Source organism: Enterococcus cecorum DSM 20682 = ATCC 43198 (genome assembly GCF_000407565.1).
Taxonomy (GTDB): domain Bacteria; phylum Bacillota; class Bacilli; order Lactobacillales; family Enterococcaceae; genus Enterococcus_E; species Enterococcus_E cecorum.
In genome coordinates this window covers 235,001-292,671 of the sequence record NZ_ASWI01000003.1, presented here as the reverse complement: position 1 = coordinate 292,671, position 57,671 = coordinate 235,001, and the positions used below count along the sequence as shown (strand labels likewise).

The 57,671-nt window shown below is 34.8% G+C and carries 61 protein-coding genes, 8 tRNA genes and 1 pseudogene (1 of these 70 cut by a window edge); 22 read left to right on the top strand and 48 right to left on the bottom strand.

Annotated features, from left to right (window positions below):
• Window positions 1–146: 146 nt before the first annotated feature.
• From I567_RS02165 to I567_RS02145, 5 genes are read right to left on the bottom strand one after another with little or no spacing between them, the layout of a single operon-like run.
• The gene (locus I567_RS02165) at window positions 147–899 is read right to left on the bottom strand and encodes a class II aldolase/adducin family protein (RefSeq protein ID WP_016250608.1); all 753 of its coding nucleotides are present in this window, start codon (window positions 897–899) and stop codon (window positions 147–149) included.
• A gap of 12 nt (window positions 900–911) precedes the next feature.
• Window positions 912–1,184 carry a hypothetical protein gene (locus I567_RS02160; RefSeq protein ID WP_016250607.1) on the bottom strand — a complete coding sequence of 91 codons (273 nt, stop codon included), beginning with the start codon at window positions 1,182–1,184 and terminating at the stop codon, window positions 912–914.
• A gap of 18 nt (window positions 1,185–1,202) precedes the next feature.
• Window positions 1,203–2,564, bottom strand: a complete 1,362-nt coding sequence (locus I567_RS02155; protein WP_016250606.1) for a PTS galactitol transporter subunit IIC — start codon at window positions 2,562–2,564, stop codon at window positions 1,203–1,205.
• Between the two features lie 9 nt (window positions 2,565–2,573).
• Window positions 2,574–2,873, bottom strand: coding sequence for a PTS sugar transporter subunit IIB (locus tag I567_RS02150; protein WP_016250605.1), 300 nt, complete (start codon window positions 2,871–2,873; stop codon window positions 2,574–2,576).
• Between the two features lie 15 nt (window positions 2,874–2,888).
• On the bottom strand, window positions 2,889–3,350 hold the full coding sequence (locus I567_RS02145; protein ID WP_016250604.1) for a PTS sugar transporter subunit IIA: 462 nt from the start codon (window positions 3,348–3,350) through the stop codon (window positions 2,889–2,891).
• A 206-nt stretch (window positions 3,351–3,556) separates the two neighbouring features.
• On the opposite strand from I567_RS02145, the gene I567_RS02140 reads away from it, so the two are divergent.
• The 5 genes from I567_RS02140 to I567_RS02125 all read left to right on the top strand — a co-directional run bounded on the left by I567_RS02140 (window position 3,557) and on the right by I567_RS02125 (window position 7,902).
• On the top strand, window positions 3,557–4,318 hold the full coding sequence (locus I567_RS02140) for a DeoR/GlpR family DNA-binding transcription regulator (protein ID WP_016250603.1): 762 nt from the start codon (window positions 3,557–3,559) through the stop codon (window positions 4,316–4,318).
• Complete coding sequence (locus tag I567_RS02135; protein WP_016250602.1) at window positions 4,315–5,268, top strand: 1-phosphofructokinase family hexose kinase; 954 nt, start codon at window positions 4,315–4,317, stop codon at window positions 5,266–5,268. The genes I567_RS02140 and I567_RS02135 overlap by 4 nt, the downstream gene beginning before the upstream one ends.
• A gap of 409 nt (window positions 5,269–5,677) precedes the next feature.
• A complete protein-coding gene (locus I567_RS12820; protein WP_016250601.1) occupies window positions 5,678–6,031 on the top strand; it encodes a transposase in 354 nt (117 codons plus the stop codon).
• Window positions 6,032–6,862 (top strand): IS4 family transposase, encoded by an 831-nt coding sequence (locus I567_RS12815; RefSeq protein WP_018345367.1) that lies wholly within the window; start codon window positions 6,032–6,034, stop codon window positions 6,860–6,862.
• Window positions 6,863–7,230: 368 nt separating this feature from the next.
• Window positions 7,231–7,902 carry a Crp/Fnr family transcriptional regulator gene (locus tag I567_RS02125; protein ID WP_016250599.1) on the top strand — a complete coding sequence of 224 codons (672 nt, stop codon included), beginning with the start codon at window positions 7,231–7,233 and terminating at the stop codon, window positions 7,900–7,902.
• Between the two features lie 90 nt (window positions 7,903–7,992).
• Here I567_RS02125 and I567_RS12300 read toward each other — a convergent pair.
• The 7 genes from I567_RS12300 to I567_RS02085 form a co-directional block, all read right to left on the bottom strand.
• Window positions 7,993–9,413 (bottom strand): IS3 family transposase gene (locus I567_RS12300; protein WP_111736152.1). Its coding sequence is split into 2 segments (ribosomal slippage): window positions 7,993–8,846 and window positions 8,846–9,413, totalling 1,422 coding nucleotides; the frame shifts between segments, so codons are not numbered across the junction.
• Window positions 9,414–9,488: 75 nt separating this feature from the next.
• Complete coding sequence (locus tag I567_RS02110) at window positions 9,489–10,118, bottom strand: hypothetical protein (RefSeq protein ID WP_016250597.1); 630 nt, start codon at window positions 10,116–10,118, stop codon at window positions 9,489–9,491.
• Between the two features lie 8 nt (window positions 10,119–10,126).
• The gene (locus I567_RS02105; RefSeq protein WP_016250596.1) at window positions 10,127–10,780 is read right to left on the bottom strand and encodes a Crp/Fnr family transcriptional regulator; all 654 of its coding nucleotides are present in this window, start codon (window positions 10,778–10,780) and stop codon (window positions 10,127–10,129) included.
• Between the two features lie 27 nt (window positions 10,781–10,807).
• Window positions 10,808–11,086 carry a hypothetical protein gene (locus I567_RS02100; RefSeq protein ID WP_016250595.1) on the bottom strand — a complete coding sequence of 93 codons (279 nt, stop codon included), beginning with the start codon at window positions 11,084–11,086 and terminating at the stop codon, window positions 10,808–10,810.
• A gap of 15 nt (window positions 11,087–11,101) precedes the next feature.
• Window positions 11,102–11,329, bottom strand: a complete 228-nt coding sequence (locus tag I567_RS02095) for a heavy-metal-associated domain-containing protein (RefSeq protein ID WP_026209947.1) — start codon at window positions 11,327–11,329, stop codon at window positions 11,102–11,104.
• Between the two features lie 79 nt (window positions 11,330–11,408).
• A complete protein-coding gene (locus I567_RS02090) occupies window positions 11,409–13,259 on the bottom strand; it encodes a heavy metal translocating P-type ATPase (protein WP_016250593.1) in 1,851 nt (616 codons plus the stop codon).
• Between the two features lie 102 nt (window positions 13,260–13,361).
• On the bottom strand, window positions 13,362–14,147 hold the full coding sequence (locus tag I567_RS02085; protein ID WP_016250592.1) for an Rpn family recombination-promoting nuclease/putative transposase: 786 nt from the start codon (window positions 14,145–14,147) through the stop codon (window positions 13,362–13,364).
• Window positions 14,148–14,942: 795 nt separating this feature from the next.
• Here I567_RS02085 and I567_RS02080 point away from each other — a divergent pair.
• The 5 genes from I567_RS02080 (at window position 14,943) to I567_RS02060 (ending at window position 18,328) form a co-directional block, all read left to right on the top strand.
• Window positions 14,943–16,247, top strand: a complete 1,305-nt coding sequence (locus tag I567_RS02080) for a conjugated bile salt MFS transporter (RefSeq protein WP_016250591.1) — start codon at window positions 14,943–14,945, stop codon at window positions 16,245–16,247.
• A 33-nt stretch (window positions 16,248–16,280) separates the two neighbouring features.
• The gene (gene bsh / locus I567_RS02075; RefSeq protein WP_016250590.1) at window positions 16,281–17,258 is read left to right on the top strand and encodes a choloylglycine hydrolase; all 978 of its coding nucleotides are present in this window, start codon (window positions 16,281–16,283) and stop codon (window positions 17,256–17,258) included.
• 141 nt (window positions 17,259–17,399) lie between these two features.
• Entirely contained in the window at window positions 17,400–17,585 is a 186-nt protein-coding gene (locus tag I567_RS02070) for a hypothetical protein (RefSeq protein ID WP_002324505.1), read from the top strand.
• A 1-nt stretch (window position 17,586) separates the two neighbouring features.
• The gene (gene tnpB / locus I567_RS02065) at window positions 17,587–17,940 is read left to right on the top strand and encodes an IS66 family insertion sequence element accessory protein TnpB (RefSeq protein ID WP_016250589.1); all 354 of its coding nucleotides are present in this window, start codon (window positions 17,587–17,589) and stop codon (window positions 17,938–17,940) included.
• Between the two features lie 28 nt (window positions 17,941–17,968).
• Window positions 17,969–18,328, top strand: coding sequence for a tyrosine-type recombinase/integrase (locus tag I567_RS02060; protein WP_409359799.1), 360 nt, complete (start codon window positions 17,969–17,971; stop codon window positions 18,326–18,328).
• A gap of 653 nt (window positions 18,329–18,981) precedes the next feature.
• Here I567_RS02060 and I567_RS02055 read toward each other — a convergent pair.
• From I567_RS02055 to I567_RS02035, 6 genes are all read right to left on the bottom strand, one after another.
• A complete protein-coding gene (locus tag I567_RS02055) occupies window positions 18,982–19,602 on the bottom strand; it encodes an AbiU2 domain-containing protein (protein ID WP_016250587.1) in 621 nt (206 codons plus the stop codon).
• 140 nt (window positions 19,603–19,742) lie between these two features.
• Window positions 19,743–22,607, bottom strand: a complete 2,865-nt coding sequence (locus tag I567_RS02050; protein ID WP_016250586.1) for an NACHT domain-containing protein — start codon at window positions 22,605–22,607, stop codon at window positions 19,743–19,745.
• A gap of 284 nt (window positions 22,608–22,891) precedes the next feature.
• The gene (locus I567_RS02045) at window positions 22,892–24,409 is read right to left on the bottom strand and encodes a type I restriction-modification system subunit M (RefSeq protein ID WP_016250585.1); all 1,518 of its coding nucleotides are present in this window, start codon (window positions 24,407–24,409) and stop codon (window positions 22,892–22,894) included.
• The gene (locus I567_RS12810) at window positions 24,399–24,740 is read right to left on the bottom strand and encodes a hypothetical protein (RefSeq protein ID WP_016250584.1); all 342 of its coding nucleotides are present in this window, start codon (window positions 24,738–24,740) and stop codon (window positions 24,399–24,401) included. Before I567_RS12810 ends, I567_RS02045 begins: the two co-directional genes overlap by 11 nt.
• 134 nt (window positions 24,741–24,874) lie before the next feature.
• Entirely contained in the window at window positions 24,875–25,045 is a 171-nt protein-coding gene (locus I567_RS12805) for a hypothetical protein (RefSeq protein WP_016250583.1), read from the bottom strand.
• Window positions 25,046–25,161: 116 nt separating this feature from the next.
• Window positions 25,162–26,100, bottom strand: a complete 939-nt coding sequence (locus tag I567_RS02035; protein WP_016250582.1) for a hypothetical protein — start codon at window positions 26,098–26,100, stop codon at window positions 25,162–25,164.
• Between the two features lie 298 nt (window positions 26,101–26,398).
• Between I567_RS02035 and I567_RS02030 the strand changes: the two genes are divergently transcribed.
• The 7 genes from I567_RS02030 to I567_RS02000 all read left to right on the top strand — a co-directional run bounded on the left by I567_RS02030 (window position 26,399) and on the right by I567_RS02000 (window position 31,195).
• Window positions 26,399–26,848, top strand: a complete 450-nt coding sequence (locus I567_RS02030; protein WP_016250581.1) for an RNA polymerase sigma factor — start codon at window positions 26,399–26,401, stop codon at window positions 26,846–26,848.
• A gap of 201 nt (window positions 26,849–27,049) precedes the next feature.
• A complete protein-coding gene (locus tag I567_RS02025) occupies window positions 27,050–27,370 on the top strand; it encodes a hypothetical protein (RefSeq protein WP_016250580.1) in 321 nt (106 codons plus the stop codon).
• On the top strand, window positions 27,370–28,470 hold the full coding sequence (locus I567_RS02020) for a type IV secretion system DNA-binding domain-containing protein (protein ID WP_016250579.1): 1,101 nt from the start codon (window positions 27,370–27,372) through the stop codon (window positions 28,468–28,470). Before I567_RS02025 ends, I567_RS02020 begins: the two co-directional genes overlap by 1 nt.
• Window positions 28,467–29,072, top strand: a complete 606-nt coding sequence (locus I567_RS02015; protein ID WP_016250578.1) for a hypothetical protein — start codon at window positions 28,467–28,469, stop codon at window positions 29,070–29,072. Before I567_RS02020 ends, I567_RS02015 begins: the two co-directional genes overlap by 4 nt.
• 197 nt (window positions 29,073–29,269) lie before the next feature.
• Window positions 29,270–29,884, top strand: coding sequence for a replication protein (locus tag I567_RS02010; protein WP_016250577.1), 615 nt, complete (start codon window positions 29,270–29,272; stop codon window positions 29,882–29,884).
• Window positions 29,877–30,056 carry a MerR family transcriptional regulator gene (locus I567_RS02005; protein ID WP_016250576.1) on the top strand — a complete coding sequence of 60 codons (180 nt, stop codon included), beginning with the start codon at window positions 29,877–29,879 and terminating at the stop codon, window positions 30,054–30,056. Before I567_RS02010 ends, I567_RS02005 begins: the two co-directional genes overlap by 8 nt.
• A 92-nt stretch (window positions 30,057–30,148) precedes the next feature.
• On the top strand, window positions 30,149–31,195 hold the full coding sequence (locus I567_RS02000; RefSeq protein ID WP_016250575.1) for a site-specific integrase: 1,047 nt from the start codon (window positions 30,149–30,151) through the stop codon (window positions 31,193–31,195).
• 56 nt (window positions 31,196–31,251) lie between these two features.
• Here the strand turns inward: I567_RS02000 and rpsI are convergent, their stop codons facing one another.
• Window positions 31,252–31,644, bottom strand: coding sequence for a 30S ribosomal protein S9 (rpsI, locus tag I567_RS01995; protein ID WP_016250574.1), 393 nt, complete (start codon window positions 31,642–31,644; stop codon window positions 31,252–31,254).
• Window positions 31,645–31,659: 15 nt separating this feature from the next.
• The gene (rplM, locus tag I567_RS01990; RefSeq protein WP_205942884.1) at window positions 31,660–32,088 is read right to left on the bottom strand and encodes a 50S ribosomal protein L13; all 429 of its coding nucleotides are present in this window, start codon (window positions 32,086–32,088) and stop codon (window positions 31,660–31,662) included.
• Window positions 32,089–32,598: 510 nt separating this feature from the next.
• Here rplM and I567_RS01985 point away from each other — a divergent pair.
• Together I567_RS01985 and argH are read left to right on the top strand one after the other, a co-directional pair.
• Entirely contained in the window at window positions 32,599–33,798 is a 1,200-nt protein-coding gene (locus tag I567_RS01985) for an argininosuccinate synthase (RefSeq protein WP_018345323.1), read from the top strand.
• A 63-nt stretch (window positions 33,799–33,861) separates the two neighbouring features.
• Window positions 33,862–35,232 carry an argininosuccinate lyase gene (gene argH / locus I567_RS01980; RefSeq protein ID WP_016250571.1) on the top strand — a complete coding sequence of 457 codons (1,371 nt, stop codon included), beginning with the start codon at window positions 33,862–33,864 and terminating at the stop codon, window positions 35,230–35,232.
• 41 nt (window positions 35,233–35,273) lie between these two features.
• Here argH and I567_RS01975 read toward each other — a convergent pair whose 3' ends face one another.
• The 4 genes from I567_RS01975 to I567_RS12295 form a co-directional block, all read right to left on the bottom strand.
• Window positions 35,274–35,525: a hypothetical protein gene (locus I567_RS01975; protein ID WP_016250570.1), complete on the bottom strand. Its 252-nt coding sequence runs from the start codon at window positions 35,523–35,525 to the stop codon at window positions 35,274–35,276.
• A gap of 77 nt (window positions 35,526–35,602) precedes the next feature.
• The gene (locus I567_RS01970) at window positions 35,603–36,505 is read right to left on the bottom strand and encodes an MFS transporter (protein WP_016250569.1); all 903 of its coding nucleotides are present in this window, start codon (window positions 36,503–36,505) and stop codon (window positions 35,603–35,605) included.
• Between the two features lie 112 nt (window positions 36,506–36,617).
• A complete protein-coding gene (locus tag I567_RS01965) occupies window positions 36,618–37,103 on the bottom strand; it encodes a Dps family protein (RefSeq protein WP_016250568.1) in 486 nt (161 codons plus the stop codon).
• Between the two features lie 263 nt (window positions 37,104–37,366).
• A protein-coding gene (locus I567_RS12295; protein WP_111736153.1) for an IS3 family transposase occupies window positions 37,367–38,787 on the bottom strand; the annotation gives its coding sequence in 2 pieces (ribosomal slippage) (window positions 37,367–38,220 and window positions 38,220–38,787; 1,422 coding nt in all).
• A gap of 60 nt (window positions 38,788–38,847) precedes the next feature.
• On the opposite strand from I567_RS12295, the pseudogene I567_RS13100 reads away from it, so the two are divergent.
• Both I567_RS13100 and I567_RS12880 read left to right on the top strand, forming a co-directional pair.
• Window positions 38,848–39,060 (top strand): annotated as a pseudogene (locus I567_RS13100) (prepilin peptidase); the annotation flags it as partial.
• 138 nt (window positions 39,061–39,198) lie between these two features.
• Window positions 39,199–39,504, top strand: a complete 306-nt coding sequence (locus tag I567_RS12880; protein ID WP_231940216.1) for a hypothetical protein — start codon at window positions 39,199–39,201, stop codon at window positions 39,502–39,504.
• A gap of 44 nt (window positions 39,505–39,548) precedes the next feature.
• Here I567_RS12880 and I567_RS01945 read toward each other — a convergent pair whose 3' ends face one another.
• From I567_RS01945 to mreC, 13 genes are all read right to left on the bottom strand, one after another.
• Window positions 39,549–40,436, bottom strand: coding sequence for an ROK family protein (locus tag I567_RS01945; protein WP_016250565.1), 888 nt, complete (start codon window positions 40,434–40,436; stop codon window positions 39,549–39,551).
• Between the two features lie 14 nt (window positions 40,437–40,450).
• A complete protein-coding gene (locus I567_RS01940; protein WP_016250564.1) occupies window positions 40,451–41,368 on the bottom strand; it encodes a dihydrodipicolinate synthase family protein in 918 nt (305 codons plus the stop codon).
• A 15-nt stretch (window positions 41,369–41,383) separates the two neighbouring features.
• A complete protein-coding gene (locus I567_RS01935; protein ID WP_016250563.1) occupies window positions 41,384–42,073 on the bottom strand; it encodes an N-acetylmannosamine-6-phosphate 2-epimerase in 690 nt (229 codons plus the stop codon).
• Between the two features lie 31 nt (window positions 42,074–42,104).
• Window positions 42,105–43,208, bottom strand: coding sequence for a Gfo/Idh/MocA family protein (locus I567_RS01930; protein ID WP_016250562.1), 1,104 nt, complete (start codon window positions 43,206–43,208; stop codon window positions 42,105–42,107).
• 26 nt (window positions 43,209–43,234) lie between these two features.
• Window positions 43,235–45,325, bottom strand: coding sequence for a sialidase family protein (locus I567_RS01925; protein WP_016250561.1), 2,091 nt, complete (start codon window positions 45,323–45,325; stop codon window positions 43,235–43,237).
• 19 nt (window positions 45,326–45,344) lie between these two features.
• Complete coding sequence (locus I567_RS01920; RefSeq protein ID WP_016250560.1) at window positions 45,345–46,178, bottom strand: carbohydrate ABC transporter permease; 834 nt, start codon at window positions 46,176–46,178, stop codon at window positions 45,345–45,347.
• Window positions 46,178–47,062 (bottom strand): carbohydrate ABC transporter permease, encoded by an 885-nt coding sequence (locus I567_RS01915; protein WP_016250559.1) that lies wholly within the window; start codon window positions 47,060–47,062, stop codon window positions 46,178–46,180. Before I567_RS01915 ends, I567_RS01920 begins: the two co-directional genes overlap by 1 nt.
• A gap of 70 nt (window positions 47,063–47,132) precedes the next feature.
• The gene (locus I567_RS01910; protein WP_016250558.1) at window positions 47,133–48,482 is read right to left on the bottom strand and encodes an ABC transporter substrate-binding protein; all 1,350 of its coding nucleotides are present in this window, start codon (window positions 48,480–48,482) and stop codon (window positions 47,133–47,135) included.
• A 21-nt stretch (window positions 48,483–48,503) separates the two neighbouring features.
• Window positions 48,504–48,956 (bottom strand): YhcH/YjgK/YiaL family protein, encoded by a 453-nt coding sequence (locus I567_RS01905; RefSeq protein WP_016250557.1) that lies wholly within the window; start codon window positions 48,954–48,956, stop codon window positions 48,504–48,506.
• A gap of 7 nt (window positions 48,957–48,963) precedes the next feature.
• Window positions 48,964–49,761: a MurR/RpiR family transcriptional regulator gene (locus I567_RS01900; protein ID WP_016250556.1), complete on the bottom strand. Its 798-nt coding sequence runs from the start codon at window positions 49,759–49,761 to the stop codon at window positions 48,964–48,966.
• Between the two features lie 359 nt (window positions 49,762–50,120).
• The gene (locus I567_RS01895; RefSeq protein WP_016250555.1) at window positions 50,121–51,389 is read right to left on the bottom strand and encodes a coiled-coil domain-containing protein; all 1,269 of its coding nucleotides are present in this window, start codon (window positions 51,387–51,389) and stop codon (window positions 50,121–50,123) included.
• A 161-nt stretch (window positions 51,390–51,550) separates the two neighbouring features.
• Window positions 51,551–52,051: a rod shape-determining protein MreD gene (gene mreD / locus I567_RS01890; RefSeq protein WP_016250554.1), complete on the bottom strand. Its 501-nt coding sequence runs from the start codon at window positions 52,049–52,051 to the stop codon at window positions 51,551–51,553.
• Complete coding sequence (gene mreC, locus I567_RS01885; RefSeq protein WP_016250553.1) at window positions 52,051–52,911, bottom strand: rod shape-determining protein MreC; 861 nt, start codon at window positions 52,909–52,911, stop codon at window positions 52,051–52,053. Before mreC ends, mreD begins: the two co-directional genes overlap by 1 nt.
• Window positions 52,912–53,083: 172 nt before the next feature.
• Here mreC and I567_RS12290 point away from each other — a divergent pair.
• A protein-coding gene (locus I567_RS12290) for an IS3 family transposase (protein WP_111736135.1) occupies window positions 53,084–54,504 on the top strand; the annotation gives its coding sequence in 2 pieces (ribosomal slippage) (window positions 53,084–53,651 and window positions 53,651–54,504; 1,422 coding nt in all).
• A gap of 86 nt (window positions 54,505–54,590) precedes the next feature.
• Here I567_RS12290 and I567_RS01870 read toward each other — a convergent pair.
• The 11 genes from I567_RS01870 to I567_RS01820 form a co-directional block, all read right to left on the bottom strand.
• Window positions 54,591–55,238: a thiamine diphosphokinase gene (locus I567_RS01870; protein ID WP_016250550.1), complete on the bottom strand. Its 648-nt coding sequence runs from the start codon at window positions 55,236–55,238 to the stop codon at window positions 54,591–54,593.
• On the bottom strand, window positions 55,239–55,889 hold the full coding sequence (rpe, locus tag I567_RS01865; protein ID WP_016250549.1) for a ribulose-phosphate 3-epimerase: 651 nt from the start codon (window positions 55,887–55,889) through the stop codon (window positions 55,239–55,241).
• A 27-nt stretch (window positions 55,890–55,916) separates the two neighbouring features.
• Window positions 55,917–56,798, bottom strand: coding sequence for a ribosome small subunit-dependent GTPase A (gene rsgA / locus I567_RS01860; protein WP_016250548.1), 882 nt, complete (start codon window positions 56,796–56,798; stop codon window positions 55,917–55,919).
• Between the two features lie 228 nt (window positions 56,799–57,026).
• Window positions 57,027–57,100 (bottom strand) — tRNA-Pro (locus tag I567_RS01855).
• A 35-nt stretch (window positions 57,101–57,135) separates the two neighbouring features.
• Window positions 57,136–57,209, bottom strand: a tRNA-Arg gene (locus I567_RS01850).
• Window positions 57,210–57,220: 11 nt separating this feature from the next.
• Window positions 57,221–57,306, bottom strand: a tRNA-Leu gene (locus tag I567_RS01845).
• Window positions 57,307–57,316: 10 nt separating this feature from the next.
• Window positions 57,317–57,388: transfer RNA gene (locus I567_RS01840), tRNA-Gly, on the bottom strand.
• Window positions 57,389–57,393: 5 nt separating this feature from the next.
• Window positions 57,394–57,466: transfer RNA gene (locus tag I567_RS01835), tRNA-Thr, on the bottom strand.
• 8 nt (window positions 57,467–57,474) lie between these two features.
• Window positions 57,475–57,556, bottom strand: a tRNA-Leu gene (locus I567_RS01830).
• 11 nt (window positions 57,557–57,567) lie between these two features.
• A tRNA-Lys gene (locus I567_RS01825) sits at window positions 57,568–57,640 on the bottom strand.
• Between the two features lie 3 nt (window positions 57,641–57,643).
• Window positions 57,644–57,671 (bottom strand) — tRNA-Val (locus I567_RS01820) (it continues 45 nt past the right edge of the window).

The following is a 57,671-nucleotide window of genomic DNA, read 5'->3' as shown; positions in this document are numbered from 1 at the left end:
CTCCAATTGTTAGATTTTATGGTCTAACTTTTTGGGGTCGGTACAAGTCCCATCTAATGAAATTTTTTTAGATATTTTATTTGTCTTATTGACATAAAGAATATCAATTAAAACACTCAATCGATTTTATCATATCTAATTTACTATTAATCCCCACCTGCAGCAATTTTAGCAGTATTGTAAATTATTTTCTTATTTTTTAAATCCTCTAATGTTCCTACTTTTTCACCTTTAGAATAAAATCCGTCAAGTAAACCTAGAGCTTGGAAAATAGATTGTTTATAAGCAATTTCTGCATTCCATTCTACTGTATCAAGAATTTGTAATGCTTTGTGAATTGCTTCTATACCTGATTCGCCCCCAGCATTAATTATTACGCCGTGTGAATCAAGTAATAACATATGAGGTAATTTTAAATCATGCTCTTTAACATAAGTGCTAGTAATTTCCGCTAACTCTTCAGAACAGTTTGGTTCAAAAGGCATAACAGGAACTCCGGCAATTTTTTGAGTAGCTTCAGTTAAGTTAGGCATTGGTAATCCACTAGTTGCCCAAAACATTGCATTTGGAGCATGTGCATGTAAGACTGCACGAATTTCTGGATTAGCATCATAAATTGCTTCGTGCATATTAATTTCACGCGTCAATTTACCTACACCATCAATAATTTTTCTGGTATGAGGCTCAACAACAAGAATCTGTGCAGGTGATAATTCTCCTAGATATGCTTCAGACATCATAGTTGGTGTCATAATGATATATTCTTTACCATCTTTATCAGTTGTTTTGAATGAAAAGTTTCCACCAGCGACATTGGTATTCTTTCGTTGGAAAATCACTCTCACAATATGTGCTAAATCTTCTCTTTCTCTTTCAAAAATCATTCTACCATCTGACATTCTTACATCCTCCTACTTTTTATTTAAAAATTTTCTGGTTTGTATAATTTCCTTAGTTGCTTCACGAATTACTCTTCCTTCTTCAATTTTCTTTCTTTGCCGTTCGTTATACTCTTTAAACATTACTGCATCACCATTTTTATAGATGTAGAACGCCAACAAAATTACTACAAGATTCAATATATAAATACGAGTATATAAAGCAACTAAAAATATCAAGAGAGAAATGAATAACAAGAATATCCATTTTAATTTCTCAACTTCAAATTTCTTTCCTTTACTCATTTCTCTCACCTCATTAATTTATTTCTTTAATTCTTCATAACGTTCACTAGGAACTTTAATAGATGTCATATAACGATATAACAATACGAACAATACAAGGAATACTATCATACCTACAATTGCAAAAATATTCTTATTAAACATTTCAGCAAACATAATACGATATTCAGGACCTTCAATAGATGACCATGTAATTAATGAACCTTTCTTAAATCCTTCTACAGCACCTGTTTTTTCTGCTAATCCACTTAAAATTGGAGCCAAATATGTTGCACCGTATAGATAAATTGGCATTGAAATAATACCTAAAACTAACATACGTGCTAAGTTACCACCAGTTAATAGCAAACCACCAACAGCAATTGAGTAGTTAATGATCCCCGCTAAAGGTAATACTTGGTTCCCTGGCAAAATAACAGCATATCCTAAGAATACTGGAACCATTAAAATTGCACATACCCAAACTTCAGAACGTCCAGCTAAGATTGGCCAGTCTAAACCGATATATACTTCACGATCTTTGAAACGTTTCTTCATAAATTCTGACATTGCATCAGCTAGAGGAGACAATGATTGCATAAACATCTTAGAAATCATTGGGAATAGTGATAGAGCTGTTGCAACTTGAATAGCTAGGTTTAATGATCCTGAAACACCATAAGCGGCTGCAAAACCTAATCCTAAACCAATAATGAATCCCATTACAGAGTTTTCAGAGAAGATACCAATTTTTTGTTTTAAAGCATTTGTATCTGCGCGTTTATTGAAAAACGGAATCTTATCCATCAACCAGTTAAATGGGAATAGGAACACTGCTGCAGAAGTCATAAAGTGAGTTACTGTAACTAACGGAATTCCTGTTAAGTCTTGAATGTGTCGTTGGAACATGTCCCCTAACTTCAATTCTAAAACTACTTGAATAGCTGCAGCTGCAAAACCGGCAATTAAGCTACCAGAAACATAGTATACAAGATAAGCAGTCAAAGCTTTTCCCCAAACATTCCACATATCCACATTCAATGTTTTTGTTAAGTTGAAAATCAACATAACGAAATTAACACCTAGTGTAACAGCGAAAAATACAAAAGCATATGTCCATGACCATGTAATACTTGCCGCACCAGTCCATCCTAAATCTAGTGCTGGTAAGTGGATGCCTGTATTTTTAGCTAGTGCTTCAGATGCAGGACTAACCGCATTACCCATATAGTTGATAACCATTGACATGCCACTAAAGGCAATACCTAGTGTAATCGCTGACATAAATGCTTTCTTAAATTTCATTCCTGCTAATAATCCTAAAATCATAATAATTAGCGGAACGAAAATCGCAGAACCCAAATTTAAGATATAATTAATCACATTTTGAAAGATTTCCATAGTTCTCACCTACTTAACTAATTCAGTAATTTGTTGATAAATATCATCCATGCCCATTCCTGTTAAGAAAGGAATCCCTGGAAAAACATGTACTCCTAATTCTTCAGCTTTCGCCAATACTTCACTATCTGGTTGAGCTACATATACGTAAATTCCTGCTGTAGGTAATTCATTTTGAATTGATTTATAATCTACGGCATCTACTGGAAAGTTAATACCATCTTCTTCAAACTTACTTTGAATTTTACTTGCAATTGTTTGACTGGTTGCAACCCCACTACCGCATGCTACGATTAATCTTTTTTTCATAACTAATCACTCCAATTATTTAAAATATTTTTTTATTGTATTAAAAATTTCTTCCTGACTTTGCGCTTCGATATACTCTTTTACAAAGTCATCATTCATAAATAAATTCATTAATGATTGCAATACACCAACCTGTCCAGAAGGTTCTTTGATACCAAGGAAAAAGAAATCCTTGACTTTCATTTCTTGATTATCACCCATTTGTTTAACAGTCACATTATTATTAATTCTTACTACATATATAAATGGCTCCCTAATGTGTTCTGGATCAGAATGGGGAAGAGCGATATTTAGATTTTTTGTGATTAATCCTGTTGGAAATTCCTCCTCTCTTTTTGTTATACCTTCTAAATAAGAATCCTTAACATACCTCCCTTCTTTTAACCTTTTTGCTACATATGAAAATAATTGTTCTTTAGAATCAACTTCTACATTTATAGAAACCAATTCTTCTTTAAACATTTCATAGAATTCCATATCATCAAACACCTTCTTTGTTAAACTTTGTTTGTATTATACATCCACGAACACATATTAACAAAAAAAAAAATAAAAAGCAAGCGTTTACGAATTTTTTATTTAAATAATTTCAAAAATTATAATTAGTTCTTGAAATATCTATCATTTATAAATATAATTAACTTGAACAAAGTCGAACAATCTTTAAAAGGAGGGAATACTACATGTTAAAAAAAGAGAGACAAGAGCGAATCCTAGAATTAGTTAATGAATCTGAGTATCTAACAAATTCCGAAATTGCCTCTATCCTCGATGTATCTGAAATGACAATTAGAAGAGATATCTCTGAATTAGATAAAGAAGGAAAAGTAAATAGGCTATACGGTGGCGTTGAAAAAATTAATTTTTTAGCCAAAGAACTTTCAACTAAAGAAAAAATAGATGTAAATGTCAGTCAGAAGAAATATATCGGGAGTATTATTAATTCAATTATCACTGAAAATTCTACTGTTTATCTCGGTGCTGGAACAACCATTTTCCACTCTCTACCTTACATAAAAAAGAGAGAGCTATTTATCATTACAAACAGTTTAATTGCTTTTCTTTATTTAAAAGAAAAAACCAATTATCGCTTAATGCTAACAGGTGGTGAATTTTCACCTATAACCGAGGAATTTGTTGGATCAACAGCAGAAAAATCTCTTGAAAATATCAATATTAATTATTCTTTTGCCTCGACAAATGGCGTTTTTGAAAATAATGTCACTACCGCCCAATATTTGGAAGGCGGTATACAGTTAGCTGCATTAAGACAATCTCAAAAAAAATACATCGTGGCAGATGCTTCTAAACTAGGAAGAAGTGATGTATATACATTTGAAAATCTCTCAAATTTTGACGGACTTATTACAGATAATACTATTGATATAACAAAATTTAATAAATATTCCAAATTCACACAAATTATTAAGGAGCCGATACGATGATTATTACTATAACAATGAATCCCTCACTCGATTTAAACTATATCACTGAAACTTTTAGCAGCGGAAAACATAACAGAGTACCCGCCCCTGTCAAATCTATTGGTGGAAAAGGTATCAATGCTGGCAGAACAAGTAGTTTATTAGGAAGTAACGTTACACTATTTGGATTTCTTGGAGGTGATTGGGGAAATTTTGTAAGAAAAACTTTACAATCTGAAGAACTTTTTAATTTAGAAATGATTGAAGTAGATGAAGAGACTCGTAGCGCCATAACCATTATGCACGATAATGACACTCATACTGAAATCGTCGAAGCAGGACCACATATTTCCGATGAAAAGATTGAACAATTATTAGAAGATTTAAAAATATTTTGTAAGCAGAATAATGTAACCGTTATATCAATCAATGGTTCAGTAAATAATCCAAATAATACAGTTTACATTCAAATGATTAAATATATTCGTGAAAATATATCTAAGACAATCCCTATTCTTTTAGATATTTCAGGTGATAAACTTAAGACTTTATTATCTCAACAAGAATATCTTCCAGACTTTATCAAACCTAATATTCATGAATATGCGGAATTAATTAATAAATCCATTAATTCCAAAAATGAATTATTGAAAAACTTGGATTTTGAAAAATTTAAGGGTATTAAAAATATTTTGATTTCTTGTGGTGGCGAAGGAGGAATTGCAAAAATCGACAACACAATTTATGACATTACTATTTCAAAGATTGAAATAGTAAGTACCACAGGATCTGGAGACTCTTCTGTAGGTGGATTTGCATATGGGTTAGATAAACATCTAGACACTACTGATTGCTTAAAATATGCAATGGCTTGTGGTATGTCGAACGCTCAATTTGCCGGCACAGGTATGATAGATACAGAAAAAGTAGAAGATTTTTATAAAGATATAATGATTAAAAAAATCAACTGAATATTTTTATAGAACTATAATTCACACATATTAACAACCCCTGCATAGTATATGAACTTCAGCGGACATATACTATACAGGGACTGTTTCCTTTGATTAGTAACTCAAACTTCGCACTTAAATAAGTGCTTAAATACCTTGATAAATCAATAAAAATAGCATGAAACCATCCGGTTTTGATATAATTAAGTTAGTCAAAAAAACATCCCCCAGAGGTTCATGCTATGACTAAAAGTATAACACAAATAACTCAAAACGATAAGCAACTATCAAAATCTATCAAAAAATTTTTTATAAAATTTCATATTTCCTCAGCTCTGAAAGCATCCAACGCCTACAAAAAGAAAGGTGTACCTGTGGTAGAAATTTTTATCTGTTTTTATTGATTTTTTCTAACAGAAGCATGTACATGAATATGCTTACAGGTAGAGACACGCCTTCTTTTGCAAAAGATACAGTGTATCGTTTCATGAAAATGATTCAGATTAACTGGATTCGATTCACAACACTTCTTTCAGCTCGAATCATCAAAGAAGACATCGTCCCTTTGAACTCTGAAAATCGAGTAAATGTGCTTATCATTGATGATTCCCTTTTTGAACGTAACCGTTCAAAAAAAGTTGAACTCCTTGCTAAAATCTATGATCACGCAAAATATAAATACGCATTCGGATTTCGAATGCTTACTTTAGGTTGGTCAGATGGGTGCACTTTCTTACCGATAAACAGCGTTCTTCTTTCCACGGAAAATAGTAAAAACTGAATGAATGAAGCAGTAGAAATGGATAAAAGAACTGTTGGTTACAAACGCAGAAAATTGTCCATAAAAAAAGGAACCCATGCAATGCTTACGCTTCTAGAAGCAGCGAAGAAAGCTGAAATTCCAGCAAAATACGTTCTTTTCTACAGTTGGTTTTCATCACCAAGTACACTCCACGCCGTAAAAAATATGGGCTATGATATAATTAGTATGGTAAAGAAAACTCCAAAGATGTTCTTTCGATATAATGGCGAAGCCATGTCTCTAGCTTCCATCTGTAACCAGAACAAAAAGAGACGTGGAAAATCAAGATATTTACTCTCGGTAACGATTGAAGTTGTAAAAGATGATGCTATCATTCCTGCTAAAGTAGTTTATGTCCGAAATCGTAACAAACGAAAAGAATACCTCTGCTTGATTTCTACAAACGTAAATTTGGACGAAAATGAGATCATTCGAATTTATGGAAAACGCTGGGATATAGAAGTTTTCTTCAAGGTATGCAAAAGCTATCTTAACCTAAGTAGAGAATGTAACTTCCTATCCTACGATGCAATGACTGCGCATACTGCGGTTGTTTTTACACGATACATGATGCTTTCGCTAGAGAGTAGGGAATCCAGTGATACTCGGTCTCTAGGAGAGATTTTTCTACATTTTTCTGATGAGATGGCGGATATCACATGGATACAAGCGTTTCAAATGCTGCTACAGATGTTTAGAACGATACTTACAGATTATACTGAACTTTCAGATAAAAAAATAACGCTATTAGTAGATGCATTTATGGATACATTACCAGTTATGTTGAAAACGAAACTGCGAGCTGCATAAAGTAGAATCATTGACAACTAAATAGGTTCTAGATACTGATTTTTCAAGGTTCATAGCTACAATTTATGTGCGAAGTTTGAGTTACTAAATCCTTGACATTAACATAATCCAATTTCTCTTGAAGTTCCCTCTGGAGATAATGATCTAATCTTTCAAGAAAATTAGTCGTATTCCCGCTAAGACTGATATAGTATATTCTAATCACTTGTATTTTTCCCTTCTAATATGTATAATTCCTATATACTGTATTTGATGATAAAAACAGACACTACATATAGTGATTTGATTATATATCTTCCCTAATTAAAAAAAATTGACCATAGCTAATTTTTTAAGAAATATAAAAGAATGCAAGGGAGAATAAAAATATGACAAAAATTGGCTGCGTTCATCGGGTTCCTCTTTTTAATAATCTTTCTTGTGATGAACAGAGTAAGGTTCAAGAATTGCTATATCATAAAACCTTTAAAAAGGGAGAAATTATTTTTTCTCCCGATGATCCAGAGCAGCTATCGATTATTTCAGCTGGTGCTATGAGAATCTATAAACTGAGTAAAACTGGTAAGGAACAGCTTATTCGTATTGTTAATGAGGGAGAATATGACGGAGAGAATTATCTCTTTGGTCTCTCAAATGATTCTCTTTATGGAGAGGCCATTAAAGAAACAAAAGTATGTATCCTATATAAGTCAGATTTCAATAAGTTAATCAATCTTTACCCACAATTAAGCTGCAAACTACTTCAATTAAACGCCTACAAATCTTTAGAGATTGAGAATCAACTGCAACTACTGGCAATTGATTCAATAGAGGATCGTTTAGCTACCTACTTCAGTCAGCTCTCTCTCCCTTCAGAGGTAATGACTGAAGAGACCATTACGATACCAGTCTCACTGAAAGAACTAGCCAGCTATCTAGCTACCAGTCCTGAAACTATATCCCGTAAATTAAGAGCTTTTCAAGAAGAAGGATTAATAAATAGAAATGGAAAGAAAATTATACTATTTCGTTCTTTTTGGGATAAATTTGACTTTCTATAATTTTTATAAACTAAAGGATAGGTGTTACTTCTGAGGTGACCCCCAAAAGTTAGACTTTTTTACGAGACGACTCCGGTCGTCTCGTTTTCATTATGCAGCTAAAAGATGGAGCCTATATTGAACAGGACTCATCCATCCTAACTTTTCTTTTATTCGTTGTTCATTATAATACTTTATAAATCGTTCTATTTCCATTTTTAATTCCTCATAGCTATAGTAAATAACGCCATAGTATATCTCTTGCTTAAGCAGACCGAAGAAATTCTCCATTACGGAATTATCTAGACAGTTGCCCTTTCGAGACATGCTTTGAAATATTCGTTCTTCTTTTAGCCTGTGAGAGTATGCCTTCATCTGGTATGCCCAACCCTGGTCAGAATGGAATGTTCGTCTATAAGGGCAGTCTGAAGTGATTTCAATGGCTTTATCCAAGGCATTCATTACATTCTTTGCTGAAGGTTTCTTATCGATGCTGTAACTTAGTATTTCTCCATTACACATATCCATAAATGGATCTAAATACAGCTTATGCATTGTCATATGTCCTTTGACATCAACTTCATAATACTTAAATTCAGTCGTATCCGTTGTGATTTTTTGATGGGGTATGTGCGTATTAAAGCGTCTGCGAATTCTGTTGGGTGCAATGGTACCAATCCTGCCCTTATAGGAACTATATTTCCTACTTTTGCGTGTGTAGGATGTCACCTGCAAGCCAAGTTTTTGAACTATTCGCTGAACCTTCTTTTTGTTGATGAGATATCCCTGATTATGAAGCTCTCCATGTATTCTACGATATCCGTAATCCTTATTATTCTTACGGATTTCTTGGATTTTTTCTTCAAGTTCTTTGTCAGGATTTTCTCTATCAAATCGTTTTTGCCAATACATATATGTTGCTTTAGGCATGCCTGTATAAGAGAGAAGGTCTTTTAGTTTGAATTCTCGTCGGAGACTGTTGATGACGAGTGCCGTTCTCTCATTTTTTCCTCGTCCTCTAAACGCAGCCTCCTCAGTTCTTTTAAAAAGGCATTCTCAATTCTCAATTTAAGAAGTTCCTCTTCTAGCTCTTTTACATGTTCTGCACTTGTATCAACAGAAGATTCTTCAACTGGTTTGTTTTGTGTATTGCCATTAGTTGTATTCAATGTTTTCTTTCGTCCCTTCTTGCGTGGTCTTAGGGCATCAGGACCAGCTGCACGAAAGCGACTCACCCAATTTGTGATCATACTTGGATTAGTAATTCCTTCTTGCAGAGCTAAATCTTGATATGAGATTTCACTTGATAAATATAACTCTACTATAGAAAGCTTCTTTTCAAAAGAATAAAAATCTTTTTTTCTAGAACGTTTTAATCCTTCATCACCAAATGCATTGTAATTATCCACCCATAGTTTAACTTTATTAACAGATGGAATGCCGAACTTATTTGCAAGATAAGTATAACCACCTTCGCCATTAAGATAAGCATTTACAACTTGCTTTTTAAACTCATAAGAATATTTGGACATAAAAATACCGACCTCCAATTGTTAGATTTTATGGTCTAACTTTTGGGGGTCGGTACATTCTAACTATCCTTTAGTTTATTTCTTTGTTTCCTTATAAAATGGCAGTAATTCATCAAAACTTTTTAATAGATCATCAATTAACCGTTCTAATGAGTGGTCAGTCTCAATTGGAATATCCTGTTTAACCAAGACCTTACGAACCTCACCTGATTTGACCTGTTTTAGTAAATTATTTCGATTTTCTTCTGTTGCATCCATTTTGAAACTTATACCATTTTTTTGTACAAAATAATACATAGCTCCAAAAGGAAGAAGATTCAAAACTTTATTTTGTTTCTCTAAACTGTTTTCAGACCTCCTTCTTTCTACAAAACTAACCTCAACGGAAATTCCAAAATTATCAGATTCCCCATAAAGACGAATAGCCAATGCTGAATCATTCAAATCATCGGAAGGCAATCGGAAATAACACCAAAAATGTGGACGACATAGCTGAGATTGATTCATCCATTGACTAACACGCTCTGCTTTAAATGGCTTTACCCTGTCTTCAAAAGATTTACTGATTAAACTGAATTCATCCCGGGCCTGTCGAGCTAGGTCCCTTAAATCCATCATATACTGGCGATAATTACCAGCCTTTTCCGGCTTAATATATTTTTCTCCTCGATAGGATAGATATTCCTTTAATTTGTCAAACGACATTTTTCACCTCATAAATCAATCAAGCCATCTCTGTTAAGAATAATTATTCTTCTACCTGAACGTTTTATCAATCTATTATCCTCAAGAAATCTAAATTTTCTAGAAAGAGTTTCAGGGGTAGTCCCTATATATCGCGCGATATCAATCATCTTCATAGGTAAACTGAACCGATAATCGTTCGCTGCTTTTGACAGATCCAAGAGGTAGTTCGCTAAACGTTCCTCAACACGCTCCATAGATAAAATATGGGCCTGCTTCTCTACTTGAATCATCTTTTGCGCACTTAATTCAAATAATTTAAGAGCTATTTGTGGATTCCTAAGCATTACCTGATCAAAATCTTGTTTACTTAATCTACAAATTTCAGTTGTTTCAAGAGTTTTACCAAAAAGAGATTCATTTTTAATACCGAACAACTGATTCTCACCCTCATAGCCACCTGGTTCAACGACCCGTAAAAGCTGTTCATCACCATTTGTAGACAGTTGGAATACTTTCATACTTCCGAGAGCCACGATGTCCAGATTTTCATCTCCTGGTCTAAAAACAATTTCATTTTTTTTAAATTGTTTGTGTTGTGCCAATCTATTAATTTTAATCTGTTCATCTTCTGACAGATAATTAAATAATGGTACAAGTGTCACACAAATATGTTGAATCATGGATAGCCTCTTTCTAATTGATAAAATCTATTCTTGAGATAATTCATCAAATTGTTTTAATAGCTGATAAGTTTTAGTAAATGTCTCACAAGCATCATCTGGAATTGTATAATCTTTTGTAAGAGCTCTTAGTTCTGAAAATTCATTTGATAGGTCCAAATTATTATCCCTAATTTTATGTTGAATTGTTTCATAAACTTTGCGAACATCAAAGACTTCTGGATGATTTTTCCCATGAGCTTTTGTAATAGCATTTGTATATAGATCAAGCATCTCATCGTTTGCTTCAAAAAATTGTCTTAACATTGTAACTTCCTCCTATTATTTTTCTGATGCTTTTAGGACATCATAGCCAATTGCTTGCACTGCCTTCACAATTTCATTAATGTTTGTCATACTATCGTCAAAATTTACTTTTGCCTTACTGGCATTGAATAGAACTTTGACACTTTCATTATCGACACCTGTTACACTTTTAATGGCTCCCTCAATTTTTTGCATACATGTTGGACAAGCCAGTGTTTCAAGCTGTAGTATAGCTTTTTTCATCATCTTTACTTCCTTTCTTTATTATATCTTTAGTATAGTACGATATTTAGAATAAAAAATTGATTTTTATCAAGAATTTCTATTTTCTTTTATATTTTAAAAGCCTCATAGCATTCAAAATAACTACAAGAATGCTACCTTCATGAACAAACATGCCAATTGCCATATTCATCCACGAACTTGAGAGAACGCTGATAAGAAGAACTACTACGACTAGCAATGCAATGAAGATATTTTCAATCATATTACGTCGTGTGGCTTTAGCCAATCCAATCGCATGAGGGATTCTGTGAAAATCCGAATTTATCAAAACAACATTTGAAGTTTCAATAGCAACATCTGTACCGTTTCCCATGGCAATTCCAATATCCGCTAAGGCCAACGATGGGCTATCATTAATACCATCTCCGACAAATGCTACTATTTCTCCACTTGCCTGACGTTTTCTCACAAATTCTGCCTTGTCTTCTGGTAGTAGATGACCATAAGCCTCGGTTAAGCCTAACTGATTAGTAACTAAATCAACTGTGCCTTGATTATCTCCAGATAATAGAATGAGATTTTTTACTCCCATATTCTTAAGCGTCTCTAAATCCTCCTTGACCCCTTGTCTAATCTGGTCGCGAATTCCTACAACAAGAGCTATTTGTCCATCAATAGCAGTTAGGACAATTGAATTCCCTTCTGCTTCCATCCCTGCTATGTCGGTCTTCATCTGGTTAGTGAAAGGAATATTATATTGATTCATCAAATAAGAGTTCCCAACGAGAACTTGGTGATTTTGAATACGAGCAACAATTCCCCCACCTTGAACGACCTCTGTTGAGTCAATCACCTCTACTACAGAACCTGAGTAATGGTTCACAATTGCTTTCGCGAGCGGATGATCTGATTCTCTCTCAACACTAGCCAGTAAGCTCTCAGCAAGACTCCTATCACTGCTATAATAGATTGTCTGTGCAACCTGAGGGCTACCATAAGTTAATGTTCCTGTTTTATCAAATAACATTGTATCAACTTTACTAAAGTTTGTAATGACATCACTACCCTTAAATAAAATACCATGTCGTGCGCCATTTCCAATCCCTGACACATTTGAAACTGGTACGCCAATAACCAGTGCACCAGGACATCCAAGAACCAAAATAGTAACGGCTAACTCAATATTGCGGCTAATAAGCCAAACAATAATCGCTAACACTAAAACTGAGGGAGTATAGTATTTTGAAAATTTGTCAATAAATCTCTCAGCTTTTGACTTGCTGTCCTGTGCTTCTTCTACTAATTCAATAATTTTCCCAAAAGTTGTATCTTCCCCAATCTTCTCAGCACGTATTTGTATAGTGCCATTTTCGAGAATGGTGCCAGCAAAAACTTTATCTCTTAAACCTTTAGAGACTGGAATAGATTCGCCCGTAATACTTGCTTCATTTACAGTACCAGAGCCAAATATCACTTCACCGTCAACTGGGATCTTTCCACCAGTTTTTACTAAAAGAATATCTTCTTCATTAACTTCTTCAACTGATACCTCTTCAAAGTCACCATTGTGTAGTTTACGAAAAGTAGTCTCTGGTACCATCTCCACGAGATTCTTAATCGCAGAACGTGTCTTGGCTAATGTTCTTTGTTCTAAGTATGCACCAAATAAGAAGAGAAAAGCTACAATAGCTGATTCTTCAAACTCTTTAATAACGAATGCCCCTAAAATAGCAAGAGTTACTAAGAGATCTATGCTAATTACCTTAACTCTAAGAGCTTGATAGGCTTGAACAAAAATTGGTAAACCACCAACTAATGAAGCTACAAACAGTAGATAAGCTGCGCCCTGCTCACTACTAAAAACCCATTTGGATGAAAAAGCAAGTATAATAAGAACACCAGTTATTGCTGTCAACCAATTCCGATAATGTGATAACCATTTTTGCATGATTTCTACCTCCTTTACTATATCCAGTATAACCGAGCATAGAAATATAAAAATTGATTTATATCAAGTTTTATTGATTTATCAAGGTATTTAAGCACTTATTTAAGTGCGAAGTTTGAGAAATTGAAAAATATAACTTGTCTCAGCTTTATTCGCTTTAAATGCAATAATTATATTTCTTACATTTCGGTTTCTTTCTTCTTGCCTTCCTTTTTCTTCACCAATTGAGCGTTCGTCTAGCAGTCTTGCTTCATAGTCCATCAATTTTCGTCTCTTTTCTGAATCTTGGTTATAATAAGCAATTTCCTTCATTAATTTGCTTGCTAGTGGGTTGGCTTGATTTGGCTTTTGATTCATCACATCGATAATTCCTGCTAAACCATTTGATATTTCGCCTTTCGTCCCCTTCGAATTGATAAATAGCTCATGCGAATGCGTATCTAAGCGTAAATCTCGAATACTGTCTTCATATTGGTAGAATTGGTAGCGGCGTAATCCATAGCTAAACGGATCAAATGTACATAAGAAAATAACAAAACTTTCTTTTAACTTATGGAAGGTCTGTCCTTTCATTAGGGTTTCATTATCAATTTGTGATTGATAATAGCGTGCACGTTTTCCTAAGTCGCCGGTATTTTCCACTTGCATTTCAATATCATAATAACGTTTTTGATCATCTTGCACCACGGCATCGAATCTAACACCGCGAGTGGAGGCTACAGGGGTAATATCGTGTTGGATCTCTTTATGAATAATGCTAGTAATGTTTAGTTCTGGTAAAATCGCGCGGATAATCGCTAAACAGTTCTCCTCACTTTTCATAATCCAACCAAAGATAATATCGTTGGTCAGCCCGAAATACACCGGTTTTTTATTTGTTTTTTTCATAAAAATCTCTTTTCTTCCTCCACAAATTTATTATACTAAAAACCCTTTCATTGGATATCAAAAACGTTCGAACAGTCAAATCGCCCTTGCACTTAAATAATATGAAAAACTTATAGCATAATATTGGGATAATAAGTTTTTTGACTCTACTTATTAAATACGAAGAAAAGTCCTCAAAAGCGCGAAAAAACCTTCCAAAAATTTTGGAAGGCTTGTTGATTTATTTTCATATCAAATAGTCATTCTGTTCTGCACCACATACAACACTTTTTAGGCAAACCAACTACGTCTATCCTTTGGCGCGCAAGGTTTACAGCGATTTTTAGAACTTGCAAGTGTCAAAGAATTTACGCAGCTACATGATATATTAATGAAAAATGCTGTTACACCTAAGAAATTCGCTAGTTATGTTAATTATTTATTATATATAGTCTGTTTTTATAAGAATTCCTATTCTAGAATATTCTTTCTGAATATATTCCCTCCATTCATTCATTTTTTTATTAATCCAATGGTTTATTTTGGCTTTTTTTTTTATTTGGCTGTATAATATAATAGAAGATTGATTGACTTCAATCAGTCTTCTATTGCAATTATTTATACATCTTCGCTTTCTATAATAAAACCCCATTTATCCAATTTTTATCTATTTTTTGATATCTCATTGATTCTCTTAATTATTGAATAAATCATTTTATTTTTTATTCTCTAAAAATAAAATATTCACAAAAAAGGAGGGCTGTTATCATTTTTAAGAGATCAATGTTTTATAAATAAATATTGAGGTGATAATTTATGACAAATGTGTCTAAAGGTAGTAAATATTTAGTTATTTTTGCTTGTATGCTATTACAAGCCATTCCTTATGGCATTGCACAGAACATCCCTCCATTATTCATTCACTATTTAGAGAAAGAATATCATTTTAGTGTCCAAAGTGTTGGCTATATTTTTATGATTGGCGCTTTAGCAGCATCATTAATTTCACCAATAGCTGGTAAAATGTATAGTAAATTTCCAGTCAAGCTAATAATGTTAGGTGGATTAATCTTGTCTGCTTTTGGAGTTATGTTAAACGCAGTTTCAAGCAAATTATGGATGTTTTTAGTAGCAAATGCAATTACTCAAATAGGAACTGTTACGTTTTCAGGTTTAGGGGTACCGTTTTTAATCGCTACTTGGTTTGATAAAAAATCTAAAGCTAGCGCACTGGGAATTGCCTTTGCAGGTGGTTCTATCGGGAATTTCTTCTTACAACCTATCGTAACCAACCTACTCAATCATTATGAATTACATAGAGTCTATTTCATGTGTGCATTGGCTTCCTTGGTTGTTGGGGTACTTGTTGGCGTGCTTTTAATCCATCCTAACAAACAACCGATCGAATCTAGTGCTGCCAAACAATCAACTGATTCTTCTAAAGACTCAAAAATCTCTACAAATCAATCTGTTCCCCAAGGTACCCATCCTGCTAATACTCAAACTGGTATCGGCTATAAAAAAACTACCCAACAAAAAAGTTTTTGGGCATTATCTTGTTTTTATTTAATTATAGGATTAGCTATTTCTGCTCTTTCCAGTCAATATGCAAACTTTTTCGCTTCTATTCATATCAATACTACCTTAATTGGTACGATTGGCTCTACGTTTGCCATTGCTTGTTTGGTTGGAAATGTTGGCGGAGGTTTCTTATTCTCAAAAATTGGTGTACGCAACGCCATGTTTTTAGCCTTTATTTTACAACTAGTTACCGTTATCTTGCTAATTGCTAGTATTTTTATTCCTAGCATTAAAGTCTTTTCTGCATTTGCTTGGGCCGTCCTTTATGGTTTTAATGTTTACTCTTATATGAGTGCACCGGCTGTAATGATGCAAACACTCTTCGGTATGAAAGACACCAGTCAAATACTAGGTGTATTTAGTATCTTTTTTGCAGTTGGCTTTGCTTTAGGAAATATTGTATTTGGTTTCTTTGTTGATACCTTTGGCTTTACTGCAGCTTGGATTAGCATTTTATGTTATGTACTTATCGGATTTTCTGGTTTATTATTCTTCATTACCGATATTCAAAAACATAAATTTGCCGATCAAACTGCTTAATGTATAATTTTTTGAAAGGAGTGCATCATATTTATGTGTACTGGATTAAGATATGTTAACGGAGATTTTTACTTTGGACGAAATTTAGATTTAGATTACCATTTTGGCGAAGAAATTGTTATTACACCTAGAAACTATGAAATCACCTATAAAAATGAACCTTCACAAAAATCACACTATGCTTTTATCGGCGTAGCTATGGTATTAGATAATTATCCACTTTATGCCGATGCGATTAACGAAAAAGGCTTAGGCATTGCAAATTTGAATTTCCCACACTTTTCTAAATATGCTGATGAAATCAAAGAAGGTGCCCTTAATCTTCCTCCTTATGAATTAGTGCCTTGGGTGTTAGCACAATTCTCAACTGTTAAGGAAACTAAAGCTGGCCTTAAAAATTTAAATATGGTTGATATTCCTTTTAAGCCTAATGTACCGAACACTACTTTACATTGGCTCATCGCCGACAAAGACGAAGCGATTGTCGTTGAAATTATTGACGGAAAAACCGTCATTTATGATAATCCTGTTGGCGTTTTAACTAATAGTCCTAGTTTTGATTATCATTTAATGAATTTACACAATTATCGTCATTTAAGTAGCAAACAACCTCACAATTCTTATTCTCCTGATTGGGATGCAAAACCTTTTGGCGAAGGTTTTGGTGCGATTGGTTTACCTGGTGATTGGTCACCAGCATCTAGATTAGTTAAAGCCACCTTTGTTAAAGAACATTCAGTTTGTCCGCAAGATGATGTAGCCAATGTTACACAATTCTTCCACATTTTAGATTCAGTCGCTTTTGTTCAGGGCTGTACCACTTCTGATCGAAATACTCATGATATCACTATGTATTCTTCTTGCGGAAATGCTGCTACTGGTGATTATTACTATAAAACCTATACCAACAACCAAATCTCAAAGGTTTCTATGTCAAAAGTTGATCTGGAATCTACTAAATTGTTTGTTTACCCTATGGAAGATAAACAACAATTTAGACAAGTCAATTAAGGCGTTGGCTTGCTCATTTTAATCAGCTTAATTATAAATAATTGGTAAATGCAAGTTAAGTGTTAGATAGCTTAGCGGTCTTTCCTCCTCCTTTGAATTTAGGTAGTATTAATCTACCAAAAATTTAAAGGAGGTTTTTACATGTTTCAATCGCAAATTGTACCTGTAAAGCTTACTGACAATGAAAAAAACCAAAAAGTTGATGCTCTGCACAAAAAGAACTCTCAAAAACTATGGGCACATATCAAGACTTCATCAGGAACCGAGGTACGTCTATTCCAAGGAGTCTCCCCACAACTAACACAAATGATTTTGGAGAAATTATAGTATGCTCGTTGATTTTACTAGAGTAAAAAATATCTTTATTGTATGTGGAAAAACAGATATGCGAAGAAGTATTGATGGATTAGCTAGTATCATTCAATATGAGTACAATTTGGACTTGTATGATGATGCAATATTCTTATTTTGTGGTGGAAAAGCTGATCGTTTCAAAGCACTCTATTGGGATGGTGATGGATTTATTTTATTGTATAAAAGATTTAATGATGGAAAACTAAGGTGGCCGCGTAAGTCAGAAGAAATCATGCAGTTAAGTAACCAACAACTTCGTTGGCCACTGGAGGGATTGAGTATCATTCAACCGACTGCTGTCAAACGAGGTGGAAAAACAACGTTTTAAGTAATGAGGTACAGGAAGAAACAGATAAATTCTTCCTGTTTTTATTTTATTAGATAACCAAAAATGGTATAATCATCCTCGTAAAAATAAAAAAGGAAAAGCGGTGAATCAAATGAAGAATGAAAAAGACCAACCATTTGACCCCGACTATTTGAATCGTTGTATGAAAACTGTTGTTAAAGAAAATAAAGAAATACGAGAAATCACAATCCACGGTTTTAGACACACTCATTGTTCATTGTTATTCGAGGCAGGAGCAACATTGAAAGAAGTCCAAGATCGTCTAGGTCATGCTAATAGTGATATAACTTTGAAGATTTATACTCACGTCACAACTAAAGCTAAAAGAGAAACAGCAAATAAACTTGCTTTATATTTAGATAGCTAAGAAGCTAGTTCATACGAATTAGCTTCTTTTTTAGTTCAACAAAAATAAATTTTCTATTCACCTATTAAAGGCTTTCCATACATATTAAACAAACGTAAGACACATAAAACACAATGTTTTACGTCCCAAAATCAAAATCCATTATTGTATAACAAATTTATTGCAGTTACATTACCTAACACTGCTAAAAACATAGTAGACATTAGAATTAAATAAAATTTAAAAACAACAGATTTTTCCAAGTCTCGAAAACAGTTTATATAGAAAATGGTCTGTAAAATAGACCCAATTTTCAAGGAATTCAACCAAAAAAAGACACCATCCAAACGGATGATGCCGTGAAATCCTTGATATAATAAGGATTAACGTTTTGAGAATTTCTCCATTGAAAACGAAGAATTCTCACCCCTTACAAATCCCGTTATATCAACATTTACGAAAATGAAACTTCTATGAAAATGGACTAAAATCCTCTGATTTGGATAAAATTGACACCAATTAACACCATAAAATAGACTAGTCATCAGTAGGTCAAACTAATTTGACCTACTTTATCTTATAGATGGATAATTTATTAATCAAATTCAAAATGATAGGTCAAGTATTTTATAAATTTATCGGTATAAGAAGACAAAAAAACTAATCAATACGAGTTATTCTTCAAGAAAAAATCTTTTCAAAATTATTTCTCTTTTAGGAAGTTCGACTTGTTGCTGATTATCTCCATATAAAGTATTATATAACTCGATACAAGCTGTATATATGGACTTAATTTCTATCGCCTCAAAATAATAGTATAGAATACCAATGCCTAATCTTTCTGTTGAAAAGACCATCTCTTTATCTAAGTGAGCCAAGAGTTTGTCGCGAAGCAATTTGATTTCATCAATATTTTTTTGTTCTTTATCAATACCCTCTTGAATGGTACTCAAAATTGATAAAACAGCTCTATCTTTGGTACTATGTCTCAACTTAGATAGAATCTTAAAAATACCATTTTTTTCTCTGATATCAAAAATTTTAGTTATACCGAAGACAACTCTATAAAACAAAGATTCGTATGTCACATTTCGTATTATATCATATCTAATAGATGACTTCACTACTCTATCATGCCACTCATTGTTTACAATTTTTATTATTTCAAGTGTAGCAATTATTGATCCAAGTTCAAGTATCATAGTATGAAAATGAATCATTATTTTAGAGTCATCATCTGGTAATTCATCAACAAAATTCTTTCCTACAAAATCTTTTAAATCATAATCATTCATAAGCTAACACCTATTTAATAAATCTTCTTACTTTTACTCAAATTGATAGTTCATTCTGCTTCAAAAATATTTTCGAGATTACAATTTCTTTAGTCACCATGCTCACTCAAATTAGACTCACTTTTATAAACACTAATCTACTAAAATTTTCCGAAAATCTCCTCTAAACTGTTCTTTATCTCTTTATAGACATAGTCACTTAATGGAGTATTTTTACTAATATTTCTTGAGAATAAAAGATTTGAGAAAGCACTCTCATGAGTAGAAGTATCTTTAGGAACTCTATTTAACAAATTGTAACTTTGTATTATTTCATCATATGCTCTTTCATAATGCTTAAACGAATCACTATGAGATACTTCAACTAAATTTTTATCTCCTGAATATGCTACGTGATAATATCCTATCCACGGATTACTTTCATCATCTTTGTAAGTGATAAGTAATTTGTACGGCATATCTTGAAACTTTGAAAAACATCTATAAATTTTAGGAAAGTTATATTTCACCATTTCCAGATAACTCACTTCAGCGAAATTAAAAAATGTTTCAACTATTTCTATTTTTCTTTTCGTAGAATATAAGCTCATTGTTAAGCCATTTGATTCTGAATATTCTCTATCACGACCAGGTATGATAGAACTCCTATAATCCACACCAGAGTGTAGTAAAATAGATAACAATTTATTTAAACTAAACAACTCTACTCCTTCCGATGTTGTATAGTTTAAAACTTCCGGACAATCTTCAAGGGCTTCATCTATCCTTTTTCTAACCTCTTTACTCATCAAAGAGATTTCATCAATATCTTTAAGCCAAGATAACCTATCTATGGTTTCTTTTAAAAGTTCACATAAAATATAGTTACTTGCTGGTAATGATTGTTTTTCTAATATATCTTTCAAATTACTTTTAATAAGCTCTACTGCAATTTTTCGCCCACTATCCCCTATAAATCCTGATAACTCCAAATTTGTAATATGCTGAACCATCCTAGTGGTTTTAAAAAATATTGTACCCTGATATTCTTGACGCGCTTGACTCAGTAGATTAGAGCTGACAACTTTTACATCGGGGACACTTTTATCTACGATATCAAACCAATAATAAAGACTATTTTCTACTATACTTCCAGTAATCCCGATTTTAGAATCCACTTGATTTTCTGTTATAAATGGTTCAAACTGCTCTGATATAGGATGAAAATAATTCTCTACTATAAATGAATAAGTTTTATGAATTTCTGATAAAATTCGTTCCACATGATTCTCTATGGAAAAATCAGTTATTCCATTATTTCTCAACAAATCATTTTTAGAATTAACACATTCAATATAGAGAGGTAGGTTATGCTGTAGAACAAAATCTAAAAAATTGTCCTGTTCATTAATAGTAGAAAATAATCCTGAGATAAAAACGACTACCTCTTGCCATTCTTCATTATAGATAAGCTTCTCAAGAAGTTCAGTATCTGATGAAACTGTTAGGTTATTCGTAATATAGTATGCCGCACAAAACTCCTTAAATAGCTTATGAGAAAAACTAATTCTATCTGAAGTACTAAAAATTCCAAAATTTATAAAATAATCAATTATATTTCTTTTATTTGGTGTAGAAACTGGATAAGCACTTATTATTTTATCTACTTCACTGTATGTAAAACTAGACCGATCAAAATGCTCGTAAGAAAATTTGCCAAAAAGATTTAATGTTTCATGTAGGGATAATTCTGAATAACTATTTTTGTAGCGATAATTATTTTCAAAATACTCTGTAAAAATTTGGGTTCTATTGAACAACTCCTTATTTTGTCTATTAGCCAGAACAGTTTTACCAATCTTATAAAACAAAGGGTTTCTAAACAATTCAAGATATGCTTTAGGAAGATTACTATACCATCCAAGTCTAATTAAATCACTTTGAATCATACCATCAGTAAGATTCGTTAGAAAGAAATTCTTTTCTTCCCCAAGCTCATTCTTATAACGATTATTTCGTGTGGTAAAAAAGAAAAAATTTTGTTTATATTGTGTCATTAATTGATTGACTTCAGAAAAAAATTTCAATCTCTTTCTCTCATCAATAATATCATCAATACCATCGAAGAACAGTGCTAATTGATTATTAGCGAATAGCTGATTAATAGCCTCTTTAGAATTTCCTTCACAAAAAGGCTCCATTTTCGATTGAATAATCTCGAATAATGTTCCTAAACCGTCCATGTACTCCACTAACGGAACGTATACAGGAATTAATTGATAATTAGAATATTTTGCACATAACTGATTTATCAGTTTAAAGATTTCAAATGTTTTTCCAAATCCAGCTTCTCCTTTCAATACAACTTTACGGTATTGTAAAAGGGTATCTAACGAATCTTTTTCCTTACTACCTTCGGTATCTTGAAATAAACTACGTTCAAAATAGTTGGACTGATCAAATGAATCACCTAATGTTGTTAACAAGGTTTCAATATAAGAACGTATTCTAAAATTACCATCTACAACCTGTTTTAACATCGCATTATTATCATCTACAATAGACGTTATGTGCTGCAACTGCCTGTCTATTCCATCGATAATCTCTCTAATAGTCCGACACAGTGCCTGCGATTCAGGAGTCCCTATTTTATTGAGTTGTCTAAATATAATTTCAAAATATTTTTGAAGAATTTGTTTTATTTTACTATTATATAATTTATATTTAGGATATTTTTCAATAAACAAATTAATATAAAAATCTACTGATTGATTTATTGTTTTTGATTGTAGAATATCCTGATTAAGAAAATTTTTAATAATTTTGTTTAGCACATCCTGTTCAATCAAAAATTGATCAAAATCAAGATAATATATTTCATTTCCATATTGTTGTAATACTGAATATTCAATTTCATTCTTTAGCCTTTTTGTAAAGCACTTTAGTCGCATTTTTCCAAAGATACCTCTAAAGTAATTTCCAAGCTTCTCTATCAATAAATTTTCAATTAATGAAATAATAAGCATATGTAATGTCCTCTCTCACTAAGTATATCATACCCCATAGGAATACATCTACTACGATTTTTGTATCGCTTTATCATCTTGTAATTAATTCATTGATAATTTCTCTATTGAAAACTATAACTACTCAATACTTCTAAATCCCTTTATATCAACGTTTCCAAAAATGAATCTTCCCTGAAAACGGACTAAAATTCATAACTTTGGATAATATTGACACCAATTAACACCTTAAAATAGACTAGTCAACCGCCTTAAATTTGAGGTGGTTTTACTTTTTAAAAATACTAAAACAAGGATAGCTGCTCTCCTATTATATAGTCCTTAAAATTTCGATAAATTTCATCAGTTATATAACGTTTCAGACCTAAGTTTATTTCAGTCTGCACTAAATCATCAATCGTTAAATAAGCAATAATTTTTCTAAAATCAATCCGCTGCAGTACTTTTTTTGTAAAAGGACGTTTAGCATCCAAAAAAGCAATAGTCCTTAAAAATTCTTGAACGGGTTCTGAATTAAGAATCAACATCACCGCGTAAGCAAAATCATAGTCATCAAAAGATAAAAAATATCCCGTATCATCCATCATCACAGGCTTTTTATTCTCTGAATACATCAAAGCAAACAAAGGTTTTTTATAGAATCCACTAATACCAACTTTATAGCTTGAATATGAATAATCTCCTATACCAAACATTGAGAATGCGGGAGCATTATTATATATAGAGCTTTTTCTTTTTTCAAAAGAATCTCTATGTCTATTGAGGTACTCCCAAGTTTTAGGGAAATCATACTTAATATAATCGGTTTCTTCCTTTACTTTTTTTTGGGTAACAATAACTTTTTTAGGGGATTCCATAATTATTGGTTTCTTTAGCATACTACTTTTTATAAGTGGAAATACCAATTCCTTTTCAATTTCAACCGTTTCTTTCAAACCATTTATCATATTCCCATGACTAATATTTAATTCCATCACTTTAGAATTATCATGCTTGACCCCTTGTCGCCATTCAAACTGTGATTCCCCATCAAAATCATATTCCAGTTCTAAATTACTGTAAAATTTTCCATCATGGAAACCATACTTTCCTATTGGTTCTACATTTTCTTCTTTAAACTCAAAAACGTTACTTGTTTGAGGGAGATAGTCTTGTTCAGATAACTTCATAACCATTAAGCATGCTGATGCATTAATATCAAAAATTTGCTTAGAGTTAAATTGAATGGTATCGAAATACTCAAAGTTGATTTTTCGGCTATGTAACTCTTGAAATACATTACGAGCTACATTAGTTTTACATAACATAGCTAGAACCGTATTCGTTTTTTTATACTCATCTATCAATTGTAAAATTATATATTCACATATATCAAAATTACTAGCACCAGTCAGGGCATCCATTCCTTTTAAAAATTTAATATTAGATTTACTAGGTAAATTATTAGAATCCAAGCTAGACAAAGTACTATTTGTTACCCACGGAGGATTCCCAATCAACAAGACATCTTGTTCTCCCGACAGTTCTTTCAAGGGAAATTCAAAAATATCCCCTTGAAAAATCTGGATGTTTTCTTGAACAAATCTTTTTTTACAAAATTTATAGTAATCTTGTTGTAATTCAATACCTAAATATAGTTCAGCATTAAATTTTAAGCTACTGTCTAAAAAATTCCCTAAACCACAGGTGGGTTCAATAACCACTCTTGGTTTAATTCGTCGTTCTTCAATAAGAAAGCGACAAATCCTATCAGAAAATTCTTGAGGTGTTTGATAATCACCAAACTCTCTTTTACCAATCAAAATTAATCACTCCTTCAACTTCGTTATTTAAACTTATAACTCGTTTATATTGAAGTCTCCATTGCAAAGCGTTACTGATAGTTAAATAACCTTGTCTAGGAGGATTTGCCATTATTTCATCAGCTAAATCATTATAAACTATCTCATCTCCAGGAACACTTTTATCTTCCAGAAGGCCTATAATATCTTCCTTTATCGCTCCGATAGATAATAAATTAAGTATTTGTCTAGTTAATGTAAAATCCGCTGTTCTCTCTTCGTCAACAAACGTAGTATTAATAATATTTAAATGACATTCTTCGCCAACATCTATCTTTTCATATACAAACACTAGTAAATTATAGCCTAGCCCAAAAATCTTTTGCCTTGCTGATTTAAAAGGACAACTAGATTGTGGTTGTCTGATGGAAGTTACTTTTATGTCGGTATTGACGCTTGGTAAATCGATACCTTTAGCACTATTACCTAAATTAAATTCAAAACCCTCATAAGGTATTCTTTAAATCTATGTTCAACGTAAGTTCCGACAGCTTTACCATCCGTAACCCCTAGCAGTTCGATATGGTTTTCTCGAGACATCTTTTGTGAAAAATCACACGCCGCAGCGATTAAAGTATCTATTGTTAAAATTTTCATATGTTACACCTCTTTCATTTTGCTTCATAAACTCAATACCATAGTTTCAATAGTGTATCTGCAACATCAACTTTTTCAAATATCTGCCAAATATTTTTCCACGCTACATAATTATATCATATTTCTCCTTCCTCCCTAAGAGTATTCCAAACTTCATTTCTACTTCTATGTGTATCATCTAAAGACTTTATATAATCTTGTCCAGCCTTGATAATACCGCGCTGAAATTCCAACTCTGTCTTAAAAATTTTATCCTCCCGATAAGGTGCATAAACTGTATCATAGATTAATTCACGTTCTATTAAAGAATCTAACTTAGATATATCTTTTTTAACAATAGAATATACCCTATGTCCAATCGATTCTTCAATAGGTAATTTATGAGCTTTTACTACTTTCAAAAATAGATTAACAATATCATCGCACCCAAATTGATTTTTAAATGTAATCCCCTTGTTTACATATTCATCTTTTCCGTTTACTTTTGTCCTGACGAATTTCGTTGAATCAAGAAACTCGATAAATTCCTTTTTAAAATCTTCCTCAATTGCATTTAGCATTTCTATTTCAGCAAAATATCGAGACATAGGAACATCTTCTGTATATAGTTTCTCCATGTCTACACCTAAAAAAAAAGCATTACGTTCATTCAAAATCTCTGTATACGCTATGGTTTCAGCAAAATAAATATCATCCTTTAACGTTTCATCCAAAACTAGTTGCTGTTCATCTGTCAGATTCTTAACAATCAAGCTCATCATTTCAGGAATATAATTTTCTATCTCGTCATTGTCTCCCCAAGAAATCACTCTACACTCGTATTTATTCTCCTCATCTGATAACTCTTGACCATTTATAGTTTCATTAATTCTTTGAACGGCCGTATCAGTAAGCAAGTATGGATTTCTTTTGGTTCTTCGACCCGATACAATCCATGAAATGATATTTGAGTTTTCAGGATAAATTTTAAAAAAACTCAACTTCCTACTTGTAATAATTTTCCCTATTCTTTCCGAAGCTTTCATGCAGAAAAAACTCTGTAATTCTTCATTCATCTTTTACTCCCTTTATTTATGTATTTACGCAATTAAATTATATCAAACTACACTATTTTTACATAATTAAATAGCTTATATTGACATCATACAAGGAAACTTGTAAATAAATTTTCACAGTCCCAATTGATGGCCATCAAACGGACGGATTGAAACAAATATGATGATATGGCGATAAAGGTCATATCTTGCATAGAATTGTTCCACCGTTTATTTGATGTGCCTTTTGCCATACTCGGTGTCCAATGCTCGCTCATATCGTTTCTTTCTGTCCAAGGACAAGAAAGGAAGTACTATTATGAGTAACAAAGTTACCGAACGCCGTGAGCGTAAAATTAAAAAAGCCGTCGAAACTGGAAATTGGAAAGAGGTTGACCGTCTCCTCCAACAAGAACAAAGCAATGCCGAGCGTCGTGACCGATACCACCATAAAAAAAGCCTTGAAAAGAATATATCTCGTAACTACGGCAAACAACGTGAACTCCATGAAATAGTTGCAAGTTCTGATTTGAATCCTCAAGAGGCTATTGAAAAAAAAGAAATAGAGCAGGCAGTCAATAAAGCTAAAGAAATTTTAGCACCTATTGACCGTGAAATTGTTGAAATGGTGGCTGAACAAGGATGTAGCTATAAGGTAACAGCTCGCTGTATTTCTGAACATTACAAAAAAATGAGTGATGTGACCGTCAAATCCCATTATCTAAAAGCTATTAGAAAATTAGCTTCTTTATTGGAAGACTATAGCTAATACCTAAAATCCGGTGTTTTGTAGCACTGGATTTTTTTTGCAAAAAAATAAAAAATTTTCCAAAAAAACTTTGTGTTTTAAGGACTATTTCTCCTTAGTAATGGGGACGTGGTAAACAACCTAACAACCAAGTCCAGCACATGACCAAAACCGAGCCTATCGCATTAACATTATTTTCTATAAACAAGGAGGAATTTCCCTATGGCATTCAAAATGAAAACAACAAAAGGCGGTTACACAACTACTTTGGCTGACAAAATCATTAGTCAAAAACAACCGATTTACTCTCTTAGTACTGAACTTGAACCACAACAACGGTTTGAAGACGGAAAACCAACAGGAGAAATCGTAGCCTACAAAGCATGGTTTGTGCAGGAAGGACAAGACCCTTTCCAAGTAAAATTTGAAGATACGATTGTTCTTCCAGCTTTTCAATCCATGATTCAATTTGACACTCTACAAGCCTGCGAAGTGAAATATAATATTTACTTCAAAGCTAATGGTCTTAAGGAGATTCGATAATGGTTTCACAATCGCGTGATATGCTGAACCAATCTTTCCTGCAATCTTACTTGCTTCAGAGTCTGAACATGGCTCTTGGGGCTTTAATGCAGGGAGAAACCAGCTATACTAACTCCTTTAATATTATTATCCAAGAAGACGGCTTTGTCTTCGTCCCTCGCCTGCCTTGCGCCTATATCCTTGATGATGACTTGTACAAGAAAATCTTTCTGATTGCCAATGCTTCATTATATCCACAGTATACGCTTCTAAAACAAAATGCCACCTATTTTGTCCCGTTAGAAACAGATGACTTACACATTCAACGTGGACTATTCTTTCCTTGGAAAAAAGGAATTTCAGCACGTTTGGCGATTCCTGATTTAGATAAGTTTTCAGCTAGCTTACCGCAAGGAAAAATCCCTATCATGAAGCACTTTGAACTCAATCTTGAAAAAGTAAATCATATTGCTATTGCTGGAAATTCGGGTTCTGGAAAATCGTACACTCTCACTTACTTCCTAAGTGTTCTGAAACATATGTCTGACTTGATAATCATTGACCCTAAGTTTGATACTCCAAGCCGATGGGCTAGAGAAAATCATATTGCAGTTATCCATCCTGTCGAAAATCGTTCAAAATCAGATTTTGTCTCACAGGTCAATGAACAATTAAGCCAGTGTGCAACTCTCATTCAGAAACGACAAGCTATCTTATATGATAACCCCAATCATCAATTTACTCATTTAACCATTGTCATCGATGAAGTCCTAGCCCTATCTGAGGGAGTCAATAAAAACATCAAAGAAGCCTTTTTCTCATTACTCTCACAGATTGCTTTATTGGGACGTGCTACGAAAATCCATCTCTTGTTGGTAAGCCAGCGTTTTGACCACAATACCATTCCCATTTCAGTAAGGGAACAGCTAAACGTATTATTACAAATCGGAAATATCAATCAGAAGACCACTCAATTCTTGTTTCCAGACCTAGACCCAGAGGGGATTGTGATTCCAACAGGACATGGGACAGGAATCATTCAAGTTATTGACAATGAACACCCGTATCAAGTCCTACCCTTACTATGTCCAACCTATTACACAAAGCGAGGTATCCTATGACCACTAAAACCTACTTCATGAGAAGTTTCAATCTCATATTATACTTACTACTTATTGCTCCAATCTGTTCTATTTTCGGTTGGTTGTTCAATTTTCTTTCCGTTCAATTAACCAATATCTCATTTGTCAATCTGGATACGTTTAAAAACGTTACTGATACAATTAGTTCTGTTTGTCACGGATTCGCTCTTGTTTCTCTACTACTAGCCTTATTATTAACTGGGATAGAGACGATACAACGATTGAAAACAGACAGTCTTTGGAATTACTGCCAATCTGTCTATCATACCTTTTTATTAAGACACTTCCTTTTCCAGCGTGAACGAGTACAGAAAATAAGTAACCTTGAACACCAGACCGTTACCACTATCAATCCAATCCATAAGGGATTTAACCGTGCTGTTCGTAAATGTATCATTGATATACGAAAAGATACCATCGTTATATTTCTAAAAGTTCCTAGAGACCAACAGGGACAAAAAATCCTAAAAGAGATGGAAGCACAACTGAAAGAAGAAATTGTTAGCCAACACGGCGACTATTATTTCTCTTCTCCTATTCGAGTTCGTAACCAATTATGGTTCACTGGGCAAAAACGTTAATTCCTTGGGGCTGTGGCTTGCGTTAAGCAAAAGCCAAACAGCCCCCTTTTCTATGCTCTATTCTATCATGACCTATTGGGGGTACTACGACCCCCCAATAGGTCAATAATCAACAATCACAAAATTTTCAAAAAACTTTGCATTTGACCTGTCATTTCTCCTTAGTAATAGAACCAAAAGAAATGAGGTAACTGCCTATGGCAAAAGAACAACGCTCAACCAAATGGACATTTCTCTTCTATGAGGAAAGCGCACCAAAGGACTACTTGAATATTTTAGAGGACCTTCATATCCCCTTTATTCTTAGTCCTTGGCATGATAAGGACGTTAATAGACAAACAGGAGAGTTTAAAAAGTCGCACAAGCACGGTGCTTTCTTCTTTGACTCCCTCAAGAGCTACAAACAAGTATCTGAACTAATCAAGGACAAGCTGAACGGCCCAGCACATGTAGAAGTAGTTATGTCGCCTACTGGTTTGCTGGATTACTATACTCATGCGGAGAATTCAGATAAGACACCATACAACATTGAGGATATTGAAGTCGGTTGTGGCTTTGATTTGGATAAATTCTTGATGGAGATGAACTCCTCGGATTTTATCCATGAAGTAGTTGATATTATCGAGGAAAATGACTTTACAGAATTTGAAGAGTTGGTTTGGTATGCACGAGCAAACAACACCAATTTATTAGGTTTAATCATCGAACGCACCTATTTCTTCGCTAAGTATCTAGATTCACGACGGCATAATCCAAACCGTAATCAACAGCAAAATGAAATGTATGATACGGAGGTTGAAGATAATGAATGATACCCCCCTACTACTAACACGACAACAAGCCTCTGATTTTCTAGGAATTGACCCTAAATCATTTGATAAATACATCAGAAGCCACCCTGACTTTCAGTGTTTTATGGTTGGTAAGCAAGAGCGTTATCTAAAAACTTATTTAATCAAATTTATTGAAAATCACTGTGTGTAACCATCAACGATTGATTAAATCAGACTTTTCATATATCCTATATGTGACTAGTCTATTTTATCAATCATTTTTATTATAGAAAGGCTGATAAAATGGCAACAATAACAAAACGTGGAAACTCTTTCCGTGCAACTGTATCACTCTATAAGAAAGGACAATACAAAAGAGAAACAAAAACATTCAGCAATAAAAAAGATGCTGAGCTCTGGACACTAGAAATGGAGCTTGAAAAAGGGCGTGGTAAAAATATCGCTGAACGCTCTACCCTATTTACTGATTTTTATCGGAATTGGGTTCACACAGTCAAGAAAAATGATGTCCGTGAAGCTACCTTTATCAACTATAAGCGAACACTGGTAGTAATTGATAGCCTTTTTGATGGAATTCAACTTAAACACCTTGATGACCTCATCATGCAAAAGAAAATTGACCAATATGCAGAAAGTCATTCTAAAAAGACTGTCAAAGAACTTGTTCTTAAAATTCGTGGTTCGTTGAAATACGCTTACGCTCGCGGATTGATTAGCAATGACTTTGGACATCTTCTGAAAGCAAAAGGTCAAGAACAGCCTAAACGTAATGTTCCACTCTCTATCACAGAGTTCAAAAAACTCAGACAATATTGTTTGAGCCACACAGAAGATGAATTTAACATTCTTGTTGCCCTCGCATTAGAAACAGGAGCAAGACGAGGAGAACTTCTAGGAATTAAAAAGGAAGATATTTTTGAGTATGGAGTTAAAATCAAACGCTCTATTAGTCCCACAACTGATGATACACAACTCAAGACCAAACACTCTAAACGTGATATTTCAATCAATAAGGATATTTATCAAGCATTACTTCAATTAGCTAGCACTAAAACTGATTATGTCTTTGATTGGAATGGATTCAAACAAGCGGGTCAACTCCAAAAATTACTCAATCAGTTGGGACTGAGCAAAACAACTTTTCATGGTTTGCGTGACACTCACGCTTCTTTCCTTTTTTCAAAAGATATTAGTTTAGATTATATTTCTCGTAGGCTTGGACACAATTCAATTCTGACAACACAGAACTATTATCTTGAACTGATGCCAGAAAAAAAGCACCAGCAAGATGCTGATGCTTTAAGTCTCTTAAACGACTTATCAATATAATTAACACCAACTGACACCAAAAAGGTGCCATAATCGTTGGTATAATAAGGTTTTGATTAACGTTTTGAGAATTGTGAAGCTTTACGAGCTTTCTTAAGACCTGGTTTTTTACGTTCAACCATACGTGCGTCACGAGTAAGTAAACCAGCACGTTTTAAAGCTAAACGGAAATCAGGATCTACCTGTAACAATGCACGTGCGATACCATGACGGATTGCACCTGATTGTCCAGCGTAACCACCACCATTTACGTTTACGAATACATCGTAAGCGCCTTTTGTTTCAGTTACAGCAAATGGTTGGTTGATTACTTCACGCAAGTCAGCGTGTGGAATATATTCTTCAACATCTTTTTTATTAACAGTAATTTTTCCAGTACCTGGTACCAAACGTACACGAGCTACTGCATTTTTACGACGGCCAGTGCCGATATATTGTGCTTGAGCCAATGAAATTCCCTCCTATTAAATTAAGTTAGTGATATCTAGTACTTCTGGTTGTTGCGCAGCATGTGGATGTTCAGCACCTGCATAAACATGTAATTTCATGCCTTGTTTGCGACCTAAAGTGTTCTTAGGTAACATACCTTTAATAGAAGTTTCAACTAAACGACGAGAGTTTTTCGCACGTAATTCACCAGCAGTGATTGATTTTAATCCTCCTGGGTAGTTTGAATGACGGTAATAAACTTTGTCAGTTGCTTTTTTACCAGTTAATTTCACTTGATCAGCATTGATAACAATTACAAAATCACCTGTATCCACATGAGGTGTGAATGTTGGTTTATTTTTACCACGTAAGATTGAAGCTACTACAGTTGAAAGACGTCCTAAAGGAACATCAGTAGCATCGATGACATACCATTTACGTTCTACTTCGCCAGCTTTGGCCATATATGTTGTACGCACTTTTATTTTCCTCCAATTCGATTTGAATGTTTGACATACACTTGAGTTTCCGGGGCTCTCGTGGGGCAAACAATACCATTTAATATAATACCGGTAAAAGCAAGCCTTGTCAACAAAAAGTCTACGAAAAAATGAAAAAAACAGCTGTTACGAACAATATTTTTCAGAAAGGTCCTTTTACAGCATCCAGACAAGACAAACAGATTTGCCATATCATATTATAGTAAAAAAAATTTTGCTGTCCATTCATTTTCTATCAGATGGTTTTGAATAATTATTTCTATACAAAAAATGCATAAAAATGCGAACAAGCAATCATTGTAAGCGGAATATAAATAACTTCCTCCTAAATTTATTCAAACATTTTATACAAAAAAAACGATTATTTTTCCGTCATTTTTGCATAAATATTTAATTTCATACTTGATTTTTGCAAGTTTATTTGTTAAGATAAGTCGCGTGATGAAGTTAAAGGACGAAAGGAAGAAAATGAATATGAAAGAAAAATTAGTTTTAGCTTATTCTGGAGGGTTAGACACCTCTGTTTCAATTAAATGGTTATCAGACGCAGGATATGATGTAGTGGCTTGTTGTTTAGATGTCGGTGAGAAAAAAGATATCGAAGCCATTAAAGAAAAAGCCTTACAAGTCGGTGCAGTAGAATCTTATGCGATCGATGCTAAAGAAGAATTTGCCGAAGATTTTGCCTTGATTGCTTTACAAGGAAATACCTTCTATGAAAATTCTTATCCATTAGTATCTGCACTGTCTCGTCCATTGATTTCAAAAAAATTAGTGGAATTAGCACATCAAGTTGGGGCAACGACTGTAGCACATGGTTGTACAGGTAAAGGAAATGACCAAGTACGTTTTGAAGTGGCCATTCAGTCTTTAGATCCTAACTTGAAAGTCGTGGCGCCTGTTCGTGAATGGAAATGGTCGCGTGAAGAAGAAATCGAATACGCAGCGAAAAACAATATTCCAATCCCAATGAATCTTGACAACCCTTATTCAATCGACCAAAACTTATGGGGACGCGCTTGTGAATGTGGCGTGTTAGAAGATCCATGGGCTGCTCCACCAAAAGGGGCTTATGCATTAACCAAAGAATTAGAAGATACACCTGATACGCCAACTGTGGTGGAAATCACCTTTGAGCAAGGAAAACCAGTCGCTCTAGATGGCAAAGCGTACAGCCTAGCAGAATTAATCATGGAATTAAACCATATCGCAGGTGAGCATGGTGTAGGTAGAATTGACCATATCGAAAACCGTCTTGTTGGGATTAAATCTCGTGAAGTTTACGAATGTCCTGCTGCCTTAACTTTAATGAAAGCTCATAAGGAATTAGAAGATTTAGTATTTGTTCGTGAATTGGCCCACTTCAAACCAATCGTGGAACAACAATTAGCACAAGTTATCTATGACGGACTATGGTTCAACCCATTAACCGATGCCTTAAAAGCCTTCATCAAGAGCACCCAAGCCTATGTGAACGGTGTAGTCCGTGTGAAATTATTCAAAGGAAATATTATAGTAGAAGGACGTAAATCAGCGAATAGTTTATATGACGAAAACTTAGCGACTTACACTTCAGCCGATACCTTTGACCAACATGCAGCGATTGGATTTATCAAACTTTGGGGACTACCAAGTAAAGTCCATGCTGAAGTACAAGCAAGTTTAGACAAATAATGATTTTATCCCCTGCCTCGTATTATGCCAGGTGGGGGTTGTTTTTTAGAAAGGATGAAGAAAATGGCGAAATTATGGGGCGGTCGATTTGACGGGAAAAACGAAGCCTGGATTGATGCTTTTGGGGCGTCGATTCCTTTTGACCAAAAATTAGCCAAGCAAGATTTGATTGGTAGTTTGGCCCATGTGAAAATGTTGATACATACTGGGATTTTAACGAAAGATGAAGGCGAGCAAATCATCGCAGGTCTTAAAACTTTACAGGAAAAATTAGCCAAAGATGAATTGACCTTTACCATCGAAAATGAAGATATCCACTTAAATATGGAGACTTTTTTACATCAAGAAATTGGTCCAGTGGCGGGAAAATTACATACCGCGCGCAGTCGTAATGACCAAGTGGCGACCGATATGCACCTTTATCTCAAAGAGGTACTGACTGAAGTTGTGGCAAAAATCCATCATTTCCGTGAAGTATTGGTTGAAAAAGCGCAAGAACACATCGAAACCATCGCACCAGGTTACACTCACCTTCAGCATGCCCAACCGATTTCTTTTGGGCATCATTTAATGGCGTATTATCAAATGTTAACGCGTGATGAACAACGCTTTACTGAAAATATGCAACGTGCAGATATTTCACCACTTGGGGCTGCGGCTTTAGCGGGGACCACCTTCCCAATTGACCGCGAATTTTCTGCCAAGGAATTAGGCTTTTCCCAAGTGTATCAAAATAGTTTGGATGCAGTGAGTGATCGTGATTTTATCTTAGAATTTTTAAGTAATGCTTCAATTTTAATGATGCACTTGTCCCGTTTTTGCGAGGAAATCATTTTATGGTGCAGTCATGAATATCAATTTGTGGAGCTAACCGATACTTTTTCAACGGGTAGTTCGATTATGCCGCAAAAGAAAAATCCGGATATGGCCGAATTAATTCGTGGAAAAACAGGACGCGTCTACGGAGATTTATTTGGTTTATTGACCGTGATGAAAGGCTTGCCGCTTGCGTATAATAAAGATTTGCAAGAGGATAAAGAGGGCATGTTTGATACGACCGAAACGATTTTGACTAGTCTAGATATTATGAGTGGCATGATTGCGACAATGAAAGTCAATAAGGAACGGATGCTAGAATCTACGCAAAAAGACTTCTCCAACGCGACCGAACTGGCTGACTATCTAGCAAGCAAAGGACTGCCATTTAGACAAGCGCACGAAATCGTTGGTAAATTGGTCTTACAATGCATTCAAAACGGCCACTATTTGCAAGATATTCCTTTAGAGGCGTACCAAGCGATTACCCCGTTGATTGAAGAAGATATTTACGAAAAACTAGATTCTTACACCGCGGTTTTACGTCGTCATTCATTGGGCGGTACTGGTTTTGAGCAAGTGCAAAAACAAATTGACGCAGCCAAAGCGCAACTTTAATTCTCAGACAATTGAAAACGAACCTCCTCAGCTGGAAAATATCAGCGAGTAGGTTCGTTTTTTGGTATTTGATAAATAAAGCGATAGTAACCACAGGCTAAAACGAATGCGAAACCTTCCATGGATTCTACCAACAAAATAGGGACAAATTTTAATAATAATCCAGCTACCAAACTCCCTAATGGAATCATAATGGATATCAGACTTTCAGTAAGCATCGATACGCGTCCAAGATAGGCTGATTCAATACTTTGCTGCTCTAGGGTGACAAAAACAATATTCATCATACTCATGGTCAAGCTACTCATGAAAAACAAGGACAAACTGACTATCGGCTGAATAGGTGCCAAAAATGAAAATCCAATTTGGCTCAATCCTGAAAGCAACACATGAGAGCAATGAAATGAACAGGTTTAGCAATATCAAGTTTGAGACGATTGAGAAAAAATGCCCCGGCAATCCCACCTAAGGAACTCGTCATTAGAACAATCCCATAACCTATCGACGAACTTGAAATGTACAATTTGGAGAACATCGGTAAGGCAACTAATGATATTGCATAAAAGAAATTAACAAATGCCAGGGGTAAAAATAAATGATAGACTTGCGGTGCTTTTCTTAAGATTCGTACTCCCGAAAGCAATTCTTGAAAATAATCATGATAAGTAGCAATGGATTGGACATTTGTTATCGTATCTGCTTTGATTTTAAAATAGCGATACATGACTGTGGCAAGAAAGAAAGTAAAGAAAATCAATAGAAAATTCACTGATAAAGAAAACCAAGCCACAAATAACGTAGCCAATGCATTAAAGGAAATATCCAACACCTTATAGGCTAGCTGAAATAAGCTATTTGCTGAAACCAATTGTGATTTATCTACAATTTTGGGTAATATTTTGGTTTCTAACGGATAGATAATAGATGAAAAGAGATAAATGAGCGCTAATCCCACGACTAAAATGCTTGCTAGCCAATGGTTATGTAATTGATTCTTAGCTAACACCACTCCTAGCAAGCCCGCACTAATTATGACTTGAAATAAACTACTAGTAATTAATAGTCTTCGTTCTTTCATGTGATCAACCAACGGACCCAGTAAAAATGACAATGCATCGATTCCTGAAGTTACAGCAAAAACCACTGAAAGCAACACCGGCGAATGATATTGTTCATTAAAATACCAAATAATCAAGATATTTATAAAACTGTCTGCTATATTTGTTAAGATTCTACCCAATAATAACCTTGATAAAGATTGATTTTGCAGCACTTTTTTCACTCCTTTGAATACCCAACTTTTCATTATTATAGCAAATAATAAAAATACCGCTACCCAAAATTGGATAACGGTAAAAAATTTATTTTATTTTCTATGCCTAATCTTAGTGATGTACGCCTTCTGTTAAGTTTAATTCTGGGGCACGGCCTAATTTGGCTTGAACCATCCAGATTTTCTTTTCTACAGCGCCTTTGAATTCGATGAACATGTCTTGTGTCACATCATCGCCTTCTTCACCAGACACTTCAATACCTTCTTCATATAAGTCAGCAAGATAACGGTAACCAGCGACTAATTTTTCCATTTGTTCTGGAATAGATAAATCATAGCTACCTACTTCATCTTTAATACCTGTATTTTCAGCGAATTCTTTCAATGTTGAATAAGGTGCGCCACCTAATGTGATTAAACGTTCAGCGACTTCATCTAACTGTGCATTGATTTCATCCATGTATTCGTCCATTAATGGGTGTAAAGTTAAAAATTCAGGCCCACGCATGTACCAGTGAACTTGATGAATCACTGTTGAAAATTGGCTCAAGTCCGCAACTAATTGATTTAATACGTTTTTTGTTTTTTCTACTGCCATAATAAAAGCCTCCTAATCTTTACTACATATTTAGGATAATCCATTTCAGGAAAAAAGTAAAATATAATGGTTTATTTTTCTAAAATTATTAAGTTTTTTTAATCTAGCAACGCTTTTTCGAATATTTTGCGTATTTATTCTCATGAAGGATCATTTTTTACTTGAAGGAGGATTTGTATGTTCGCATTTATTATCGGAAGTTGTTGAGGTGACCCCCAAAAGTTAGACTTTTTTACGAGACGACTCCGGTCGTCTCGTTTTCATTATGCAGCTAAAAGATGGAGCCTATATTGAACAGGACTCATCCATCCTAACTTTTCTTTTATTCGTTGTTCATTATAATACTTTATAAATCGTTCTATTTCCATTTTTAATTCCTCATAGCTATAGTAATTAACGCCATAGTATATCTCTTTCTTAAGCAGACCGAAGAAATTCTCCATTACGGAATTATCTAGACAGTTGCCCTTTCGAGACATGCTTTGAAATATTCGTTCTTCTTTTAGCCTGTGAGAGTATGCCTTCATCTGGTATGCCCAACCCTGGTCAGAATGGAATGTTCGTCTATAAGGGCAGTCTGAAGTGATTTCAATGGCTTTATCCAAGGCATTCATTACATTCTTTGCTGAAGGTTTCTTATCGATGCTGTAACTTAGTATTTCTCCATTACACATATCCATAAATGGATCTAAATACAGCTTATGCATTGTCATATGTCCTTTGACATCAACTTCATAATACTTAAATTCAGTCGTATCCGTTGTGATTTTTTGATGGGGTATGTGCGTATTAAAGCGTCTGCGAATTCTGTTGGGTGCAATGGTACCAATCCTGCCCTTATAGGAACTATATTTCCTACTTTTGCGTGTGTAGGATGTCACCTGCAAGCCAAGTTTTTGAACTATTCGCTGAACCTTCTTTTTGTTGATGAGATATCCCTGATTATGAAGCTCTCCATGTATTCTACGATATCCGTAATCCTTATTATTCTTACGGATTTCTTGGATTTTTTCTTCAAGTTCTTTGTCAGGATTTTCTCTATCAAATCGTTTTTGCCAATACATATATGTTGCTTTAGGCATGCCTGTATAAGAGAGAAGGTCTTTTAGTTTGAATTCTCGTCGGAGACTGTTGATGACGAGTGCCTTTCTCTCATTTTTTCCTCGTCCTCTAAACGCAGCCTCCTCAGTTCTTTTAAAAAGGCATTCTCAATTCTCAATTTAAGAAGTTCCTCTTCTAGCTCTTTTACATGTTCTGCACTTGTATCAACAGAAGATTCTTCAACTGGTTTGTTTTGTGTATTGCCATTAGTTGTATTCAATGTTTTCTTTCGTCCCTTCTTGCGTGGTCTTAGGGCATCAGGACCAGCTGCACGAAAGCGACTCACCCAATTTGCGATCATACTTGGATTAGTAATTCCTTCTTGCAGAGCTAAATCTTGATATGAGATTTCACTTGATAAATATAACTCTACTATAGAAAGCTTCTTTTCAAAAGAATAAAAATCTTTTTTTCTAGAACGTTTTAATCCTTCATCGCCAAATGCATTGTAATTATCCACCCATAGTTTAACTTTATTATCAGATGGAATGCCGAACTTATTTGCAAGATAAGTATAACCACCTTCGCCATTAAGATAAGCATTTACAACTTGCTTTTTAAACTCAAAAGAATATTTGGACATAAAAATACCGACCTCCAATTGTTAGATTTTATGGTCTAACTTTTTGGGGTCGGTACATGTCTAGGGTCCTTTTATTATTGTATGGCTTGTCGACTACCCCAAGGAGAATCACTCATCGCCCCACCCTCGCAGTGTCCAAATTGTCATCAGCGCTTAAAAATAAAGGATTTAGTGCCTATAGTGTCTGTTTTGTTCCTTCGATTTCGTTGTCGTTATTGTAAGGCAAAAATCCCCTGGAGTAGTCTGTGTGCGGAGGTCGTCTTTGGTTTTATGTTCGTAAAAATAACCAATTTGCCTATTTTTTCACAAAAATTGCTCGTCTTTTGCTGGTTAAGTTGTGCCTTTATCTTAAGTTTTACGGATATACTCTATTTAATATTGGATCCTTTTGTTTTTTTTAGTGGGAGTGGATTGCTTTGGTTTCTGGCATTTTGTACTGGATTAACTTTTTATCGGATGCATTTTATCGTGCTTTTACTGCTTTGTATTGTGGGACATTTTTCTAGTCAGCATTATCTCGGTCAGGGGGATTTATTGTTGGCTTGTGCATGGTTTCCCTGGCTGACACTTGAGCAAATCAGCATGCTTTTAGTCGTAGCGAGTGGCAGTGGCATTTTGTATCTCTTATTGAAATACTGCCTTTGTCATCAACCATTTGCCCCGATTCCCTTTATTCCATTTATGACACTTGGCCTTTACATCAGCTATTTCTGGTAAAAAACACCCCCTAACCTAAACACACTTAGATTGGGGGTGGGTGGTTATTTCTCATGTTTTTGTTTAAAATGATAAAATGCTCCTAAGAATCCAGCATTATTTTGATGTGTGGCAAATGTCAATGTTGTTTTTTCTAAAATACTAGAAACTAAGTATTGAGACAACGTTTTTGCGAATAATGGTTCTAAATACTCAGCTTGGGACATAATCCCACCGCCTAAAATCACTACTTGTGGATTCAGCACATAGCAAATATTTGAGATACCTTCACATAAAACATTCACCATTTCTTGAATAGCCTTTTCACATTGCACATCCCCAGATTTTGCAAGTTCAAATATTTTTCGACCATTCCACTCACTAATATTTTCTTGTTTAAGTTGGGATACTCGTTGCACTAAAGCTGTTGTAGAGGCTAAATCTTGAAAACTCACTTTACCATGATGCATATAGCCCACTTCACAGGCACTATTACTGAATCCATGGAAAACTTTTTTATCTAATAATATACAGCCGCCAATCCCTGTGCCAATCGTCAAACATAAGGAAATCTTTGCCTCTTTACCTGCACCTGAAATGCCTTCTGCAAGACCTGCGCAGTTCACATCATTTTCAACTTCGCATGGTAGCGCAAATTTTTCTTCAATCACTTTTTTAAATTGAGTACCGGCATAATTAGGAATTTGCGGTCCGGCATAAAAGATAGAACCTTCATTAGGATCCACCATCCCTGCAGTTGAGATTGCCACACCAACTAGTTCATTTTCCTGTTTTAACTGTTCGATAATATCGCAAACGGTTTGTAAAATAAATGGACCACCTAAATGGGCTTGTGTTGGTTGCTCCCACTGTTGAAGGATTTCAGCTGATTCGTTAACTAAAGCATATTTTAAATTCGTCCCACCTATATCAAAACATAGATATGTTGACATGAATCATCGCCACCTTAATCAATGAATTTTGCCGTTACTTGTTTAATATATTCTGCACAAGCCTGAACTTTTGATAAATCGTCTGGAATTAATTCTGCTAAAGGCGCACGTACAGAACCAATATTAAGATTTTCGTTGATTCGTAAAATTTCTTTAGCCACTGCATACATATTGCCATGACAACTACACATTTGTGCGATAATTTCATTGACTTCAGCTTGTAACGCTTTGGCTTTTTCCCACTGATTGGTCTTTAAGAAATGATCCAACTGCAAGAATAATTGCGGCATTACTGCATAAGTGCCACCAATTCCACCTTGTGCACCAATTAGGCGGCCTGAAATAAACTGTTCATCCGGTCCATTAAAGACAATATAATCATCCCCAGCTTTACAGAAAGTTTGAATATCTTGAACAGGCATCGATGAATTTTTTACACCAATAACTCTAGGATTTTCGCGCATTTTTTCATACAAGCTTGGTGTTAAAGCGACACCTGCCAATTGTGGGATATTGTAAATGATAAAGTCCGTATTTGGTGCTGCATCACTAATATCATTCCAATACTTAGCAATCGCATATTCAGGTAATCGGAAATAAATCGGAGGAATGGCCGCAATCGCATCTACGCCCAAACTTTCTGCATGACGTGCCAACTCTTGGCTATCCTTGGTATTGTTACATGCTACATGCGCAATAATGGTTAATTTTCCTTGCGCTGCTTTGACTACATTTTCTAATACAGTTTTGCGATCTTGAACGCTTTGATAAATACATTCCCCTGAGGAACCATTGACATAAACTCCTTTAACACCTTTTTCAATAAAATACTTGGTTAATGACTGCACTCTTTCAGGACTAATTTCACCTTCATCGTCATAGCAAGCATAAAATGCCGGAATTACGCCATGATATTTCGTTAAATCTCTCATCTTATCTACTTCTTTCTAGTTTTCTAATACCTTTGTAAATCGTTTCGTAATCAATTGTGGTCGTGTGATAATCGAACCAACTACAACACTATAACACCCTAACTCAAGAACTCTTTTAAATTTTTCAGGGGTATCGATATTCCCCTCAGCAATCACCGGATGTTTCACTTTCGCTAAGATTTTACGAATTAATTCAAAATCATTCGCCTCAATCTTTGCTCCTTTACTTTGTTTCGTATAGCCTACTAGTGTTGTGCCAATGAAATCAAAACCTAACTCATCCGCATAAACAGCCTCTTCGTACGTTGAACAATCCGCCATTAGCAATTGTTCTGGATACTTAGCTTTAATTTGTGCAAATAATTCAGCTAAGGTCTGTCCATTTGGTCTGATATTACTTGTGGCATCCAATGCAATAATTTCGGGTTGAACACTCATTAACTCATCAATTTCTTTCATGGTTGCTGTAATAAAAACATCTGAGTCTTCATAATCTCTTTTGATAATGCCAATAATTGGTAAATCTACTACATTCTGGATTTCTTTAATATCTACCACACTATTTGCTCTTATCCCTTTGGCACCACCTTCTTGTGCAGCTAGGGCCATTCTTCCCATAATGAATGAAGAATGTAATGGTTCATCTTCCAAGGCTTGACACGATACAATTAGTTGATGTTTAATATTTTTTATTTTTTCATCCATCGCTTTACGCCCTCTTCCTATTTATCATTTTCTACTTTACAATTTCTGATAAATGCACTTTGCGATCTTCGTTAATGGAAAGGGTACAAGCATCTGCAGTCGCAATTGCTTCTAAAGCAGCTTCACCAGTTAATAATTTCTCAAATTCTTCACTAACAGCTGCACCTTGCATAATTGCATGGAGATATTTCATTTCTTTATCAATTACGGATGATAACCACAATGGTGTACGTTTACCTGGTTTTCCATAAGCAATCGCCCCATCCATTTCCGTACTATGATAGATTCTTGTACGATCATCGTCTTCCTCTTGAGATTCATGAATTAGGAAGTGAGTTTCTTCACCATTTAATTTCAAAGTTCCCCCACAATTAAACATATCAAGCTTAATGGCACCTTTTGTTCCTTGAATTAATACATAATGTTCACCCCAACGATAAGCAGAACCCCATTCAAGTAATGCAAAACGTTTATTAGGGAATTCCATATTAATGAAAATCATGTCATCTTCATCACCAAAGTTTTCGCCATTATGCGCTACATTTCCACCAGTCATTGTTACTTTTTCAGGCATACCACCCATCAAAAATTGCACACAGTCTAATTCATGAATATGATGGTACAAGTGTCCGCCAGATTTTGAACGAATTTTCTTCCATGAAATAGTAGGTTGTTCTTCTTCCCAACCATTACGAGCAGTATGACAGAATAATACATCGCCAATCACACCTTGGTTAATCAACTCTTTTGCATGATGCACACCGTTAAAGAAGTTCATAACATGTCCAGCCATAAAGGTTACATTATTCTTCTTACATGCATCCACCATTTCTCGACAGTCTTCATAGGATAAAGCAATTGGTTTTTCACAAAAGACGTGCTTGCCATGCTCAGCTGCTTTAATTACTGGCTCTTTATGCAAATAATTTGGTGTTGCAACTATCACACAATCCACTTCTGGACTACTCACTAATTCATCTAAACTCGAAGCTACTTTGGCTCCTAATTCTTTGGCAATTTCTTCTGCATTTTCTGGATCGTACAATAGAGTAATTTCTGCTCCCTCATTTTTAGACATATAGCGTGCTAATTCCGCACCGAAATATCCTGTACCTACAACTCCATATTTTGTCATTTTTATATTCCTCCATTATGAAAATTTTATTTTAATAAATCAGTAATTTCTAAATCTACATATTGTACAACGTTACTTAAATGAAGTTCATTTCTAGACCAAGAATCATATTTTTCAAAAAATAAACCTATATGTTGATTAGGCAACTCCGTCAAAGCCGAATAAGAATATCCGTAATTTGGTAAATCCACATTATAATGGTATCGCCAATCAATACTATCATCTGCATTAATTAATCCAACCCATAATTGTCCACCTTTTCTTCCTGCAGTTGAATTTGGCGAACTCAAAATAACGGCATCTTTACCATCAATTTTTTGCGAATATTTAATCACAGATACTTGAGTCCCGTATGAAGTTTGGCTAATCATATCTAAGTAACTTACTCCTGACCAGGTATCTCCGTTATCATAACTTGTCATATAAGCTATTTTCCCAGTTGTTGTTCTAAAGAATGTACGAATCACTCCTTCTCTCAGTTCTATCATCTGAGCCTCAGCCGTTGCATTTGTAAAAGGAACTGGTGCTGAACGTTTTGTAAATGTGTTACCACCATCATCAGAAACAAGATATGTTAACTGTCCACTAGTATAAGTAGCGAAAATTAATCGATTTTTATTACTTAAAGCTAATCCTTGACCTGGACTCAAATAGGTTGCGTTATGATTAACTCCTAGAAAAGGTGGAAGTAATTTGAACTCTTTCCAAGATTCTCCACTATCTGAACTAGATGTCATTCCAATATAATTTGTAGGTACCACTTTAAATATAGAATCCTTATAAAATACATTCATCGGTACCTGCTTACCATTATGATATTCTTGTAAGTTTGAATTGGCATCAAATTTCACCGAATATTGCTCTACTGTTAACGGATGACCATTTTCTAAAACCTCGTATTTTTCATTCACTTGATAATTTGTAGGTTGATTAGTAGAATCATTGTACACAACACCGTTTTCTCTAACAGTATATTGATAAGAGGATTCGCCATTTTTCTTTAACTTCAAGTAGTATTTTCCATTGACTTCTTTGAAACCAGAGTCAGAACGATTAGCATTGTTATTACCTATTCCTGCAGGCATCACATCTGCCAGTAATACTACTTTTCCTTTATCATCTTGAACAATCGCCGAGTCAATGAAAGAGGCACTTCCACTTATTTGTAAATTTTTTGCATTTCCTTCTCTAGGCCATTCAATTAATTGTTCTTCATAATCATTAAACTTCATTGCGAAAATCGGATTGCTCCACGTTAATCCATTATCATCGCTGTAAGAAGTCGCAATATTAATTTTACTTCTTGAATCATGCGTACCTCCATAACGTGCATCAACACTAGAAAGTACCCTACCATTATTTAACGTATATAAAGTTGGTATACGAAAATAATTTGCATTAGTTGTATCACCTGATTGAAAAATTAATTTTTTATTTTCCCTAGAAAAGTGTTCAGAAATTTCACTTGAAGTCAACACTCGATTAAAAATCTGAAGTTGATTAACCTTACCATTCATTGTAAACGCCTGTGAACCTTCGCGATTTACTGCGCCTATCATCGCATTATTTTGTCCCGTAATTCCATTAATAGGGATAAATACCTCTACTTTTTTAGAAAAAATACATTTTCCATCAACATACATCTCATATGTTTTTTCCGTAGCATTTGCAGTAAATACTACAGTGTTTTCTACAGCATTTCCTTTATGAATTCCCCATAAAGAAGCAGGACGAGCAAAAAGATAATTCACACCTTTCTGAGCATCACGTATTTCTACACCAATCTCTCCAGAATTTCTCATAAATATATCGAAATAATTGTTTCTATAACCACTATTACTATTAGATATACCAAATATAGCTTGTAATGAATTTGGACTACTCGATTCAAAATTTAATACTATACTTTGATTATCCCCCTGAATTTTATTTAAAACCTGATCACTAATATCAATACCAGTATTATTCAAAATATAAGGACCACTTTGATAGTTTGGTGATAATTCTGAAGTAGCATAAACAATTTTATCTGTATTAACAAAAGAATATGAAAGACCTGTAAGTAACACACCTGAAATTATAGCGACACCAGCAAACTTATGAATTTTGTTAATCATAGATAAGTATTCCTTTCTTTTATTTAACCGAACCTTCTGATAAGCCACCAGCAATTTTATTTTGGATAATTGAGAAGAAAATAACTGATGGTAATACAACAATTACTGAAGCAGCCATCATATCTCCCCAATCCAATATTTCTGAACCATTTAGTGATCTTAATGCAACAGCTACAGTCATCTTACTGGTATCATTAATGAGGATTAATGCGTATAAGAATTCATTCCATGCATTGATGAATGTATAAATCGCCGTAGCAACAATCCCAGGTGCAACAATTGGTAAAACAATTCTATAAAATATTGTAAATTTATTTGCCCCATCTATTCTTGCTGATTCTTCAATGCCGATTGGTACTGTTTGAAAGAATCCAACAAGTAACCATACTGCATATGGCACACTAAATGATAAATAGATAACCATTAACCCAATCAAACTGTTTGTTAATCCAACTTTAGCCATTGCAATCGAGTATGGAATCGCTAACAAAATTGGTGGGAAAATATAAGTTGTAACTAATAAACGAGACATAATCGCTCCTAATTTAGGAAAGAAACGAACTATCCCATAGGCTGCCATCGCGGAAATGATAATCGCAATAACAGTGGTTGATAAAGCAATCAACAAACTATTTTTAATATTCACAATAAAATGCAAATCATTAATTACATGAGTAAAGTAATCTAGGGTAAATGTTTTAGGCCAGAATCTTGTTGGAAATTGGGTTAGTTCCCCTTTTCCTTTAATCGAAGAAATAAAAATCCAAACAAGCGGGAATATTGCAATAATCGTCGCAATAATCAATAAAAGATGAGAAGCAAGATCTAGAAAAATATTTGATCGTTTCTTCATTATTTACGTCCCTCCTTTTCCCATTTACTAATGATACTAAAGTAAATAAAGCAAACTGCTAATAAGAAAATAAATAGTAATACTGTAACAGCAGATGCACGACCTAACATTTTCGTTCCCCAACCTAAGTTATAAGCAAAAATAGGAAGAGTCATTGTTGCGTTAGATGGCCCACCACCAGTAATTAGATAGATAATATCAAAGTTATTAAAAATCCAAACTGTTCTTAATACGACTAGCAAACCGACAACAACTTTGATGTGTGGAAATGTAATATAACGAAAGACTTGCCACGAAGAAGCGCCATCGATTTTGGCGGCTTCAAACTGTTCTTGAGGTACTGTTTGCAATGCCGATAGTACGTTGACCATAATCATTGGGGCACCAAACCAGATATTGATAAACACTAAACAAACAAAAGCCCAAGTCGTATCAGTTAAAAACGGTGGTGCAGCATCCATCAAGCCAAGTTTTACAATCATATTTGGAAGATAGCCGTAAACACCATTTAATATCCACTGCCATGAAAAGGCAATAACAATCGTTGGAAACGCCCAAGGAACGATTAAAAGGGTACGATATAATTTCTTAAAACGTCGAACACGATGCAATGCCAATGCTAAAATAAATCCAACAAATACTTGGCCAGCTAACGAGAAAACCGTCCACTTAATTGAATTAAAAAATGCATTGAAAAAATTTGGATCAGATAATACTGCTTTATAATTATCTAAACCGACAAAACGATAGGTCGGCATAATTAAATTTTTATTTGTAAAACTAAAGAAAATACTTGAAAAAAACGGATAAATAAAAAGTAATCCGACAATGATCATTGCTGGTAAAACAAATATCCAACGTGTTAAATTTCGATCTTTAGCCATTTTCATACTCCCTTCTTTAATATTTATTAAATGAATCGGGGCTTAAAGAACAAGCCCCAATCTCAATTTTTTATTTTACTGCCACAGTTTCAAACAAATCATTTAATTGTTTTTCTGCACTCTTCGCAGCCTTCATTGGATCAGTACCGTTAGAAATAATATCTTGGAACATTTGCTCGATGATATGTTGATTTGTCATTAAACCAGCTTGGACACTAGGTTCATTTTCATATCCAATTGCAGTACCTTTTTTAGCAGCTTCTAAGATTACTTCTTCTGCATGAGCAAATTTCTTACGTGTTTCATTATCTTTATATTCAGGTAGATCTGTAATTCCGCTAATAGTTGGCAACATACCCACTGGTGTTGAATTTAAGAATTCTACATAGTTTTTATCTTTAAATAGATATTGCATAAATGCTTTAGCAACATCTTGATGTTTTGAATTTTTCCATACAACCATTGGAATATTAGAAGTTTCAATACCGTAATCTTTATCAGAGTCTTTTACTTTTGGCATTGGATAAGCATCAATAGAATCTAATAATTGTGGACTATTGGCTTGTACTCCACCAATATGGAAACCAGAGTTAAAGTCAAATGCTGTTTTTCCTTGATAGAACAATGTTGCTTGTTGCAATACATTAAAGTTTAGTGAATCTTTAGGAGATACTTCTTTGTACATCTTCACCCAATATTTAATACCGTCTTGCGCTAATTTACTTGTTAAATCCGCTTTCAAATCTTTAGTTAAAAGACTGCCTCCTGCACTACGAACATAGAAGTTTAAGAAACGTGTTGCCATAAAGTCGTTCGTTCCTAGAGGTACAGACATGCCATAAACACCATCAGCCGTTAATTTCTTACTTGCTTCAAATAATTCATCCCAAGTTTTTGGCACTTCTATATTGTGTTGTTTCAATAAATCAGTTCGTACCCACATAACTTGTGCATGGGAGTATAACGGAACTGAATAATAATTTTTTCCAACTTTTGCTTCATCCAAGGCATTTTTATTAAAACGGTCTTGCCCAATTTCTTTAATCGTATCATTTAAAGGAACAATTGCATCTGAATTAATCATTTCCATTACTTGGTTTGGTAAAGCAGTACTGATATCAGGGACATTACCATTCGCTAAACCTGTCGTCCATTTAGTATAAAAGTCGTTCCATGAGAAAGTTTCGATTTTAATTTTTACTTTTGGATGATCTTTCATAAATTCATCCGCAGATTTTTGGATACTTTCTAAACGCGGACCTTGCGTGAAGGAGTGCCACATAACAATGTCACCAGATAATTCACCAGATTTTGATGAGCTTTGAGAATCGTCCTTCTTATCATCAGAAGAACATCCTGCCATTGCAAATACTGATGCAGCTAACCCAACTGTACATAATAGTTTGACAATCTTTTTCATAATCTAATTCCTCTTTTCTGTTTATTTTATTGCCAATTTAAATACTGCTTTTTTTACAACCTTGTCATTAACTCTGACTTTTGGTTGATGTAAATCTTCAGGAAAGGTAATTAAACAATCACCAGGTTTTAAATGAACCAATTGCTCTACCTGACCTTGGTGAAATTCAATATCTTTTTCTTCATCATATGCTTTGGAAACTGTCGTCGAATCTTTTGTTGAAACTGCCATATCTTCAGTATTTTCAACAACTAAATGAACATCCAAATATTTGTAATGGGTTTCAAAAAAATCACCAGCAACACCATCAGCTACATAATTAAAGCAATTGCCAAATACTTTATCTCCAGCAATTGGAATTTCTCCTTCAGGTAACTCTCGCCAATCATGATTCTCAAAAAATGCTAGCAACTCCTTCATATAAGGATTCACTTTTTGGTACGTTCCTAAATTCTCTACTTTACTAATAATCAAACGACATTCACTTCCTATCTAAAATTGTTTGAATCGTTTCTTGCATCATTGTATTGTAATCTTTATCATCCAGTAAGATCATAGTCAGAATATCAACAATGAACATCATCGCAAATTGTGAATTTACAAAACTTGTATTATTAACAAACTTGCTGCTATACACAATTAAGCTAATATCACTATACCGAACAATTTGACTATCAATAAAACTCGTAATCGAAATCGTCTTAGCCCCGACTTTTTTTGCACTAGCTAACATATTGACGATTTCTACTGTTTGCCCAGAACTAGAAATACCTATTACTAAATCATCTGGAGTAAGTAAGGTTTGACTAATTAGCATCATGTGGGTATCCGTAAAACACGAAACATTAAACCCCATCCGAATTAACCTTTGCATAAATTCTAATGCCGTTAATCCTGAGCTACCCACACCATAAATATAAATCTTATTCGCACGTATAATTGCCTCTATTGTTTCTTCAATATCTTGAGGATTCACTAATTTATTTGTATTATCCATCACTGTTGTATAGTAAGTATGAATAGCATCGAAAATAGTATCTTTATTAATTATGGATTCTTGTGTACTTTCATCAACCAAATTAATTTTCATCTCAGCAAAATTGGCACAATCAATTTTCTTACAAAAACGTGTAATCGTAGCAGGGGAAGTATTTAAAATGTTTGCTAACTCAGTAATGTTCATGTTTTTTAAATGCTTTTTTTGCATGATATAAGTTGCGATTTTCTGCTCTTTAGGTGTAAATGAATGATAATTTTGCTGAATAGTATCTAAAATCATAACGCATCACCCCTATTCAATTTAATTTTGTAACCGCTAACAACGTAAATATAGCACAATCTTTTTTTAAAAGAAAGATGTTTTCAAGAAATTTATTAACGAAAATAATTTTCATAAAAACAATATTTTTAAAATGGATGAAATAAATTGAAAAATCAAGCTTTTCATGAACAAAATTTTCAGTTATTTATTATATGAAAATATTTATCATTATAGTTTTTTTTACTAGATATATAAAAACAAAGAGATAAAAATTGATTGGAAAGTGTTGCTTGTATGAAGAAGTTGTATGATTTAGAGCCCAAAAAAAGACCCCCACTTCATCAGTGAGAGTCTTGAGATGTTCAGTTGAATGTTGATTACATGCGAACGGCAAAGCTTGGTGCAAAGTAGGCAACTGAGCCAACTTTAACTGATTCGCCTGGTTGTGGTGCATGAATGTATGAACCGCCACCTAAGGCAATCGCTACGTGGTAAGAACTTCCACGTGAACCCCAGAAGTAAAGGTCACCAGGTTGTGCTTGGCTAACTGGGATGATTGCACCGGCACCTTCTTGAGGAACTGTCCAACCACCGATATCACGGCCTGTTACTTGTAAGTAAACATAGCGAGTGAACCCTGAGCAGTCAAATGTATTAGGTCCTTTAGCGCCCCATACGTAAGGTTTACCAATGTGTTTGTATGCTTCTGCGACGATAGCTGAACCATTTCCACTTGGTGCAGGAGCTGGTCTGCTAGGAATCACCACATTTGATACGCCAGCATTGCTTGAGCTTGCGTTTGAACTTGCACTATTTGAGCTACTTGCTTGAGATGAACTTGAGCCTGCATTGCTGTTTGTTGAAGCAGCTGCATTAGATGAAGTAGATGCACTTGCTTGTGCTTGTTGTGCAGCTTGTTGAACTGCTGCGGCTTGTGCTTGTTGTTCACGCACACGTTTTTGTTCTGCTTCGAAGGCTGCTTTTTGTTCAGCCAAGGCTTGTTTTTCGCTTTCTTTAGTAGCTTGTTGTTCTGCTAATGAAGCTTTTAATACATTTAAGTCAGCTTGTTTTGCTTCTAATGTACCCTTTTGTTCTTCAAGAGTTGCTTGGTTTTTCGCAATTTCTTCTTGTTTTGCTTCGTTTTCAGCTTTTTTATCTTCTACTGCTTTTTTATCTGCTTTTTGTTGGTTCACTAAATCGTTGTTCGCATTCACGATTGTAGTCATTGCTTTCAAGCGACCTAAAGCATCAGTAAATGAAGTGGCATCTAATAAAGCTTTGACATAAACAGATGATTGATTGTTTACTTGAACGTCACGTGCTTGATTGCGAATCGCTTCTTCACGTTTAGCGATACGTTCAGTTAAAACTTCGATGTCCTTTTGTAATTGGACAGTTTCTTCACGTAAAGTTGATTGTTCCTTTAATAATTCATCTGCTTTTTTGTTAATTTTGTTAATACTTGTTTCTAAACGATCAATTTGGTCTTGTGCTTCTGATTGTTTAGATTTCAAGTCGTTAATTTCACTGTTTTTCTGTTCAATTTGAGAATCGTAATTGTCTGCAAAGGTAGCAATTGGTGCCACTAAAGTCCCTGCTAAGACTGTAGATACGATTACGACTGAAGATAAACGTTTCTTCACCATAAATTCCTCCAATTAAGTGTGTGTATTTAACACTTGTGACCTTTTCTAAGTCTAAGGTCCTATTTCTGACAATTGCTATTCTAACATAGTGAGATGTCATTCCTATAATAGTAATGTTACAAATATATTTCAAATACGATAAATAAAAAAAAAGAGACTTCTTACTTAAAAAGCCTCTTTAATGGAATTAGTGTAATTGCAAACAAGATAATATTGACTAACAAGGTCGGCGCAAGATAACGCGAAATAAAGAATACCGAGGTCGTGGCGCTTAATTTAAAAAGGATTTGAGTTACTAATAATATCACTTCATAACCCGTCACAAAAATAACCAGGGCAAAAAACATTGTGTATAAATTTTGATAGATAACACCATGAAAGACGTATAACAGCCATACCATAACTGTCAAGCAAACCGTATAAATACCAATAATCCCAAGATAGTAACAATCATAAAATAAACCTAGGACAAAACTCAGCGCGATTGTTGGCATTTTTGGTAAGGAATAAGCAGCCCACAAAAAGACAATCAAGACTAAATGAACATTCCAAATATAGTGAAAGTTTGATAAGTTCGATAAAAAGGCGGTTAAATGCGTGTCCACCAACATCAATAAAAATAAGACCGGGGCTAAATAAAGCGGAAATTCTCTTTCTTTCATTATTCACCCACCCCTGCGGAACGTTTTACAATAGTTACCACACGTAAATCGGTACTTTCAGCCATTGGTTTGACATAAACTTTCTTGGCTAGACCATAAGAATCGGTCACAGCTTTTTGCACTTTACCTACCATCAAATCAGCTGGTGAATTGCCACCAAGACCAGAAGTTTGCACGACATCGCCTGCTTTGATATTGGCATTTCCGGTCAAATCTTCTACAATCAGCAAGTTTTTCTTTTGATCATAATCTTTCAAAATACCAAAAACTTCGCCATCAGAAGAAGAGATACGGACTGGGAAATGATTGCTTGATTCATTTTCAGAAGTCAATAGTTCCACTTTAGAAGTATGCGCATTGACCTCTAGCACGCGTCCGATCAAGCCTTTTTTCGCCATCACTGCCATATTAACCTCAATACCAGCACTCGCACCTTTATCAATCACCAAAACATCTTGCCAAGTATCTGGAGAGCGGCTAATCACGTTGGCTACTTGGGTTTCATAGCTTGTCAATGTCTCACTTAAGCCAAGTTCTTCTTTCAACTGCGCAATTTCACGCTCTTGATTCGTATTTTTTTGAACCAAATTGTCATATTGGTCGATTTTTGACTTTAATTGTTGATTTTCTTCATACGTTTTCATCAAATCGCTAATATTTTCAGTGATTTGGTGTAAAAATCTAAAAGGTGCAGTCAGAACTTTATCGACTAAACCAATTGTATCATTGACCGTAGACTGTAAGATATTGGTTTTAGTCTGCGTATTTCTTTTCGCAATCGTCATACTCAAGACTGCCACAACCACAATGACAATAATCAAAGCGATAATAATATTTTTATTCGAATTATATTTTTTCACAAAGGCACCTCTAGCTTATAAACTAACAAATACGATTGTACCACTATTTTTGTCTAAAAAAAAGCATCCTACACACTCTTAATGGTTTTTTTGCAATTAAAAAGGAAGACGCAACTGTACCGACCCCAAAAAGTTAGACCATAAAATCTAACAATTGGAGGTCGGTATTTTTATGTCCAAATATTCTTTTGAGTTTAAAAAGCAAGTTGTAAATGCTTATCTTAATGGCGAAGGTGGTTATACTTATCTTGCAAATAAGTTCGGCATTCCATCTGATAATAAAGTTAAACTATGGGTGGATAATTACAATGCATTTGGCGATGAAGGATTAAAACGTTCTAGAAAAAAAGATTTTTATTCTTTTGAAAAGAAGCTTTCTATAGTAGAGTTATATTTATCAAGTGAAATCTCATATCAAGATTTAGCTCTGCAAGAAGGAATTACTAATCCAAGTATGATCGCAAATTGGGTGAGTCGCTTTCGTGCAGCTGGTCCTGATGCCCTAAGACCACGCAAGAAGGGACGAAAGAAAACATTGAATACAACTAATGGCAATACACAAAACAAACCAGTTGAAGAATCTTCTGTTGATACAAGTGCAGAACATGTAAAAGAGCTAGAAGAGGAACTTCTTAAATTGAGAATTGAGAATGCCTTTTTAAAAGAACTGAGGAGGCTGCGTTTAGAGGACGAGGAAAAAATGAGAGAACGGCACTCGTCATCAACAGTCTCCGACGAGAATTCAAACTAAAAGACCTTCTCTCTTATACAGGCATGCCTAAAGCAACATATATGTATTGGCAAAAACGATTTGATAGAGAAAATCCTGACAAAGAACTTGAAGAAAAAATCCAAGAAATCCGTAAGAATAATAAGGATTACGGATATCGTAGAATACATGGAGAGCTTCATAATCAGGGATATCTCATCAACAAAAAGAAGGTTCAGCGAATAGTTCAAAAACTTGGCTTGCAGGTGACATCCTACACACGCAAAAGTAGGAAATATAGTTCCTATAGGGGCAGGACTGGTACCATTGCACCCAACAGAATTCGCAGACGCTTTAATACGCACATACCCCATCAAAAAATCACAACGGATACGACTGAATTTAAGTATTATGAAGTTGATGTCAAAGGACATATGACAATGCATAAGCTGTATTTAGATCCATTTATGGATATGTGTAATGGAGAAATACTAAGTTACGGCATCGATAAGAAACCTTCAGCAAAGAATGTAATGAATGCCTTGGATAAAGCCATTGAAATCACTTCAGACTGCCCTTATAGACGAACATTCCATTCTGACCAGGGTTGGGCATACCAGATGAAGGCATACTCTCACAGGCTAAAAGAAGAACGAATATTTCAAAGCATGTCTCGAAAGGGCAACTGTCTAGATAATTCCGTAATGGAGAATTTCTTCGGTCTGCTTAAGCAAGAGATATACTATGGCGTTAATTACTATAGCTATGAGGAATTAAAAATGGAAATAGAACGATTTATAAAGTATTATAATGAACAACGAATAAAAGAAAAGTTAGGATGGATGAGTCCTGTTCAATATAGGCTCCATCTTTTAGCTGCATAATGAAAACGAGACGACCGGAGTCGTCTCGTAAAAAAGTCTAACTTTTGGGGGTCACCTCAAACCATTCGCCTCTTCCTTCTTCGGTCTTATTTATGATCTTTACTATAAATAACAGCCATCACGCCATCGCTAAAGCTAAATTCCGCCGTTTTGCCCACGAATTCATTACTTGCATAAGAAATCGGATAGGCAATCTTTTGTTTATTTAAGGTATATTTGCTTAAATTGAGCGTTAATTCCTGCATCGGCGTCATACAAACATAAGCTAAGTAACGCATATTGGCTTTATTTTCAATCGTATAGCTGCCGGGCAAGTAATATTCAATGATATTTTGCACATCGACTAACTCAATTTGGCGTGCATATGGGGTAAAACGTGGTTCAAGGACCATCCAAAAATTGGCCAAGAAGTGATCCAAGCGTCCTCCCGTTAAACCAGCCAAGCGATATTGCACATCGGGAAAGTGTTCAATCGCATATAATAAGCCTAACTGTGTGTCCGTATCATCTTTTTCGGCTGGAGATTGTTTCAAAAACTTTGCCTGTGCTTTGACTTTTTCATATTCTTCTTGACTCAGTGAATCAAAATCACCAATCGCCGCATCGAGTGACTTTCCTTGCTCCAATAGGTAAAGTGCGCCACGATCCACGCCGATATAAGCTACGTATTCTTCTTCAAATAAATTTGCCGGCCAACATTTAGGATTAGCCCCGCCAACGATTAATACTTTCATCTATTCTAACGCCTCTTTTAATGCATCGATACTAGCTTTAACATCGGTCGCATTGTAGATATAACTGCCAGCCACAAATACATCGGCCCCAGCTTCTTTACATAATTTGGCCGTTTCAGGTACAATTCCACCGTCCACTTGAATATCAAAATCTAAGTTATTCGCTGCTCTTAAATGGGCAATTTGACGAATTTTGTCCAGTGTGGATTCGATAAAGCTTTGACCACCAAAACCAGGATTTACCGTCATCACAAGCACTTGATCGACCATATCCAATACAGGGACAATCGCTGAGACGCTGGTTCCAGGATTTAGCACGACTTCTGCTTTCACACCTTTTGCTTTAATCATTTGTAATGCGCGATGAATGTGGTTGGTCGCTTCTACATGAACGCCAATAATATCCGCACCCGCATTTGCAAATTCCTCGATATAACGCTCTGGATCAACAATCATTAAATGGACATCCAAAGTCAATTTCGTCACTGGTCGCAATGCCTTGACCACATTCGGACCAAACGTAATATTTGGCACAAACTGACCATCCATCACGTCAATATGGATATAATCCGCACCAAACTCCTCGACCATTTTGACGTCTTTTTCTAAATTTGCAAAATCAGCACTTAAAATTGATGGTGCAATCTTCATCTGAAATTCCCCCTATGTTTTGCGTGATTACTTATTTTTCTTCTTTTGATAAGTCGGACGTTGATTTTTCAATTCTTGTAAGAACAACAAATAATTATCATACCGAATCTGGGCAATTTTTCCCTCGGCTAAAGCTTCTTTCACTGCACAATCTGGCTCGTGGGTGTGGCTACATTCTCTAAAGCGACACGCATCTTGTAAAACCACAAATTCTGGAAACATCTTTGGCAAATCAGTTACTTCCAAGTCAAAGAAATCAATCGAACTAAAGCCTGGAGTATCAGCTACCAATCCTTGGGCCACATCAATTAATTCCACATGACGCGTTGTATGCTTGCCTCGATTTAACGCTTCTGAGATTTCCCCAGTTTCTAAAGCAAGACCAGGCACTAATTGATTTAATAAAGTCGACTTACCGGCCCCTGATTGCCCAGCTAATACCGTCAAACGATTTTTCAACAAAGCCTTCACTTGATTCAAGCCATCTTCATCACCGATAATCACCCGATAACCCGCTAAATGATAAGTCGCTTTAATTTCTTCAAGCAAAGTCGTATCGCCAAGTAAATCTACCTTACTTAAATAAATCACCGGCTCAATTTGCTTTTGCTCTAAACTCACCAAAAAACGGTCAAGCAAATGATAGGAAAAATCCGGTTCGACTAGACTCGCCACCACGATAACTTGATCGACATTAGCCACAGGCGGACGAACAAGCTCATTTTTACGCGGAAAAATTTCAAGTAAGTAGCCATCCGTTAGACTCGTACTTTCAAATTCAACAAAATCACCCACTAATGGTTTGACTTTGCGTTTTCTAAAATTACCTCGTGCGCGTGTTTGGTATAAGTTTCCTTCATGTTGAATGTAATAAAATCCACTTAATGCCTTCTTTAGTTGTCCTTGCAAAAAATGAAAACCCCCTCATTTCAATTATAAGTACATTTTACCAAAAATTAGGCGGGTTTACTACTCTCATTTTTTATCGGCCACTGCGCCCAATCATAAAAAATGAGATTTTGATTCTCCTATTCTCTAGGATCATCAAAATCTCTCTATTACATTTACATTGCGAATGATTCACGCTATTTATTTTAGAGGTTTGTTCGAGTTTTCACAAATAGAACAAAAAATAAATCGGGAAGACAGGATTCGAACCTGCGACCCCTTGGTCCCAAACCAAGTGCTCTACCAAGCTGAGCTACTTCCCGAAGTCTTTATTTATCTTTAGGTATTAAAAAGACTACGCGCCCAAGAGGAGTCGAACCCCTAACCTTTTGATCCGTAGTCAAACACTCTATCCAATTGAGCTATGGGCGCATTACTAAGAATGCCGAGGACCGGAATCGAACCGGTACGGTGATCACTCACCGCAGGATTTTAAGTCCTGTGCGTCTGCCAGTTCCGCCACCCCGGCATAATAGTAAAGCGGAAAACGGGTTTCGAACCCGCGACCCCCACCTTGGCAAGGTGGTGCTCTACCACTGAGCTATTTCCGCGTAAATGCCGGCTAAAGGACTTGAACCCTCGACCCTCTGATTACAAATCAGATGCTCTACCAACTGAGCTAAGCCGGCTAAAGTTATGCGGGTGAAGGGACTTGAACCCCCACGCCGTTAGGCGCTAGATCCTAAATCTAGTGCGTCTGCCAATTCCGCCACACCCGCAAATATGAGTATGAGTCGTACAGGGCTCGAACCTGTGACCCTCTGATTAAAAGTCAGATGCTCTACCAACTGAGCTAACGACTCATATGGAGGTTAACGGGATCGAACCGCTGAC

Bases quoted from the DNA above. Each gene is read 5' to 3' on its own strand.
- I567_RS02165 (WP_016250608.1), bottom strand. From the start codon at position 899: ATGTCAGATGGTAGAATGATTTTTGAAAGAGAAAGAGAAGATTTAGCA.
- I567_RS12805 (WP_016250583.1), bottom strand. From the start codon at position 25,045: ATGAAAATTTTAACAATAGATACTTTAATCGCTGCGGCGTGTGATTTT.
- I567_RS02125 (WP_016250599.1), top strand. From the start codon at position 7,231: ATGACAAAAATTGGCTGCGTTCATCGGGTTCCTCTTTTTAATAATCTT.
- argH (WP_016250571.1), top strand. From the start codon at position 33,862: ATGGCGAAATTATGGGGCGGTCGATTTGACGGGAAAAACGAAGCCTGG.
- I567_RS01900 (WP_016250556.1), bottom strand. From the start codon at position 49,761: ATGATTTTAGATACTATTCAGCAAAATTATCATTCATTTACACCTAAA.
- I567_RS01935 (WP_016250563.1), bottom strand. From the start codon at position 42,073: ATGGATGAAAAAATAAAAAATATTAAACATCAACTAATTGTATCGTGT.
- I567_RS01910 (WP_016250558.1), bottom strand. From the start codon at position 48,482: ATGAAAAAGATTGTCAAACTATTATGTACAGTTGGGTTAGCTGCATCA.
- I567_RS02135 (WP_016250602.1), top strand. From the start codon at position 4,315: ATGATTATTACTATAACAATGAATCCCTCACTCGATTTAAACTATATC.
- I567_RS01925 (WP_016250561.1), bottom strand. From the start codon at position 45,325: ATGATTAACAAAATTCATAAGTTTGCTGGTGTCGCTATAATTTCAGGT.
- I567_RS01920 (WP_016250560.1), bottom strand. From the start codon at position 46,178: ATGAAGAAACGATCAAATATTTTTCTAGATCTTGCTTCTCATCTTTTA.
- I567_RS02140 (WP_016250603.1), top strand. From the start codon at position 3,557: ATGTTAAAAAAAGAGAGACAAGAGCGAATCCTAGAATTAGTTAATGAA.
- tnpB (WP_016250589.1), top strand. From the start codon at position 17,587: ATGCTCGTTGATTTTACTAGAGTAAAAAATATCTTTATTGTATGTGGA.
- I567_RS02050 (WP_016250586.1), bottom strand. From the start codon at position 22,607: ATGCTTATTATTTCATTAATTGAAAATTTATTGATAGAGAAGCTTGGA.
- I567_RS02110 (WP_016250597.1), bottom strand. From the start codon at position 10,118: ATGTCGTTTGACAAATTAAAGGAATATCTATCCTATCGAGGAGAAAAA.
- I567_RS02010 (WP_016250577.1), top strand. From the start codon at position 29,270: ATGGCAAAAGAACAACGCTCAACCAAATGGACATTTCTCTTCTATGAG.
- I567_RS01940 (WP_016250564.1), bottom strand. From the start codon at position 41,368: ATGAGAGATTTAACGAAATATCATGGCGTAATTCCGGCATTTTATGCT.
- I567_RS01975 (WP_016250570.1), bottom strand. From the start codon at position 35,525: ATGAGTATGATGAATATTGTTTTTGTCACCCTAGAGCAGCAAAGTATT.
- I567_RS02030 (WP_016250581.1), top strand. From the start codon at position 26,399: ATGAGTAACAAAGTTACCGAACGCCGTGAGCGTAAAATTAAAAAAGCC.
- I567_RS02085 (WP_016250592.1), bottom strand. From the start codon at position 14,147: ATGAAAAAAACAAATAAAAAACCGGTGTATTTCGGGCTGACCAACGAT.
- I567_RS02145 (WP_016250604.1), bottom strand. From the start codon at position 3,350: ATGGAATTCTATGAAATGTTTAAAGAAGAATTGGTTTCTATAAATGTA.
- I567_RS02090 (WP_016250593.1), bottom strand. From the start codon at position 13,259: ATGCAAAAATGGTTATCACATTATCGGAATTGGTTGACAGCAATAACT.
- I567_RS02105 (WP_016250596.1), bottom strand. From the start codon at position 10,780: ATGATTCAACATATTTGTGTGACACTTGTACCATTATTTAATTATCTG.
- I567_RS01945 (WP_016250565.1), bottom strand. From the start codon at position 40,436: ATGTCAACATATCTATGTTTTGATATAGGTGGGACGAATTTAAAATAT.
- I567_RS02035 (WP_016250582.1), bottom strand. From the start codon at position 26,100: ATGAATGAAGAATTACAGAGTTTTTTCTGCATGAAAGCTTCGGAAAGA.
- I567_RS02070 (WP_002324505.1), top strand. From the start codon at position 17,400: ATGTTTCAATCGCAAATTGTACCTGTAAAGCTTACTGACAATGAAAAA.
- I567_RS02005 (WP_016250576.1), top strand. From the start codon at position 29,877: ATGAATGATACCCCCCTACTACTAACACGACAACAAGCCTCTGATTTT.
- rplM (WP_205942884.1), bottom strand. From the start codon at position 32,088: ATGGCCAAAGCTGGCGAAGTAGAACGTAAATGGTATGTCATCGATGCT.
- I567_RS02095 (WP_026209947.1), bottom strand. From the start codon at position 11,329: ATGAAAAAAGCTATACTACAGCTTGAAACACTGGCTTGTCCAACATGT.
- mreD (WP_016250554.1), bottom strand. From the start codon at position 52,051: ATGAAAGAAAGAGAATTTCCGCTTTATTTAGCCCCGGTCTTATTTTTA.
- I567_RS02100 (WP_016250595.1), bottom strand. From the start codon at position 11,086: ATGTTAAGACAATTTTTTGAAGCAAACGATGAGATGCTTGATCTATAT.
- I567_RS02160 (WP_016250607.1), bottom strand. From the start codon at position 1,184: ATGAGTAAAGGAAAGAAATTTGAAGTTGAGAAATTAAAATGGATATTC.
- I567_RS01870 (WP_016250550.1), bottom strand. From the start codon at position 55,238: ATGAAAGTATTAATCGTTGGCGGGGCTAATCCTAAATGTTGGCCGGCA.
- I567_RS01915 (WP_016250559.1), bottom strand. From the start codon at position 47,062: ATGGCTAAAGATCGAAATTTAACACGTTGGATATTTGTTTTACCAGCA.
- I567_RS02015 (WP_016250578.1), top strand. From the start codon at position 28,467: ATGACCACTAAAACCTACTTCATGAGAAGTTTCAATCTCATATTATAC.
- bsh (WP_016250590.1), top strand. From the start codon at position 16,281: ATGTGTACTGGATTAAGATATGTTAACGGAGATTTTTACTTTGGACGA.
- I567_RS12815 (WP_018345367.1), top strand. From the start codon at position 6,032: ATGAATGAAGCAGTAGAAATGGATAAAAGAACTGTTGGTTACAAACGC.
- I567_RS02150 (WP_016250605.1), bottom strand. From the start codon at position 2,873: ATGAAAAAAAGATTAATCGTAGCATGCGGTAGTGGGGTTGCAACCAGT.
- I567_RS02020 (WP_016250579.1), top strand. From the start codon at position 27,370: ATGGTTTCACAATCGCGTGATATGCTGAACCAATCTTTCCTGCAATCT.
- rpe (WP_016250549.1), bottom strand. From the start codon at position 55,889: ATGAAGATTGCACCATCAATTTTAAGTGCTGATTTTGCAAATTTAGAA.
- I567_RS01965 (WP_016250568.1), bottom strand. From the start codon at position 37,103: ATGGCAGTAGAAAAAACAAAAAACGTATTAAATCAATTAGTTGCGGAC.
- I567_RS02055 (WP_016250587.1), bottom strand. From the start codon at position 19,602: ATGAATGATTATGATTTAAAAGATTTTGTAGGAAAGAATTTTGTTGAT.
- I567_RS01930 (WP_016250562.1), bottom strand. From the start codon at position 43,208: ATGACAAAATATGGAGTTGTAGGTACAGGATATTTCGGTGCGGAATTA.
- I567_RS02025 (WP_016250580.1), top strand. From the start codon at position 27,050: ATGGCATTCAAAATGAAAACAACAAAAGGCGGTTACACAACTACTTTG.
- I567_RS12820 (WP_016250601.1), top strand. From the start codon at position 5,678: ATGAATATGCTTACAGGTAGAGACACGCCTTCTTTTGCAAAAGATACA.
- I567_RS02000 (WP_016250575.1), top strand. From the start codon at position 30,149: ATGGCAACAATAACAAAACGTGGAAACTCTTTCCGTGCAACTGTATCA.
- I567_RS02155 (WP_016250606.1), bottom strand. From the start codon at position 2,564: ATGGAAATCTTTCAAAATGTGATTAATTATATCTTAAATTTGGGTTCT.
- I567_RS01895 (WP_016250555.1), bottom strand. From the start codon at position 51,389: ATGGTGAAGAAACGTTTATCTTCAGTCGTAATCGTATCTACAGTCTTA.
- I567_RS01985 (WP_018345323.1), top strand. From the start codon at position 32,599: ATGAAAGAAAAATTAGTTTTAGCTTATTCTGGAGGGTTAGACACCTCT.
- I567_RS02080 (WP_016250591.1), top strand. From the start codon at position 14,943: ATGACAAATGTGTCTAAAGGTAGTAAATATTTAGTTATTTTTGCTTGT.